Origin of the sequence: Streptomyces sp. x-19 (assembly GCF_046549115.1) — a bacterium.
Classification (GTDB): domain Bacteria; phylum Actinomycetota; class Actinomycetes; order Streptomycetales; family Streptomycetaceae; genus Streptomyces; species Streptomyces albulus_C.
In genome coordinates this window covers 56,163-111,678 of record NZ_JAJPWK010000003.1, presented here as the reverse complement: position 1 = coordinate 111,678, position 55,516 = coordinate 56,163, and the positions used below count along the sequence as shown (strand labels likewise).

The window sequence follows — 55,516 nt, the reverse complement described above, 5'->3', positions numbered from 1 at the left end:
TAGACAACGGCTCTCGGTCGACCCGCAGCCAGCGGATCCCAGGCCGGCCCGAAGGGCGCCGGGCCCCTATCCGCACCCGCCCCCCGCAGCCGGCATGACGCGCTCGTCCCCGCTCGCCCGGCCCCACGCGATCCGCCTGTGGGTTCGCGCACCCCACCCCCGCGCCCTCGGCCCTGCGATGTACGGTCAGCTGACAACCGGACGACCTGCAGGAAGGCCCGCGACCGTGTCATCGGGTTCCGACACCACCGCCGCCAGCGCGCGCGGCACCGCGCCCGACGGCCCGGCGCCATCCGGCCCGGCCGGCACCGACGCCCGTCCCGGCCGGGCCCGCCGGCTGGTCGCCCTGGCCCGTCGCGAAGCGCTGCGCACCGCCCTCGCGGTGGTCGCCGGTCTCGCCCTCGGCCTGGCCTTCCCGCCCTTCGGCCTGTGGCCGTTGTCGCTGGTCGCGGTCGCCGCGCTGGCGGTGCTGACCCGCGGGCGGCGGGCCCGCCAGGGCGCCTGGACCGGCTTCGCGTTCGGGCTGCCGTTCTTCCTGCTGCTGCTGAAGTGGCTGCACGTGGTCGGCTGGGACGCGGTGGTGGGCCTGTCCGTCGCCGAGTCGCTGTTCGTCGTGGTGCTGGGGGCGGGGCTGGCGCTCACCTCGCGGCTGCCCGGCTGGCCGCTGTGGGGCGCGTGCCTGTGGGTCGCCCAGGAGTGGGCCCGGGACCGGCTGCCGTTCGGCGGCTTCCCGTGGGGCCGGTTGGCCTTTGCCAACACCGGTTCGCCGTTCACCCCGCTCGCCGCGCTCGGCGGCGCACCGCTGGTGACCTTCGCGGTCGCGCTGGCCGGTGCGCTGCTGGCGGCCTGTGCGACCGCGCTGTGGGGACTGCGCCGCGGCGGCGGCCCGCGCAGCGCGGTGCGCGCGCTGGAGGCGTTCGGGCTGGCCGCCGCGGTCACCCTGGCCGGCCTGGCCGTTCCGGTCCCCACCAAGGCCGACGACACCGTCCGGATCGCCGTGGTGCAGGGCAACGTCCAAAAGCCCGGGATGGACTTCCTGGGCCGCCCGATGCAGATCCTGGACAACCACGCCACCGCCACCGAGAAGCTCGCCGACGACGTCCGGCACCACCGGGTGCCCAAGCCGGACCTGGTCATCTGGCCGGAGAACTCCTCCGATCTGGACCCCTTCCAGTACCCGCAGGCGTACGACCGGATAGACGAGGCGGTGAAGGCGATCGGCGTGCCGGTCCTCGTCGGCGCCCTGGTCGACCACCCGACCAAGCCGGGCTACGTCTTCAACGAGGGCATCGTCTGGGACCCCAAGACCGGTCCGGGCGCGTCGTACACCAAGCAGCACCCGGTGCCGTTCGGCGAGTACGTGCCGTTCCGGGAGCAGCTCAGCAAGATCATCACCCGCTTCAAGCGGGTGCCCCGCGACTTCTACCCGGGCGACCACACCGGCCTGCTGAAGGTCGGCCCGGCCAAGCTCGGCGACGTCATCTGCTTCGAGGTCGCCTACGACGAGATCGTCCACGACACCGTCCGGTCGGGAGCCCGGGCCCTGGTCATCCAGACCAACAACGCGACCTACGGGCGCACCGGCCAGCCCGAGCAGCAGCTGGCGATGTCCAAGCTGCGGGCCGTGGAGCACGGTCGGGCCGTGGTCACCGCGGCCACCAGCGGGATCAGCGCGGTGGTCGCCCCCGACGGGACCGTTACGCACCAGATTCCCGAATTCACCCAGGGCGTGGTCTCGGCCCGCATCCCTCTGCGCGACGAAACGACGCTCGCTGACCGCGTTGGCGCGGCTCCCGAGTGGGTGCTCGCTATCGTGGGCCTCCTGTCCTGCGGGGCCGCCGTCATCGCCGGCCGTCGCAGGCGTACGAAGGACGAGAAGGGGCAGCAGTGACAGACGGTCAGCGGCAGTACGGTCCGCTCGGCAGCACGTTGGTGATCATTCCGACGTACAACGAGGCGGAGAACATCAAGCCGATCGTCTCGCGGGTGCGGTCCGCCGTCCCCGAGGCGCACGTCCTGATCGCGGACGACAACAGTCCGGACGGCACCGGCAAGCTCGCCGACGAGCTGGCCGCCACGGACGACAAGGTCCACGTGCTGCACCGCAAGGGCAAGGAGGGGCTGGGCGCCGCCTACCTCGCCGGCTTCCGCTGGGGCATCGACAACGGCCACGACGTCCTGGTCGAGATGGACGCCGACGGCTCCCACCAGCCCGAGGAGCTGCCCCGGCTGCTCACCGCCCTCAAGGGCGCCGATTTGGTGCTCGGCTCGCGCTGGGTGCCCGGCGGCCGCGTGGTGAACTGGCCGAAGTACCGCGAGGTCCTCTCCCGCGGCGGCAGCACCTACTCCCGCGTCATGCTGGACGTCCCGATCCGCGACGTCACCGGTGGCTTCCGCGCCTTCCGGGTGCAGACGCTGGAGGGCCTGGGCCTGGACGAGGTGGCCTCCCAGGGCTACTGCTTCCAGGTCGACCTGGCCCGGCGCGCGGTCCAGGCCGGGTACCACGTCGTCGAGGTCCCGATCACCTTCGTCGACCGCGAGCTGGGCGACAGCAAGATGAGCCGCGACATCGTCGTGGAGGCGCTCTGGCGGATCACCGCCTGGGGCGTCGGTTCCAAGGTGAGCAAGATCCGCGGTCGCTGACTCCCCGCCGGATCGGGCCAGGCACACTGGTGGCATGACGTTCGGAGCCACGCCACCGCCGAGTCCCCGCCCGCCCCGTTCGCGGGCCCGCCGCTTCGCCCCGTTGGGCGTCGTCGCCTGGATGGTGCTGGAGATCTGGCTGCTGACGGTGGTCGCCGGCGCCACCAACGGCCTGACGGTCTTCCTCCTGCTGCTCGCCGGCGTGCTCGTCGGTGGCGCAGTGATCAAGCGGGCCGGCCGTCGCGCCTGGCGCAACCTCACCGGCGCCCTGCAGACCGGCGGTGCCCCCGAAACCCCCCGCGAGACCGGCTCCGCCGGCACCGGCAACACCCTCCCGATGATCGGCGGGCTGCTGCTGATGGTGCCCGGCCTGCTCTCGGACGTGCTCGGGCTGCTCTGCCTGTTCCCGCCGACCGGGCGGTTGATCCTGCGCCGCGCGGACAAGCGGCTGAACCGTCCGGGCTTCGCCGCCGGGACCTTCGGCGACGCCTACCAGCAGGCCCGCATGCACCGCCCCGACGGCAAGGTCGTGCAGGGCGAGGTGATCGACCCCGACGGGCCGCCGGCCCCGCGCCGCCAGGACCCGCCGCTCACCCGCTGACACCCACCCCGGCCGCACCGGCCCGGGCCGGACGCAGGTGGCGTCCGGCCCGGGCCGGTGTGCGCTGCCGGGCGCCCGCGCGCACGGCAAGGGCCGGTGCCACCGTCAGTGCGGTGTCACCGGCCCTTGTGTGCCGCTCGGCCCGCCCGTCAGGCGGACTTGCGATTGGTGTCGCGCGGATGCACGGCAATGTTCATGGTGCCGGAGCGCAGGACGGCCAGCCGCTCGGCCAGCACCTCCTCCAACTCCTCGCGGGTCCGCCGCTCCATGAGCATGTCCCAGTGCGTACGCGCGGGCTTGCCCTTCTTCTCCTCAGGACCATCCCCATCCACCAGGAGCGAGGGTGCACCGCAAACCTTGCACTCCCACTCCGGCGGAATCTCGGCCTCAACCGAGAACGGCATCTCAAAACGATGTCCGTTCTGGCATGCGTACTCCACCGCCTGGCGCGGGGCCAGGTCGATGCCGCGGTCGGTCTCGTAGCTGGTCACCACGAGGCGCGTACCGCGGAGAGCTCGCTCACTCATGAATCGTGCCTCCCGGGCTTGTCGCCCACAGGACAGGTGTCGCTGTCGTCGTCATCCGGTCAACGTCCGGTCGGCGGTGAAGATTCCCGTCATCGGGACATACGTCGCCTGCGTCGCCCGTCGTGCCGCCCCTTGTTGTACCCACCAGCGCCCGGTTTGTCACATCTGGCAGCAGATGTCACCCAGCGCCTCAAGGAGTTGAGCGCGCAGTAACGGTCCGCCTGGTGAGCCAAAGGCGTACACTACCGCCCCGCACCCTCAAGGGCTAAATCCGGTCAGGTACCGGATTGCCGGCCGCCGCGATCGCCCGCCGCACCGGCACCCGCGCCAGCAGCACGAAGCCGAGCGCGAAGAACGCCACCAGGGACACGATCGCGTCCCGGTAGCTCCCGGTCAGCTGGTACGCCACCCCGAACACCAGCGGCCCCAACCAGCTCACCCCCCGGTCGCTCATCTCGTACGCGGAAAAATACTCCGCTTCCTTGCCGCGCGGGATCAGATGGGAGAAGAGCGAGCGGGAGAGCGCCTGGCTGCCGCCCAGCACCAGCCCGATCGCGGCCGCGAGTGCGAAGAACCACACCGGCGTCCGAGCGGGCAGGAAGTACCCCGCGGCGATCGTCAGCGTCCAGGCCACCAGCGAGGCCAGGATGGTCCGCCGGGCGCCGTACGTCCGGGCCAGTCGACCCATCAGCAGGGCGCCGGCCGCGGCCAGCACCTGCACCAGCAGCACCGCCACGATCAGCGTGGTCTGGTCCAGCCCCAGTTCCTCGGAGCCGAAGACGGACGCCTGGGTGATCACGGTCTGGATGCCGTCGTTGTAGACGAGGTAGGCGAGGAGGAAGGCGAGCGTCAGCGGGTGCCGCCGCATGTCGCGCAGGGTCTCCCGCAACTGGTGCCGTCCCGTGCCGGCGCCGGGCGTCGGCCGGTCGCGCAGCCGCCGCAGCGGGATCAGCGCGAAGCCGCCCCACCACAGTCCCGCCGTCGCCAGGCAGATCCGCACCGCGGTGCCCTGGGAGATCCCGATGGCGTCGTGGCCGGCGTACAGCGCCAGGTCGACGACGAGGACCAGTGAGCCGGCCGCGTAGCCGAAGGCCCAGCCGCGCGAGGAGACCGCGTCCCGCTCGTCCGGGCCGGCGATCTGCGGCAGGTACGAGTTGTAGAGCATCATCGCGACCACGAACGAGGCGTTCGAGACGATCAGCAGCGCGCCGCCCAGCAGGTAGCGGTCGCCGCCCAGGAAGAACAGCCCCGTGGTCGCCGCCGCCCCCGTGTAGGCGCAGCACCCCAGCAGCGGCTTCTTGCGGCCGGTGCGGTCCACCAGCGCGCTGGCCGCCGGCATCACCAGCACCGACAGCAACAGGGACGCCGAGACCGTGTACGCGAAGAACGAGCCCGCCCGGACCGGCAGGCCCAACGGGTGCACGAAGCCCTCGGTGTCCGCCGCGGCCTTCGCCACCGACGTCAGATACGGCCCGAGGAAGACCGTCAGCACGCTGGTCGAGTAGACGCTGATCGCCCAGTCGTAGAAGTACCAGCCGCGCTGCTCCCGCCGGCGCGCGGACCGTGCCGCCTCCGCCGCGGTCCCGTCCACCGTTCGTGTGTCCTGCACCCGCACCCCCGTCGTCCGTCCCCGTATCGCGCGGCGACGGCAACCGGGCACGGGCGCGCCGAGACCCAACGCCCCCCGCTCGGTCCGCACCGCGCAGCGTTTCCCTGTGGTCGATCACGTGACGGTCGCCGGCGCGTGCCCGCGAGCCCGCACCGATGACCCCACCGGGACCGATCGGGAAGAGCGGGAAGGGCCGGCACGACCACCGGGCCGCCCGAACGACGCCCGCCGGCACGGCGGTTCCGCGACGCCCCCCGTCGATCCTGGCGAGGGGAGACGATACGGCGCCCGATCGGCGGCGTCACCTCCGAGAAGGGCGCCGTCCCGCCGCGCGGGGGTCCCGCGGGTCCGCGCACCGCGTCGTCGCGCCGCCGTCGGGCCGCTGGGGCCCGGAATCAGCGGACCCAGCGTCCCCGCTCGATCAGTACCGTGCGCAGGGTCTCCAGGTCGTCGGTCATGATGCCGTCCACGCCGAGGTCGAGCAGGGCCCGCATCCGGCTCGCGTCGTTGACCGTCCAGACGTGGACCTGCATGCCCAGGGCGTGCGCGGCGCGCAGGAAGAGCGGGTCGACGACGCGGATCCCGGACTGGCGCTCGGGCACCTGGACGCAGACCGCGCTGCGCCGCACCGCCGCGCCCAGCAGCCGGTCCAACGGCACTGCCCCGCGCCCGTAGGAACGGAACCGCAGCCCGGCCACCCCGCGGGTGCCCAGCGAGCTGGCCATCCGGCGGCCGGCGAGCCGTTGCGCCCGGGCCACCCGGGCCTCGGAGAACGAGCCGACGCAGACCCGGTCCCAGGCTCCGGTGCGCCGCAGCAGGGCCAGCAGCGGCTCCAGCGCGCCCTCCGCCTTCAGGTCGACGTTCCAGCGGGCCTCGGGGAACTCCTCCAACAGCTCTTCGAACAGCGGCAGCGGCTCGCGGCCGGCGACCCGGGCCCGGCGGACCTCCCGCCAGGGCAGGGACGCGATGGTGCCCCGGGAGTCGGTGACCCGGTCCAGCGTCGCGTCGTGGAAGGCGACCAGCGCGCCGTCCGACGTGGCGTGGACATCGGTCTCCAGGTAGCGGTAGCCGAGGTCCACCGCGCGACGGAAGGCGGTGGCGGTGTTCTCCAGGCCGTCCGCCGTTCCGCCCCGATGGGCGAAGGGCAGCGGGCCGGGGTGGTCGAGGTAGGGGTGGCGCAGACGTATCGCAGGGGTCACTCCGGCAGTATCGCGCGCCGAGGTGACGGCGCGGACGAGCCGGCCACCAGCGTGGACGGCCGCTCCGCCGACCCCTCGATCGCGAACCGGCGGAGGAAGAACTGCGCCAGCGGCCCGATGGCCAGGGCGTAGACCACCGTGCCGATGCCGAGGGAGCCGCCGAGCGCGAAGCCGACGGCGAGGACGGTCAGCTCGATGCAGGTCCGCACCAGCCGGACGGGGCGGCCGGTGCGCCGGTGCAGTCCGGTCATCAGCCCGTCGCGCGGCCCCGCGCCGAAGCGGGCGGTCAGGTACAGGCCGGTCGCGGCGCCGTTGAGCAGGACCGCGGTCGCCAGCAGCGGTACGCGGACCGCGAGCGGGTCCACCGCGGGGACCACTGCCAGCGTGCCGTCCATGACGAGGCCCAGGATCACCACGTTCGAGATCGTGCCCAGGCCGGGGCGCTGCCGCAGCGGGATCCACAGCAGCAGGATCAGCGCCCCGGAGATGATCGTGACGGTGCCGATCGACAGTCCGGTGTGGCGGGATATGCCCTGGTTGAACACGCTCCACGGTTCCAGGCCCAGTCCGGCGCGGACCATCAGCCCCATGCTCACGCCGTACAGCACGAGCCCCGTGTAGAGCTGCGCGAGTCGGCGCGGCAGGTGTGGCCGCCCGGTACCGGACCTCCGAGTGATGGACACGTCTTTTCCCCCTCCTGGCAAAATTGGACTGGTGCGTGTCACCATGTGGCATGTTCGGGCTCTGGATGTAGAGCCAATTCGGGGAAGGTGGACTGATCTTCATGGCGCAGTGGACTTCCGCGGTGGGCGCGCCCCAACTCGCCCGTCTGCTCCGGTCGCAGGACCCGCGGGCTGCCGAACTCTCCGTCGGCGGGCGGAAGTTGCCCGCCTACCGCAGCCTCGCCGACGGCGTCCGCAGGCTCGTCCTCGAAGGCCGGGTGCCGGTCGCCGCCCGGCTCCCCGCCGAACGCGAGTTGGCCACCGCGTTCGGCGTCAGCCGCACCACCGTCGCCGCCGCCTACGAGGCGCTGCGCGCCGAGGGGTTCTTGGAGTCCCGGCGCGGTTCGGGCAGCTGGACCGCCGTCCCGGCGGGCAGTCCGCTCCCCACCCGCGGCCTGGAACCGCTCCCGCCGGAGGCCGCCGGATCGATGATCGACCTCGGCTGCGCCGCCCTGCCGGCCCCCGAGCCCTGGCTCACCCGCGCTGTCCAGGGCGCCATGGCCGACCTGCCGCTCTACGCCCACACCCACGGCGACTACCCGGCCGGCCTGCCGGTGTTGCGCCAGGCCCTCGCCGACCGCTACACCGCCCGCGGCATCCCCACCATGCCCGAACAGATCATGGTCACCACCGGCGCGATGGGTGCCGTCGCCGCGATCTGTCGACTGTGCACCGGGCCGGGGGAGCGGGTGGCCGTCGATTCGCCCTCGTACGCCAACATCCTCCAGCTGATGCGGGACGCCGGCGCCCGGCTCGTCCCGGTGGCCCTCGGCGAGCGGCTGACGGGCTGGGACATCCCGGCCTGGCGCCAGGTCATGCGGGACGCCGCGCCCCGGATGGCCTACGTCGTCGCCGACTTCCACAACCCCACCGGCAGCCTCGCCACCGAGGACCAGCGCCGCCGGCTCGTGGACGCCGCGCGGTCGGCCGGCACCCTGCTGGTCGTCGACGAGACCATGACCGAGATCGTGCTCGATCCGGACACCGAACTGCCCAGGCCGGTCTGCGCGTTCGACCCCGCCGGCAGCGCGGTGATCACCGTCGGGTCGGCCAGCAAGGCGTTCTGGGCCGGGATGCGGATCGGCTGGGTGCGGGCCGCGCCCGACATCATCCGCAGCCTGGTCGCCGCCCGCGCCTACTCCGACCTCGGCTCGCCGGTGCTCGAACAGCTCGCGATCGCCTCCCTGTTGGAGGGGGGCGGTTGGGAGGACGCCGTCCGGATCCGTCGCGACCAGGCCCGGGAGAACCGCGACGCGATCGTCGAGGCGCTCCACCGGCACTTGCCCGACTGGGAGTTCAGCGTCCCGCGCGGCGGCCTGACGCTGTGGGCCCGGACGGGCGGGCTCTCCGGCTCCCGGATCGCGGAGGCGGGGGAGCGGCTGGGGGTCCGGGTGCCGTCGGGGCCGCGGTTCGGCGTGGACGGCGCCTTCGAGGGCTTCGTGCGGCTGCCGTTCACGGTCAGCGGGGCGGTCGCCGACGAGGCCGCGGTCCGGCTGGCCAGGGCGGCGCAGCTGGTGGCGACCGGGGCGTCGGTGGAGACGGAGTCGCCGCAGGCGTTCGTGGCCTGAGCCCGGGAGCCGGCCGGCCCCCCCCCGAGCCGCGGTGGCGCCCGGCCGCCCCCGGTGGGCTCACGGGCGGTCGGATGCCGCCCGCGCTGCCGCCTCAGGGCGTGGCGTGCCGGCCGCCCACGGACGCCGAACCGTCGTCGGCGTCCGGGTGCTTAGCGAAGGACACCGGTCCGGGGCCGTCGGTGGTCGGCCGCGCGCCGTCCGGCGCGGCGGTGGTCCGCTCCGGCAGCAGGGCCAGGACCGCCCGCCGCTGCGCCTCCCCGGCGGCCTCGTCGTACGGGTCGGGGGTGGCCGGCACCTGGAGGCGGAGGACCGGGCCGGTGCCGAGCCGGGCGTAGCCGCGGCCCGGCGGCACCTGGGCGAGCGGCGTGGTGTGCGGCGGCACACCCAGCACCGCCCGCACCTCCTCGGCCGTGGCGGGACCGAGCACGACCCGCGCCTTGGTGTGCGCCCGCACCGGATCGCTCAGCAGCTCTGCCGTCTCGAACTGGTCGGCCACCGCCACCGTCACCCCGGCCGCCCGGCCGTGCCGCAGCGGCACCTGCAGCAGGCGCTGGGGGTCGTCCCGGCCTTCCACCGCCGCCAAGTGGGACAGCGCGGTCAGGCGGTCCGCGACGATCCACAGTGGCCGCCGGGAGTCCGCCGGCGCGGTCCGCCCGGCCTGCTGCGCACGGTCGGCGGCGACCAGCCGCCGTTCGGTCTCGTGCGCGGCCCACTCCAACGCCGCCAGCGCACCGGCCAGTTGGCTCTCCACGGCCAGCACCCCGCACCGTCCCACCAGGCACCCGAACTCTCCGGTGCCGCCGCCGTCGACCACCAGCACGTCGCCGTGGTGCAGTGCCTGGAGCGCGATCGAGCGCAGCAGCGTCGTCCCGCCGGCGCCCGGCTGCCCCAGGGCCAGCAGATGCGGTTCGGTGGAGCGCCGGCCCGTGCGCCACACCACCGGCGGCTCGTCCCGGGGCACGCTCCCGCAGACCACCGGCAGCGTCCGCTGCACGGATGCGGCGTCGGTGAAGCCGAGCACCGTCTCGCCCGGGGACGTCACGAAGCGCTGCGCCGCCAGATCCGTCGGCAGCGGCCCGAGCGCCGTCATCACCAACTGGTTGGCTTCCTCGTCCCAGTCGAAGCGGTACTCCCGGCCGCGGCCCGACTTGGCGTGCAGCAGCTGCTCGATCGCGGCCCGCGCGCCGTCGTCGCCGTCGGGGAAGTACGCCGGGTACTTCAGGTGCAGCCGAGCCGGCCGCCCGTCGTCGTCGAAGGCGTGCTCGGGGAACGCCTGCTGCCAATCGCCGTCGTGGCAGTACAGGGGCGCGGGATCGCCCTCGGCGAGGAAGTGCGGCACCAGCGCCTCGTAGAGCGCTTGGAGGCGCTCGGTCTCCGCCTCGCTCGGGCCGGTGTCCTCCGCCACCGGCGTGCGGTCCCGGCCCAGCCAGGCCGCGGCCGCCGTCACCCCGATCACCGCGAGCAGCGGACCGTACGGCACCAGGGTCACGAGCAACACCGACCCCGCGACCAGGCAACCCAGCGGCCCCCGCTGCTCCTTGGAGGTGGCGGCCCAGCGTCCCCGTGCGGCCACCGCGAGCCGGCGCAGGCCCCGGCTGATGGTGATCAGCGGGTGCAGCACGTCGGTCGCGCCGTCGGCCGCGGACCGCGCCAGTTCGCGGCCGCGGGCGAGCGGGGCGCTGCCGGTCAGGGCGTTGCCGGTGAGGATGCGGGGCAGGGGGCGCCGGGCCACGGGTGCTCTCCTGGTACTCGTAGGGACGACGGGCCGGATCGGTGTGGGCCAATGGCCGGGACGGGGCGGGCGGGGGCGGTCCCGCCCCACCGGGGCCTACAGCTTGATGCCGCCGAGGAGGCTGGCCAGGCTCGCCCCACCGGCCTTGATGCTGGGCGCGATGGCCGAGCCCGCGAGGTAGAACCCGAAGAGCGCGCAGATCAGGGCGTGGGACAACTTCAGGCCGTCCTTGCGGAAGAAGAGGAAGACGATGACACCGAGCAGGACGACGCCGGAAATGGACAGAATCATGAGGGTTCTCTCCTGGGTGTGGGGACGGTCTCCGTGAGTTCTTCCAGCCTCACGACCGGTATCAAGCCAAGAAGATCCGCAAACGGAGTATTTATCAGGGAAATCCCTCAAACGGGCCAGCTTTCGGAAGACCGGGCCGTCCGCACCTTCCGCCCGGCGCGGACCTCCCCCGCCGGACCCGGCACAATCGTGGGGTGCCACAGCCCAGGAAGTCGTCGAAATCCCCGCAGCGCCGTACCCGGCAGCAGCCGCCCGCACCCGCCGCCGTCACCGAGAACTCGCCCTGCCCGTGCGGCCGCGAGGCGTCCTACGGAGAGTGCTGCGCCCCCTTCCACCAGGGACGCGCCGCGGCCCCGACGGCCGAGCGCCTGATGCGCTCGCGCTACAGCGCCTTCGCCGTCGGCGACACCGCCTACCTGCTGCGCAGCTGGCACTCGACGACCCGCCCGGCCGTCCTCGAACTCGACCCGGCGCAGCGCTGGACCGCCCTGGAGATCCTCGCCGCGACCGACGGCAGCGCCTTCCACACCGAGGGCACGGTCACCTTCCGCGCGCACTACGCGGTGCGTGGCCGCACCGGCAGCCAGGAGGAGCACAGCCGCTTCGTCCGCGAGGACGGCCAGTGGGTCTACCTCGACGCGCTGCCGTCCGCCTGAGCGGCGCCCCGGCGGCTCAGGGCCACTGCTCGGGCTCCGGCCCGGAGCCGAGCCGGCTGCGCAGCTGGTCCAGCTCGCGGCGGTCGCGCTTGGTGGGCCGGCCCGCACCGCGGTCGCGGACGGCGATGACCGCGACCTCCCCGCGCGGCGGCACCGGCGGGCTGTTGTCGACGTAGCACTCGACGGCGACCGGGGCGCCCACCCGCTTGCGCACCAGCCGCGTCACCACGACGATGCGCTCCCGGCCGGCCTGCCGCAGTCGCACCTCGTCGCCGGGGCGCACGCCGTGGGCGGGCTTGACCCGCTCGTCGTTGACGCGCACGTGTCCGGCCCGGCACGCCGCCGCGGCCGCCGAACGCGTCTTGGTCAGCCGCACCGACCAGATCCAACTGTCGACCCGGGCGGTGGTCATCCCCTCGTCTGGCGCCATGCTGTGACTCTAGAGGAACGCCGGGCCCGGCCGCGCGGGAGATCCGACCCCGGGCGCCGGGCACGGTCAGGACGCGCTGGGCTTCGTCGTGCGCTTCGCCCGCGACGGCTTCTCGGCCGCGGTCTTCCCGCTCGCGCTCCGACCGGTCGCGGTCTTCGCGGTGGTCGCCTTCCCGGTGGTCCTCTTGCCGCCGCCGGCCGTGCCGCCGTCGGCCTTCTTCGCGGCGGACGTGCGCCCCGCCCGCCCGCCGTCGCCCTTCGCCCGGGGCGCGGTCTTCGCGGCGGCCTTCTCGCGGGTCGGACCGCGGCCCCGGAGCGGGGTGACGGAAGCGTCCCCGGCGTCCTCGCGGCCACCGCCCCGGACGGCCCGCACGCTCCGTTCCAACGCCGCCGTCAGGTCGATGACCTGCGCACCGGGCGCGGCGGAGGTGTCGGGGGCCGCCGGGGTGCCGCCCTCCCGCTTGGCGGCGACGAGTTCCTCCACCGCCTCGCGGTAGTCGTCGTGGAGTTCGGCCGGGTCCAGTTCGCCCAGCGCGTCCATCAGCGTCTCGGCGAGCTTCATCTCGTTCTCGCGGACCGTGACGGCCTCCGGCGCGACGCCGTCCGCGGAACGGATCTGGTCCGGCCAGAGCAGGGTGTGCATCAGCAGCGCCCCGTCGTGCGCCCGCAGCATGGCGAGGGTCTCCCGGCCGCGCATCGCCACCTTGCCGATCGCCACCTTCGCGTGGTGCTCCAGCGCCTCGCGGAGCAGGGCGTAGGGCTTGGTGGCGGAGGCGCCGTTGGGGCCGAGGTAGTACGCCTTGTCCAACTGGAGCGGGTCGATCTCGCCGGGGTCCACGAAGGAGAGGATCGACAGCGTCTTGGCGGTCGGCATCGGCAGGCGGGACAGGTCCTCGTCGGTGATCGGCACGACCGCGTCGTCGCCGGGCGGCTGGTAGCCCTTGCCCACCTCCTCGTTCGGCACCTCCCGGCCGTCCAGCTCGCAGACCTTGCGGTACTGGATCGGGGCGCCGTCCTTCTCGTGGATGCGGACGAAGGAGACCGACGAGGTGCGGTCGGTGGCGCTGTAGGTCTTCACAGGGATGGTGACCAGGCCGAACGATATGGACCCGTTCCAGATAGATCGCATGGTGCGCACCTCATGTGGGATTCTTCATGGTATGTCGCCGATCACCGTCGTGGAGGGGCGGCGCCTCTCGCTGACGAACCTGGACAAGGTCCTCTATCCCGAGACCGGCACCACCAAGGGTGAGGTGCTGCACTACTGCACCACCACCGCGGACGTGCTGCTCCCGCACCTCCACGACCGTCCGGTGTCCTTCCTGCGCTACCCCGACGGGCCGGACGGCCAGCGCTTCTTCACCAAGAACGTGCCGCCCGGCGCGCCCTCCTGGGTGAAGAGCTGCGAGGTACCCCATTCGAGGTCGGGGCCGGCCCGGCAGGTGCTCCTCCAGGACCTCGCCTCGCTGGTCTGGGCCGCCAACCTCGTCGTCGAACTGCACACCCCGCAATGGACCTGCGGCGCGCCGGGCGTGGCCGACCGACTGGTCTTCGACCTGGATCCGGGCGCCCCCGCCACCATCGTGGAGTGCTGCACCGCCGCCCGGTGGTTGCGCGACAGGTTGGCGGCGGACGGCCTCGACGCCTACGCCAAGACCAGCGGCTCCAAGGGGCTGCACCTCGTCGTGCCCATCGAGCCCACCCCCGCCGACCGCACCACCGCCTACGCCCGGACGCTGGCGGTCGAGGCCGGCGTCGCCCTCGGCGAGCTGGTCACGCACAAGATGACCCGGGCGCTGCGGCCGGGCAAGGTCTTCATCGACTTCTCGCAGAACGCCGCGGCCAAGACCACCGCGACCGCCTACACGCTGCGGGCCCGCCCCCTGCCGACCGTGTCCACCCCCGTCACCTGGGACGAGGTCGCCGCCTGCACCCAGCCGGGCCAACTCACCTTCCGCTTCGGTGAGATCGCCGGTCGCCGCGCGCGCTACGGGGACCTGCACGCACCACTGCTCGGCGCCGAACGGGCCCGCCCGGTACCGCGCGGCGCCCGCCGGCCCGCGTAGCGGGGCGGGGCCGACCCCGGGCCCTCGGCGCGCCGCTCCCGCAGGCGGTGCGGCCGGGAGCCGTATGGAGTAGGCCAACCGGCGCGCGGCCCGCGACGTTCTTAGCGTGGCCACATGTCGACAGCGACCTGGTCCCCCGTCAGAGCCCTGACCGCAGCAGCCGTCTGCACCGCGAGCACGCTGGCCCTGTGCGGCCCGGTGGTCGCCGACGGCCCCAACGGCGTCGACGACCTGCGCGGCGCGCCACCGGCCCCGGTCGCGAACCTGCTCGACGAGCGCGAAGTGCAGTTCCTGCCGCGCCCGGGGGTCCCCGCGCCACCCCGGGTCTCGGCCCTGTCCTGGGTCGTGACGGACCTGGGCACCCACCGGATCCTCGCGTCCAAGGACGCCCACCGTCCGCTGCCGCCGGCCAGCACCCTCAAGACGCTGTTCGCGCTGACGCTGCTGCCGAGGTTCGCCCAGGGGACGGTCCGCACCGTCTCCTCCGCGGACCTGGCCGGCATCGAGGCCGGCAGTTCGCTCGCCGGCGTGCAGGAGGACATGCCGTATCGGGTCGCCGACCTGTGGCGCGGCGTCTTCCTCAGCTCCGGCAGCGACGCGGTGCACGCCCTCGCCGCCATGAACGGCGGCTGGGGCAAGACCATCGACGACATGCAGGCGACCGCGGACCGACTGGGCGCGCGGGACACCAGGGTCGAATCCGCCGACGGCTTCGACACGCCCGGCCAGTTCTCCTCCGCCTACGACCTCTCGCTCTTCGGCCAGGCCGGGCTGACCAACCGGGACTTCGCCAACTTCGCGGCCACGAAGACCGCCCGTTTCCCTGAGGACGGCGGCCCGGACGCGTCCGGCCTGCAGAACACCAACCGGCTGCTGGTCGGCTCGCACGGCGTGACGCCGTACGACGGCCTGATCGGGGTCAAGAACGGCTACACCAGCCACGCCGGGAACACCCTGGTCGCCGCCGCCCGGCGCGGCCACCGGACCCTGCTGGTCACCGCGATGAACCCGCAGTCCGGCGCCGAGAACGCGGTCTACGAGGAGGCCCGGGCCCTGTTGGACTGGGGGTTCGCCGCCGCGCCCCGGGCCGCCGCGGTCGGTGCGCTGCCCGCCCCGGCCCCCGACCCGAAGGACCCCGGGACGGCGCAGGCGGCCCACCACGCCCCGGCCACCGCGCTGCACCAGGCCGCGGCGGCGCGGACCGGCGGCCGTACGGGCGACGTGGTCCTGTGGTCCTTCTCCGCCGCCGGAGTGATCGCACTGGCCGGGCTGGGCACCGCGCTGTGGTGGCGCCGCCGGCGGCCGGCCGGCCCCGCGGACGACGGACCGGCCTCCTGACAGGCCCCTCCCCGGCGTCGTACATCCGTCCGATCGGTCGGGGATACGGAGGACGCGGTGTGGCCTTGCCCGGTGAAGGATGACGCGTTTGCCATGATTTGTGGTGACTGGTGGGCCCGGTCGGTGTAGCGTCCTGATCAGCTGTCGTGGTTCCGAAGTGCCGGGCGCCCGTGTCGCATTCACGGGCGTTCTTGCTGTCCGGTACGTCTCCGGGCCAGGCGATCACCTCCGGATTCCGCGCGGTGCGGGAGCCGATTCGAGCCCAGAGAGCGAAGGAGACGCAACATGGCTTCGGGCACGGTGAAGTGGTTCAACTCGGAAAAGGGCTTCGGCTTCATCGCGCAGGACGACGGCGGCGCCGACGTCTTCGCGCACTACTCCAACATCGACGCGACCGGCTACCGCGAGCTGTTGGAGGGCCAGAAGGTCAGCTTCGAGGTCACGCAGGGCCAGAAGGGCCCGCAGGCGGAGAAGATCCGGGTGCTGACCTCCTCGTGAGCACGGCCCCGGCCGCACGGGACGGCGCCCGCCCCCGCGCAGGGGGCGGGCGCCGCCGCACGACCCGCCGCCGCTACGGGTGACGGTCGTTGAGGATCTTCTGGAACAGCCGGTGGTCCCGCCAGGCGCCGTCGATGTGGAGGAACTGCTCCGCGGTGCCGTACGGGGCGAACCCGCAGCCGGTCAGCACCCGCTGCGAGGCGACGTTGTCCACCAGGGTGCCGGCCTCCAGCCGGTGCAGGCCGAGTTCCCGGTCGGCCGCCGCGCACGCCGCCCGCAGCGCGGCGGCAGCGAGCCCGCGGCGCAGCTGGCCGACATCGATCCAGTAGCCGACGCTGGCGCTGCGCAGCGGTCCGTAGGTGATCTGGGACAGGGTGATCGCACCGACCACGTCCGGCTCCCCGGACGCCCCGGATCCGTCGTCCGGCTCGCGGACCAGGACCCAGGGCATCACCCGACCGGCGTCCCGCTCCGCCAACTGCACCGCGAGCCGCTCCGCCTGACCGGTCGGGGTGTAGAACCCGTCCGCGCGCTGCGGTTCGGTGGGGCGGAGGTGGTCGAGGTTGCGCAGGTAGGACCGGGAGAACCCGGCCGCGTCCGCCAGCTCGGCGGGGCGCATCAGGACGTCGGGGGCGAGCCTGGCGGACGAGGTGATCATCCGGTCAGCCTAATCCCGACCCGCTTCCTCGTGCCGGGTCGGGAGGCGCGGACCGGAAGCGCGCGGGATCACCGCCTCACTGCGGCGGCCGGTCCGTGTCGCGGTCCGTCCCGCCGAGCTGTTCCTTGAGCTTGTCCTGCGCGGTGTCGACCTGGCTCTGGTACTTCCCCTGGGTGCGCTCGTCGACGTAGTCACCGGCCTTGTCGACGCCCTTACCCGCTTGCTCCTCGTGGCCCTTGAGCAGTTCCTTGAGCTTGTCCAGTACGGACATGGATCGTCCTCCTCAGCGCGACCCCCCTCGACACCAGGATCACCCCCGAACGGCCGATCTGCATCAGGAGCCGCTGGGAATAGGGGCCTTCAACTGGTCGCTGATGAATTTCATGGAACTGGCGTCCATGCCCTTCTGGTAATCCCAGGCATTGTGCCGGCCGCCTGGGATTATCTGGAGCGCGGTATGGATCGGCCCCTTGCCGTACTTCGCCCGGAAGCGGTGTATCGGATTGAGCACCGCGGCGCCTTCCTTGCTGCCGGCCTGGAACGCGAGGTAGACCTCCGGTCCGCCCTTCTTCAACAGGCCCGCCGCGAGCTTCTCCGGATTGTTGGCGTCCTTCTCCTTCTGGTGGCCGGCCCACATCGGCGAATCCGGCACGATGTCCGGGCCGCTGGCTATCGCCGCCTTGAACTTGTCCGGGTGCTTCAGCACCGACTTCAGGCCCGCGAAACCGCCGGAGGACGAACCCATGAAAGCCCAGCCGTCGCGGGATCCGAAGGTGCGGAAATTGGCCTTGACCAGATCGACGACGTCGTCGGTCAGCCAGGTGCCCATCTTCTGCTGACCGGGAATGTCACTGCCGTCGTGGTAACGGGTGTCTGGATTGAGCATCGGCATCACCACGAGGAACGGCAGGCTCTTGCCCTCCGTGGTCCACTTCGTGAGGTTCTCCTGCAATTTGATGTCGCCGCCGACCCAGTAATTGGTCACGCCGTCCTTGTCCTGCGGGCTGCCCAGACCGCCGGGCAGGGCTATCAGTACCGGAAATCCGCTCTTGGCGTATTTGGCTTCCTGGTATTCCTTCGGGGCCCACACCCAGACGCTGCCGGTGACCCCGGACTTCGCGCCCTTGAGCGTGGTCCTGGCTATGTGGGTGCCGTCGTCCAAGGTGCGGGTGATCCGGAACTCGCTCTTCGGTCCGGTGGGCATCCGGGTGTCCTGGTCGACCGGTTTGACCGGGGTGGCCGCGCTGCCCGGCGCTCCGGCGTTGAAATCGACCGGGTTGCCGTTCTCCGAGCAGCCGGCGAGCAGGGCGGCGCAGGACGCGACGACGACGGCCGTGAACGCGCGGGCGTAAGGGTGTTTCAACGGTGACTCCGCTACTGGACGATCACATGCGAGTGACCATGACGATCAAGTGCAAGTGACCATAAAGAGTCGATTTGACCGCCGGCGGTTCCGTCGTGCGCCCATCGGTCCGTTCGACGGGCGGTCCGAGCCGGTCCGGCCGAGAATGCAGCGGTGACCGATGAACAGCGCAGTGCCGATGACACCGCCCCCCGCGGCGTGCCCGGTGCGCAGGAGCGACGCCTCGCCAGGAGGGCGCTGGCCGGCCGCGCACGGGACGCGGCGGACCTGTCCCTGCTGATGGACATGCTCGGGCTGGACCCCTGTCGGGACCCTGGTCGGCAGGCGCCCACGGCCGCCGGGCCGCGACCCGGCGACCGCGGGCGCGGCACCGGCCGGGACCGGCGGCAGGCGGTCCGCCGCGGTGCCTGCCGCGACGCCCGCACGCCGTCCGCCGACCCCGGCTGAGCCGCCCGGCCGCACCCCGCCCGATCAGCCGACCGACCGGCCTTCCGCCGTCCGGCGCAGTCGCAGCGTCACGATCTGGAACGGCCGCAGCGCCATCCGCACCGCGTCGCCCTGCCGTTCCAGGGCCGGACCGTCCTCGACGGGACGCTCCAGCAGATCCGTGGCGACCGCCTCGACCAGCGCGAACCCGCAGGTCAGGGTGAGGTGGGCGCGCCCGCCGCGGGCCTCGTGCAGCCGCACCACCAGATCGCCGCTGCGGTCGTCGGCCAGCTTGACGGCGGTGACCACCACCGCCGCGTCGTCCACCGAGATCAGCGGAGCCACCGCACCGGACCCGGTGACCGACCGCTCCGGCAGGTTGATCCGGTGCCCCTCGCGCACCGCGTCCCCGAGGGTCGCGCCCGGGACCAGCGCGTACCGGAAGCGGTGGGTGCCCTGGTCGGTCTCCGGGTCCGGGAAGCGCGGGGCGCGCAGCAGGGACAGCCGGATCGTCGTCGTCGTGCCGCGCTCGCCCTCGGCCTGGCCCTCCCGGACGGTGCGCGTGACGTCGTGCCCGTACGTCGCGTCGTTGACCAGTGCCACGCCCCAGTCCGGTTCCGCGGCGTGCACGAACCGGTGCGCGCACGCCTCGAACTTCGCCGCCTCCCAGCTGGTGTTGGTGTGGGTCGGCCGGTACAGGTGCCCGAACTGGGTCTCCGCCGCGTACCGCTCGGCGTGCAGGTCCAGCGGGAACGCGGCCTTGAGGAACTTCTCGGTCTCGTGCCAGTCCACCTCGGTGTCGATGTCCAGCCGCCGGTGTCCACGTGTCAGCGTCAGCGTCTGGATCGCCCGCGACCCGCCGAAGCGCCGCACCACGCGCACCGTCGCGGCGTCCGCGGTCGCCGAGACGAGCGCCACCTCGTCCGCCTCGGTCAGGTCGGTGACCACCTCGCGGTAGAAGGCGTCGACGTCCCAGGCGTCCCACATGTTGGGGAAGTCCGGATGGATCTGGAGCAGGTTCGCCGCCGTGCCGGGCGCGACGGCCTCCCGCCCGGCGGTCACGTCGTACGCCGAGACGACCAGGCCCCGCTCGTCGACCTCGATCCGCAGCAGGTCGTGCCGGAGGACGAAGCCGCCGCCGGGGCGCGGCCCGGCGGTCACCGGGGCGCCCTCGCCCACCGGCGGCGCGATCGCCCCCGCCGCCACCCCGGACCGGGCGTGCGGCGCGGAGTTCGCCACCAGCCGCCGGTCGCCGGCGCCGGCCAGGGCCGTCAGCGCGGCACCGATGAGCTCCTCCGACTCCGCGGCGACCGCGGCGTAGGTGCGCTCGGCCTCGCGGTGCACCCAGGCGATGGAGGAACCGGGCAGGATGTCGTGGAACTGGTGCAGCAGGACGGTCTTCCAGAGCCGTTCCAACTCCGCGTACGGATAACGGAATCCGGTGGTGACGGCGGCGGTCGCCGACCACAGTTCGGCCTCCCGCAGCAGGTGTTCGCTGCGGCGGTTGCCGCGTTTGGTGCGGGCCTGGCTGGTGAGCGTCCCGCGGTGCAGTTCGAGGTAGAGCTCGCCCACCCACACCGGTGCGTCGGGGTACTCCGCCGCCGCCCGCGCGAAGAAGTCGCCGGGCTTCTCCCAGCGCACGGTCGGTGAACCGTCCAGGTTCTTCAGCCGGCGCGCCTTGGCGACCATCTCGCGGGTGGTGCCCCCGCCGCCGTCGCCCCAGCCGGTCGGCGCCAGGGAGTGCCGCGCCGTGCCCTTCTCCTTGAAGTTCCGTGCCGCATGGGCGAGTTCGGCGCCCGAGAGTTGGCAGTTGTAGGTGTCCACCGGCGGGAAGTGGGTGAAGATCCGGGTGCCGTCGATGCCCTCCCAGCGGAAGGTGTGGTGCGGGAAGGAGTTCACCTGGCTCCAGGAGATCTTCTGCGTCAGCAGCCACTTCGATCCGGCCGCCTTGATGATCTGCGGCAGACCGGCCGCGAAGCCGAAGGTGTCCGGCAGCCACGCCTCGTCGTTCTCGACCCCGAACTCCTCCAGGAAGAAGCGCTTGCCGTAGACGAACTGACGGGCCATCGCCTCCGACCCCGGCATGTTGGTGTCCGACTCCACCCACATCCCGCCCGCCGGGACGAACCGGCCCTCCGCGACCGCCTGCTTGACCTTGGCGTACACCTCGGGCCGGTGCTCCTTGATCCAGGCGTACTGCTGCGCCTGCGACATGGTGTAGACGAACTCCGGTTCGTCGGCCAGCAGCGCCGTCATGTTCGCCGTCGTCCGGGCCACCTTGCGGACCGTCTCGCGCAGCGGCCACAGCCACGCGGAGTCGATGTGCGCGTGCCCCACCGCGCTGATCCGGTGCGCGGACGCCGCCGCCGGCGCGGCCAGCGCCCCGGCCAACTGTCGGCGCGCCGCCGCGGCCGTCCCGTTCACGTCCTGCAGGTCGAGCACGTCCAGCGCCCGGCCCACCGCCCGCAGCACCTCCCAGCGCCGCGGGCCGTCCACCGGCAGCTCCGTCATCAGCTCGCCCAGCACCTCCAGGTCCTGGATCAGCTCCCACACCTCGGTGTCGAACACCGCCAGGTCCATCCGCGCCAGTCGGTACTGCGGCTCGTCGCCCGCGGTCTCCGGGTCGCCCAGCGCCGTCGGCTGGAACGGGGGGACGCCGAGGATGACGGGGTTGGACGCCGCCTCCAGATGCCACTCGACGCGTTCGCCGCCGCGCACCGGCGCCCCCACCCGCACCCACTGGTTGCGGGGGTTGAGGCCCTTGACCGGCGTCCCGTCCGCCAGGTACACCAGCGCCTCGCACTGGAACCCCGGCATCCGCTCGTCGAACCCCAGGTCCAGCACCGCCTCCACGGTGCGCCCCGCCCACGCCGCCGGCACCGTGCCGCGCACCCGGAACCAGGTCGTCGCCCACGGCGCGCCCCAGGCGTCCCCCACCGCCACCGGGGTGTGCCGGGCCGCCAACCCCTCGGCCACCGGCACCGGCTCACCCGGCGCGACCCAGGCGGCCACCTCCAGCGGTACCGACTCCGGGTACAGCGCCGGCCGGATGCGTTCGTTGAGGACCCGCTTGAGGCGGGCTTCGACCAGCGCGCGATCGTCATGCATGGTTCTGCGGCTCCAGACGTCGGGGAGAGGGGCGGTGCGGGGGAGCGGGAGGAGGGGGCGCGGTCATCGCGGCGCCACCTCCTCGGGGGTGTACACGTCGGTGATCCCACGAGCCGTCAGATGAGCTGTGTCATAGGCGAGTTGGGACAGCACCACAGTGGGGCGGGCGCCGCGGGCGGCCAGTTCCGCCCAGGCTTCGAAGACCGGGCCGCCGGGTGCGCACACCGACCGGTGGGGCGCCCCCTCGGCGTCCCCGGCGTCCACGACCAACGCGGTGGAGCGCACCGGCGGTTGGTGCGGACGGTCCCGCCACTGGGCCGCCGCCTCGGCGAGGGCCCGCCCGACCGGCTTCACGGCCCGGTCCTCGGTGAGCAGGCCCAGCCCGTACTCCAACTCGGGGAAGTCCGCCAGCGACCGTGCCACGTCGTACGCGCACCACCAGGTCACGCCCCAGACGTCCGGGCAGTCCAGGGCGTTGGCGACAGTGGCCGTGGCGAAGCGGGCCGCGCGGTCCTCGGGGACGTGCGGGGCGGGGGCGCCGACCTCCTGGAGCCACACCGGGCGGTGCGGGTCGAGGGCCCACGCCTTGGACAGCTCGATGAGGTACGCGGCGTGCTGCTCGGTGGCGACGCCGGTCGGCCCGTGCCGCTGCGCGGTCCCGTTGAACACCCAGGAGTGCACCGCGGTCATCGCGCCGAGCCGGGCGGCGTGCGCGGGGGTGAAGGGGTGGCCGTCCTGGTACCAGGCGGCGTCGTACGCGGCGTGCAGGTGCGCCCGGCCCGGTGCGCCCCGCTCGCAGGCGGCCAGCATCCGGGTGAGCCAGGCAGCCGCCTGCGCGCCGGTGATGCGGTCCGGGTCGGGGTGCGGGGCGTCGGCGAACTGGTTGATCTCGTTGCCGAGGGTCATCCCGAGGAAGTTGGGCCGGTCGGCGAGCGCGGCTGCCAGGGTCCGCAGGTACTCCTCCTGGCCGGCGAGCACCTCCGGGTCGGTGAAGAGGTTGCGGCGGTGCCAGGTCTGCGTCCAGGCGGGCAGGAAGTCGAAACTGGACAGGTGGCCCTGGAGGCCGTCCACCGCGACGTCCAGCCCGCGCTCGGCCGCCGCGTCGGCCAACTGCACCAGTTGCTCGACGGCGCGCGGTCGGATCAGCGTGCGGTTGGGCTGGAACAGCGGCCACAGGGGGAAGACGCGGACGTGGTCGAGCCCGAGGGCGGCCAGGGCGTCCAGGTCCGCGCGCACCGCGTCCGGGTCGAAGTCCAGCCAGTGGTGGAACCAGCCCTGACTGGGGGTGTAGTTGACGCCGAAGCGGATCCGGCGCGGTTCGTGGGGTACCGGCATGAACGGTCCCGTCCTTCCGGGTGGGGTGGCATCAGCCCTTGACGGCGCCCTCTCCGACGCCGCGGAAGAAGTAACGCTGGAGACAGGCGAACAGCACGATCAGGGGGAGGACGGCGATCACCGAGCCGGCCGCCACCAGGCGCTGGTCGTTGGCGAAGGTGCCGTGCAGGTAGTTCAGGCCGACGGTCAGGGTGAACTTCGACTGGTCGCTCAGCACGATCAGCGGCCACAGGAAGTCGTCCCAGGCCCCCATGAACGCGAAGACCGCGACCACCGCGAGGGTGCCCTTGACCGACGGCAACGCGATCCGGACGAACCGCTGCCAGGCATGGGCGCCGTCCACGTACGCCGCCTCCTCGACCTCGTACGGCAGTGCGGCGAAGGCGTTGCGCATCAGCAGTACGTTCATCGCGCCGATGCAGCCGGGCAGCACCACGCCGAGCAGGGTGTCGTTCAACTGTAGCTGACGCATCGTCATAAATTGGGCGATCATGATGCTTTCGACCGGCACCAGCATCGCCATGACGAACACCACCACGGCGCACCGCCGACCGCGGAACCGCAGCCGGGCCAGCGCGTACCCGGCCAACGCGGCACCCGCACAGTTCGTCAGCACGTTGGCGACGGCCACCTTCACGGAGTTCAGGGCGAAGTCCCATACCGGGATCACCCGCCCCACCGCCGCGTAGTTGGCCAGCGTCGGATGCTGCGGCACCAGGCTCGGCGGATAGCGGTAGATGTCCTCGCCCGGGCCCTTGAGGGACGTCGAGAGCTGCCACAGGAACGGGCCGACAGTCAGCGCCAGCACCACGAGCAGCAGCAGGTAGCGGACCACCAGCGGGCCCCCGCGCCTGCGCCGCCCGCGCCGGCCCGGCCCCGTCATCGGTCCTCCCCGCGGTTGGCGCGCAGCACCAGCAGCATCAGCCCGAGCGTCAGCACGAACACCACGACCGACAGCGCCGAGGCGTACCCGACCCGGCCGCTGAGTCCGGTGCCGGCCTGCTGGACGAGCATCACCAGCGTGGTGTCCTCCCCACCGGGCCCGCCGGTCGCCCCGGCCATCAGGTACACCTCCGAGAACACTTTGAAGGCGTTGACCGCGGAGAGCGCGGCCACCAGCACCATCGTGGAACGCACCGCCGGCACCGTGACGGTCAGGAAACGCCGCACCGCACCGGCCCCGTCCACCGCGCACGCCTCGTGCAGCTCCCGCGGCACCTGCGTCAACGCCGCCAGATAAATGATCATGTAGTAGCCGAGGCCCTTCCAGACCGTCACCGCCATCGCACTGAGCAGCAGCAGCCACGGATCGCTGAGGAAACCGGCCCGGCCGAACCCCAACACCCCCAACAGCGCGTTGACCAGCCCCCGATCGTCCAGCAACCACACCCAGATCAGCCCGACCACCACCACCGAGGCGACCACCGGGAGGTAGAACGCGGCCCGGAAGAAGGCGATCCCCGGCACGCTGCGCCGGACGAGCAGCGCCAGCAGCAGCGGCAGCACCACCAGCGGCGGCACCACGCCCAGCACGTACAGCGCGCTGTTGCGCAGCCCCGTCCAGAACATCGGGTCGTGCAGCATCTCCTGGTAATTGGCGCCACCGGTGAACTGCCCGACGGTCAGCGTCCGGGCATCGGTGAAGGAGTGCGCCACCGTGCTGACGAACGGATAGAGGCTGAATCCGCCGACCACCAGCAGCCCGGGCGCGAGGAACAACCAGGGACTGGTCGGCAGGTGCGGACGGATCGCCGTACCGCCGCCGCCTTCCCGGGCACGACCGCCCGGTGCGGACTTCCGTATCCCCATATTGCGGCCTCAGCCGGTCTTCAGTAGGCGATCGCATTCCGCCACCGCGGAATCCAATGCCGCCTGCGGGCTCTGCTTTCCCTGCAAGGCCCGGGCGACGGCATTGCGCAGCACCGTCTTCATCTGGTCACTGAGCACCACCGGGGTGTAATTCACCGCGGTCTTCAGGGACTTCGCCGCCGCCACCCGCACCCGCGTGGCATCCGTACCGTCCTCCTTGGTGAAGTACGGATCGTCCAACGCCCCCTGCGTGCTGGGGAACACCGTGACCTGCCGCGCGAACGCCATTTGGTGCTGCCGGTCCGTCACGAAGTGCGCGAAGGTGACCGCGGCCGGTTTGACCTTGCTCTGCGCGTTCACCATCAGGCCCTGCACGTACATGTTGGCCTTGCCGGTGTTGTTCACCGCATCGGTGATCCCGACGTTCTCGTACAGGCCCGGCGCATCCCGTTTGAAGGTTTCCAGGTCCAGCGCACTGCCCGGATTCATCGCCACCGACTGCTGCTCGAACTTCCGCCCCGCCGACTCGGCCACGGAGGTCAGCGCCTGGGCGTCCAACGCGCCGGCCGCGTAGAGCTCCTTGTAGCGGGTGAGCAGCTGCACGCCCTTGGGCTCGTTGAAGGTGAACGCGGTGCCGCGGTCGTCCATCAGCCGCACCCCGTACCGCCCGAAGTCCTCGATCGACGGCGTCCCGGCCAGCATCGCGATCTTCCGGCCGCTGTTCCGTGCCATGGTCAGCGCGTCGGCGAACAGCGCGTCGTAGGTGGTCGGCGGCTTCGCCGGATCGAGCCCGGCCTGACGGAACAGTGCCTTGTTGTAGAACATCGGGCCGGTGTTGAGGTACCACGGGAAGGCGTAGACGCCCGGCAATCCCGGCATCTTCTGGCTCTTCCAGGCCCCGTCCAGATACTCGGTCCGGTATTTTCCGGCGGCTTTGTCGATGTCGAGCGCCAATCCGGCCTTCGCCAGCGGATAGGCGAGGTCCGGCGACACGTTGACCACATCCGGCAGGGTGCCCGCCGCCGCATCCGCACTCAGTTTCTGCGGATATCCCTCGGCCGGCTGATCGACCCACTTCACCTCGGTGCCCGGGTACTTCTTCTCGAAATCCCTGATGACCCCGTCGAAGTACTTCTGGAAACGCGCCTTCAGATTCCACGTCTGGAAGGTGACCTGACCCGCCACCTTCCCCTCCACGCCGTCGTCACCCCCACCACCACCCGGGGCGCCGCACGCGGACAGCGCGAGCGCCGAAGCGGCGAGGACCGCGTGGGCGACGAGTCTCCGACGGGAATCACGAGGCATGGCCGGCTCCTTGGCTGAAGTGCTCTGAAGTGCTCGGACCAGAAATCTCCACGAAGGCCATTGCAGCGCGGGATCCGGTTCTGCCACACGGTTTCCAGGCTCCCGGATCGCGACGCGGCAGACGCTACTAATGCGATTTAGTTAGTGTCAACACCCTTGCCACGAAGGGTTTTTCCCGCACCTCCGGAGAACCGTCCGGCCATTGTTTGACAGTCCCCGCCGCCCTGATCAGACTGTCCGCACCCATGGTTCGGCCGGGAGGAGCCCGCGATGACAGCGCCCGGTGAGGCCGCCCGCCGCAAGCCGGCGCGCCGCCCGACCATCAAGGACATCGCCCGCCGGGCCGGGGTCTCCGAGAGCGCGGTGTCCTTCGCCCTCAACGACCGCCCGGGCGTCTCCGCGGACACCCGCGCCCGGATCCGCCGGGTCGCCGACGAGTTGGGCTGGCAGGCCAACAGCGCCGCCCGCGCCCTCTCCGGCGAACGCGCCGGCTGCCTCGGCCTGGTGCTCGCCCGCCCGGCCCGCACCCTGGGCGTGGAGTCCTTCTTCCTCCAACTCGTCTCCGGCATCCAGGAGGTGCTCTCCGCCCGGCGCACCGCGCTGCTCTTCCAGGTCGTCGAGGACCTCGACACCGAGTGCGCGCTCTACCGCCGCTGGTGGGCCGAACGCCGCGTGGACGGCGTCCTCGTCGTCGACCCCCGCACCGACGACCCCCGCCCCGCGCTCCTGGCCGACCTCGGCCTCCCCGCCGTCGCCATCGGCGGCCCCGCCACCCCAGAACCCACCGGACCACCGCCCACCGCGCCGCTGCTGTCCACCGTCTGGGCCGACGACGCCAAGGCCATGACCCGGGTCCTCGACCACCTGCACGACCTCGGCCACCGCCGCATCGTGCACGTCGCCGGACTGCCCGACCTCGCCCACACCGCCCGCCGGATCCACTCCCTGCGCACCGCGGCCGCCCGGCGCGGCCTCGACGCGCTGCGGGTCCGCTCGGTCACCACCGACTACTCCGACGCGGAGGGCGCCGAGGCCACCCGCCGCCTCCTCGACGCCGCCGAACCGCCCACCGCGATCATCTACGACAACGACGTGATGGCCATCGCCGGCGCCGCGGTCGCCGCCGCCCGCGGCATCCCCGTACCGGGCCGGCTCTCCGTCGTCGCCTGGGACGACTCCCCGCTGTGCCGCGTCGCCCACCCCCCGCTCACCGCGCTGGTCCGCGACACCGCGGGCTTCGGCCGGCTCGCCGCCGCCGAACTCCTCGCCCTCCTCGACGGCGGCCCGCCCCGCACCGTCGAGGGCGAACTCCCGCACCTGGAACCCCGGCAGAGCACCGGCCCGCCGCCGCACGCCGCCTGACCATCCGTCACCGCGTGCCCACCCCCTACCCGTAGTACCTGAGGGCTACTGCGGGAGTCGCCCCGCTGGCGGGACGCCGATTACCCACCGCGCTCCCTAACTTCTGTGCCGCACCCTCCTCAGCACCCCGGTACGGAAGGACCACCCACCATGGCGCCGCATCCGCGCAGAAACCGCTTGACCCGCACCCTGCTCGCCGCGCTGGTCACCGCCTCGGTGGCCGTCCCGGTGTCCGGCGCCGCTCGCCCCGCCGCGGTCCCCGCGCCGCCCCCCACCGCCCTCGGGCCGCTGCGCGACACCGACCCCGCCGCCCTGGAACGCCGGTACGCCGCCACCCGCGCCGACGTCCGGGCGGCCGAGCGCACCGCCGACGCCCACGGCGACCACCGACGGGCCGCCGCCCTGCACGCCATGGCCACCCCCGCCCGGCACTTCCTCGCCTTCGACGGTCGCGACGGCGGCCGCAGCACCGAGGTCTACGGCGACCTCGCCCGCGCCGACCGGATCGCCGTCCTGGTCCCCGGCGCGGACACCGGCCTCGACACCTACCAGCGCTTCCGCAACGGCGCCCAGGCACTCCAACAGCAACTCGCCCGCCAACCCGAAGGCCACCCCGCCGTCCTCGCCTGGCTCGGCTACCCCACCCCCGCCACCGTCAGCTCGGCCGCCGCCACCACCACCCGTGCCGACGAAGCAGCCCCCCAACTCAGCTCCTTCATAACGGAGTTGAGGAAAGCCAAACCGCACGCCCGGATCACCCTGCTCTGCCACTCCTACGGCGCCGTGGTCTGTGGCCGGGCCGCCCACGACCTGCCCGCAGACGCCCTCGTCTTCTACGGCAGCCCCGGCACCGGCGTCGACACCGCCGCGGACCTGCACACCCGGGCCACCGTCTGGGCCGGCCGCGGCGCCGGCGACTGGATCGCCGACGTCCCCCACGTCCGCCTCCCGCTCCCCACCACCACCCTCGGCTTCGGCGCCGACCCGGTCTCCCCGGAGTTCGGCGCCCGCGTCTTCCCGGCCGGCACCGGCGGCCACAGCGACTACCTGACGCCCGGCACCCCGTCCCTGGCGAACCTCGCCCGGATCGCCGCCGGCTCGACCCCGCTCGCGACTCCGGACCCGGCCGCCGCCCCGCAGCGCACCGCCCGGGAGGCCCACCGTGCCTGACGCCCCACGGGCCGCCGTGGCCGCCCTCGTCCACCGCATCGACGCCGCCACCCCGCCCGATCGGGACCGGGCCACCGACGCCCTGCGCGCCTGCGCCATCCTCGGCGTGGTCCTCGGCCACTGGCTGGTCACCGCCCTGGTCGCCGACACCGGCACCCTGCACGGTGCCAGCCCCCTGCAAGGAATGCCCCAACTCGCCCCGATCTCCTGGCTGTTCCAGACCCTCGCGGTGTTCTTCCTGGTCGGCGGCGAGGTCGCCGCCCGCAGTCACGCCACGGCCCGCGCCCGCGGCACCCGCTACCGGCACTGGCTGCACGCCCGGCTCGGCCGACTGTTCCGCCCGGTCGCCGCCGTCCTCGCGGTCTGGGCCGTCGCCACCGTCGCGATGCTCGCCGCCGGCGTCGGCCTGGACACCGTCCACACCCTGGACAAACTGGTGCTGTCCCCACTGTGGTTCCTGCTGGTCTTCGCCGCCCTCACCGCGGCCACCCCACTGACCGCCCGCCTGCACCCCGCGTGGCCCTGCGCCGTCGTCGTCCTCGTCGACGTCCTCCGCTTCGGCCTGGACGGACCCGCCTGGCTCGGCTGGCTCAACCTCCCCGCCGGCTGGCTCGTCCCGTACTGCCTGGGCGCGGCCCGGGCCCGCGGCGCCGCACACCGCCGCCCGACCGGCTGGGCCCTGCTGCTCGGCGGCACCGCGGCCACCGCCGCCCTGATCCTCCTCGCCGGCTACCCCGCCTCCATGGTCGGCGTCCCCGGCGCCACGGTCTCCAACCTCAACCCGCCCACCCTGGCCGCCGTCACCTTCGGCCTCGCCCAGTGCGGCGCCGCGCTGCTGCTGCACGACCCGCTCAACCGGGCCCTGCGGCGCCCCGCGGCCTGGGCCGCGGTGGCCCTGCTGAACCTCTCCGCGATGACCGTCTTCCTCTGGCACCAGACCGCGATGATGGTCGTCACCGCCACCGCCTGGTTCCTGGCCGGCCCGCTGCCCGGCCTGCACACCGCCCCCGACGACGCCGCCTGGATCCTCGCCCGGCTCGCCTGGCTGCCGGTCTTCGCGGCCGTGCTGCTCCTGTGCTGGGCCGCGTTCGCCGCGTACGAGCACCGCCGGCCGGGCGCCCCCCACCGGCCCGGACGGGCACCGGACGGCACCGGGCCGGACCTCCGCGAACGCCACCCTGCCCGCACGGCGGTGACGCCCCGTGCCTAAGGTGCATCCCGTGAAGAGGGGGATCACGGCCGACCGGCTCACGGCGGCCCTGCGCGCGCTGCCCGGGCACCTGCGCGACGACCTGTGGACCGGGGCGGCCCAGGAACCGCTGCCGATCGGCGGCCGGCGGCCCGGCTGGCTCGACTGGCGACCGGCGATCATCGCCCCGCTGTTGGTGCTCGGGGTCGTCCTGCTCGCCGGCAACGCCAACACCTACGCGTTCCAGTACGGGATGGGCATGGCGACCGCCGTCCTCATCGCCGGGATCCAGGCCGCGGCACCGATCCTCGCGCTGTACCGCCCGGTCCTGGCCTGGTGGGCGGCGACCGCGACGGTGCTGGTGGTCGGCTCCCACGCGGCGATCCGGTTCGACCCGTTCGTCGATCCGCCCTGGCAGCGGACCGGGATGCCGATCCAGGCGGCGGTGCTGTTCCTCGTCGCGCTGCGGGTCCGGCCCCGCGCCACCGCCGAGATGCTGGTGCTCGGCGTCCTGGCCGGCGCCTTCGCCAACGGGCTCGCCGACGGCGGTTTCCGCGACGACGACGTCTCGGCGCTGGTGCTCGCGGTGTGCGCCCTGGTCGGCGCCCTGCTGCGGGGCCGCCAGAAGGCCCGCACCGAACTCGTCGTCCAGGAACGGCTCACCGCCGAGGAACGTGCCCGCCGCACGGTCCTGGAGGAGCGCAGCCGGATCGCCCGCGAACTCCACGACGTGGTCGCCCACCACATGTCGGTGATCTCCATCCAGGCCCAGGTCGCCCCCCACCTGGCCGAGAACCCCTCCGACGCACTCAAGGAGAACCTCCGCGGCATCCGCCAGAACGCCGTCGAGGCCCTGACCGAACTCCGCCGGGTCCTGGACGTCCTGCGCTCCGCGGACTCCGGTCCCGAGGGGACCCGGCACGCCCCGCAACCCACCCTCGACCGGCTCGACGAACTCGTCGGCAACGTGCGCGGCGCCGGCGTCACGGTCACCGTCGACACCACCGGCACACCGCGTCCGCTCTCGCCCGGCACCGAACTGTCCGCGTTCCGGATCGTCCAGGAGGCGCTCAGCAACGCGATGCGGCACGCTCCCGGCGCCGCCGTCCACGTCGCGCTCGGCTACCACCCGGACCGGGTCGCCCTCCGCGTCACCAACACCGCCCCCGCCCGCCCCGCATCGCCCTCCCCGGGCGCCGGCCACGGCCTGCTGGGCATGCACGAACGCACCACGATGCTCGGCGGCGAACTGGCCACCGGCCCCACCCCCGACGGCGGCTACGAGGTCACCGCGATCCTCCCGGCCGCCGCCCCCACCACCCCGATCGCCCCCACCACCCCCGCCGCCCCCTCCGACGACGCCGAGGACACCCGACGATGACGATCCCCGCCACCACCCCCGCCGTCCGCGTCCTGATCGCGGACGACCAGAAGATGGTCCGGCAGGGCTTCACGGTGCTGCTCGACGCCGAACCGGGCATCGAGGTGGTCGGCCAGGCGGTGGACGGCCACGACGCCGTCGCCAAGACCGCCGAACTCGCCCCCGACGTCGTCCTGATGGACATCCGGATGCCCGGACTCGGCGGCATCGACGCCACCCGCCGGCTCACCGAACCGGCCGACGCCACCGTCAAGATCCTCGTCCTGACCACCTTCGACCTCGACGAATACGTCTACGAGGCGCTACGCGCCGGTGCCTCCGGCTTCCTGCTGAAGGACGCCTCCGCCGAGGAACTCGCCCAGGCGGTGCGGGTGGTGGCGGCCGGCGACGCGCTCCTCGCCCCCAGCATCACCAAGCGCCTGATCGCGGAGTTCTCCCGGATGTCCGGCGCCCCGCGCGCCCCGCTCAAGGACCGGGCGGCGGGGCTGACCGAACGGGAGACCGAGGTGCTGTCGCTGATCGCCCAGGGCCTGTCCAACGCGGAGATCGCCGAGCGCCTGGTGGTGGCCGAGCAGACGGTGAAGACGCATGTGGGCCGCATCCTGGTCAAGTTGGGACTGCGCGACCGGACCCAGGCCGCCGTCTTCGCCTTCGAGACGGGCCTGGTGCGACCCACCGGATACTGACCCGCCGCCTCCCGGTCACCTCAACTGCGTGTCTGAATCGGCCACTTGGCGAGAACCGCGGTCAGTGCCGAACCACGACCCCCGGCGCCAGCCGTCCGCAGTTGGAGCCGGTGACGCTGACGCTCACCGCCTCGACGGCCCCGCCCCAGTCCACGCACCGCCCTTTCGCCGCGAGGTAGACCGGACCGGCGTACGTGGTGTATTTCCCGCTGTCGAACACGGGGTCGGAACTGTGGTCGGACGGTCCGAGCACGGCGTGGACGAATACCGGCTTTCCGGGGCTGTTCCGGATCGTCACCACACAGTTCTTCCCGGTTTTCGCGCTGTACGTGAGGTAGACCGTGCCTTTTCCGCTGACCGGTACGGAATTCACGACCGAGTAACCGCTGCCGCACGCCCCGTTGTACGCCGCGCTGCGGATCGGCGCGGCCGATGCGGTGGTGGCCAGGCCCATGGTGGCGATACCGGCCAGGGCCAGCACCGTCGAACCGGCCAGGAGAGCAGAACGCTTCATGGAAAACCCCCGTCAGGTGGTGTCCTTCGCGTGGTCGTGCACCGAATGGGTGCTACACCGTGTTGGACACCAACCGGACGGGGAGGGTTGTACGCGACGTTCCGCCAGTACGCCTGTTCCTTTTCTCCGCCGGTTCAGTCGTCGTCGTCCGCGCCGTAGGCCATCACCTTCAGCCTGCTGAGGGGACCGTTGAACCGGTTGTGGTCACCGACGGTGTGTCCCGAGGACGTGTGCTGCCAGATGCTGTGGAACCGCCAACCGCCCGGCAGCGACCCGACGGAGGAGCCGTAACGGGGGATCCACAGCGGGTTGCTGCCGCCGAACCGGCTGGAGTTGCCGGTGCACCGCTTCCACCAGTTGGTCGAGGTGTAGATCACCGCGTCCCGCCCGGTCTCCTCCCGGTAGGCGCGCACGAAGTCGGCGATCCAACTGACCATGGCGCCGTGGCTCTTGTCGTAGCAGGTCGCGCCGTAGGGGTTGTACTCCATGTCGAGCGCCCCCGGCAGCGTCCGGCCGTCCCGCGACCAGCCCCCGCCGTGGTGCGCGAAGTACCGCGCCTGCGTGGCACCGCTGGAGTGGTCCGGCAGCGCGAAGTGGTACGCCCCGTGGATCATGCCGACGTTGAACGCGCCCCGGTACTGCTGGGTGAAGTACGGGTTCTTGTAGCTGGTGCCCTCGGTGGCCTTGACGTAGGCGAAGCGCACGCCCATGTGCCGCAGCTTCGCCCAGCCGACCTTGCCGTTGTGGCTGGAGACGTCGACGCCGGCCACCGACTTCCGGGGCCAGGCGCCGCGCGGCTCCGAGGTGGCGGCCTGCTCGATGCCCTCGTGCGCGGCGATGGTCGACCCCATCCAGTCCTGCTCGGGGTGGGCGGGGGTCTTGGCGACCTCGGGCGTCGCGAGGGCGGTGCCGGGCAGCGTGAGCGGCAGGGCGAGCACGGTGACGAGTGAGACGAGTGAGCCGGCCGCAAGGGGGACCGTCCGCCGGGCCGGTGCGGATCTGCGCAAGGGCATCGCGTGCCTCCGAAGGACTTCGGTTGAGTCAGTTTCGGCAGCTTTTGAGCATGGTTCTGCCGATGAAATGACTTATACGCTGAAATGCCAGGTTCCATGACTGGATGGGTCCGGGGTCCGCCGTCCGGCCGGGCCATCTCACCCGTCCGGCGGCATTCGCGGCGCCGTCGCACGGCGCCCGTGGCACGAGACGAGCGGGCCCCGGCAGTGCCGGGACCCGCTCTCCGCTCGGCGGCGAACGCGCCATGTCGCCGCTTCGCCAGCTTCTATGGCGACCCTGCCGGGTCGGATGTCTCGTCCGTCATCGACGGTGGCTCAGTACGCCGAGTTGACGTTGTCGATGGAGCCGTAGCGGTGCGCCGCGTAGTTGGCGGCGGCGGTGATGTTGGCCACCGGGTCGGTGAGCTTATCGGCGGTGCCGGCGACGTGGTAGGTCTCGAAGGTGGGCTGGATCACCTGGAGCAGGCCCTTGGAGGGTATGCCGTTCTGGGCGTTGACGTCCCAGCCGTTCACGGCGTTGGGGTTGCCGCTGGACTCCCGCATGATGTTGCGGTGCAGGCCGTCGTAGCTGCCGGGGATGCCCTTGGACTTCATGATGTCCAGGGACTGGCGGATCCACCCGTCGAGGTTGTCGGTGTACTTCTTCGGCGCGGCCGGGCGGTCGGCGGAGCGGCTGGCGGCCTGCTCGGCGGTGTGGCCCTGCTTCGCGACCGCGGTGACCTTGATGCGGTCCGCGACGGAGGCGGCGACCGGACGCTCGACCTTGGCGCTGTCGGCCTTGGCGGGCATCCCGTTGGCGTTCACCGGAGCGACCGCGGCGGGGGCGTGCGCGGCCGTGGCTGCGGCGGTGCTCGGGGCCGCGGTGGCGGCGAGGCCCGTGGTGGCGCCGGCGGCGGCGAGCACGGCCAGGGCGACCTTGTGGGTGCGGGTGATGCGGGCGATCCGGGCAGCGCGGGGCAGGGTGAAACTGGGCATGCGGGGGTGACCTCTTCCAGGTGCGGGTTACGGGGAGGCGGCCATCGTTGGCGCGTTCGAACCGGAGGCTCTGTGCCGCGTTCGCCCTTGGGGCGGGGGGTGCGGCGCGCTCTCGGTGCGACTGGATCCATAGTTAACGGCCGACCCGGCGGGTGGCAATGCCCCCCTGTACTACCGTTCTTCGTGAGATGGTCGATGATGTCCGTAATGATCGTTTATGAACCCCGCGTTCGTGGGCCGGAACCGCTCCGGCAACGACTAGGCGGGCTCGTACGTGACCTACGTCGCGTGCCGGGCGTCACCTGCCGGGGCCCTCGAAAGCCCCTCCGGAACCCCTTGCGAGTTGCCTGGGTCACACCCCGAATTGGCCATCGCAGCCCCGCACTTCGCGACCCCGGGCGCATCGGGAGCGGGCCGCGCCCCCTGGATTCATCGATGCGGCGGCACCGCTGGTCCATCCGTAGCAGCGTCGGGGCTGTCGCAGGGCGGCGGCGCCGCGGGTCCCCGAGAGTGGGAGCACGCACAACCGCCACTCACCGTAGGGAAGTGCTCATGTTCCGTCGCACCACCGTCGTGCTCAGCGGCCTGCTCGTCGCGGGATTCCTCACCACCGGTGTCGCCGCCGCGGCCCCCGCCGACCACCACCAGGACCACCGGCACGGCCGTCACGCACGCCACCTCACCCCCAAGGAGCGCGCGGGCCTGCGCTTCGCCGGACACCTCCTGGACGTCCTCTTCGGCGGCCCCTCGCGCCACAGCCACATCTACTGACGCCCCACGCCAACGGCAATGGCCCTGCCCGCGAAGTGCGGGCAGGGCCATTGCCGTTGGCGTGGGGGCGCCTCAGGGGCGCGAGGTCCCGGCCGGGTGCTCCGTCACGGAGTCCCGGCGCGGAAAGCCGCCTCAGTAAGCGGAGTTGACGTTGTCGATGGAGCCGTAGCGGTGCGCCGCGTAGTTGGCGGCGGCGGTGATGTTGGCCACCGGGTCGTAGAGGTCGTGCGGCGTGCCCGACACGTGGTACGTGTTGAAGGTGGGCTGGATCACCTGCAGCAGGCCCTTGGAGGGTATGCCGTTGCGGGCGTTGATGTCCCAGTTGTTGATGGCGTTGGGGTTGCCGCTGGACTCCCGCATGATGTTGCGGTGCAGGCCGTCGTAGCTGCCGGGGATGCCCTTGGACTTCATGATGTCCAGGGACTCGCGGATCCAGCCGTCGAGGTTGTTGCCGTACTGCTTCGGCGCGGCGGCCTTGGGGGCGGCCTTCGGCGCCTCCTTGGCGATCTCCGTACGCTCCGCGGAGCGGTTGGCGGCCTGCTGCGCGGCGTGGCCCTGCTTGTCGAGCGCGGTCACCTTCAGGTGGTCCGCCACCGACGCGGTGACCACGTGGTTCTGCTCCGTGGTCGCCTTGTCCTTCGCCGCGACCGGCAGGCCGTTGGCGCTGACCGGCTTCACCACGGCCGACGCGTGCGCGGCGGGCGCCGCGGCGTTGCTCGGCGCCGCGGTCATGGCCAGGGCGGCTGCGCAGCTCGCGGAGGCCACCAGCGCCGCGGAGATCTTGTGCGTGCGGGTGAGGCGGGCGGTTCGGGGCAGGGAGAAGTGGGGCATAGGCATGCGGAGGTGACCTCTTCCAGGGCTTGGTGGCAGGGGGAGATGGCCATCGGTGGCGTCTCGGGGTCCGAGGGTCAGTGCCGCGCTCACCGCTCTGGCGGAGTCCGCAGGCTCTCGGCGTTACGAGAAACATGGTTAGCGCCGGCCCGGGATGGTGGCAATGATGCCGTGTACTACCCATCTTCGTGCGTTCGGGCGAGATGTCCGTATTGCGGCCCGGAATCTGCGGCCCGCGCCGCCCCGGGATCGACTAGCCCCGGTCGTACGTGACGTACGTCGCGTGCCCGGCATCACCGCCCGGGGCCCTCAAGAGCCCCCGCGGACACGGTCGTTTGTGGCCCCGCTCACAGCCCGACGGGGCCGGGGGAGCCCACTGCGGCACCCCCGACCCCGCCCCTACGCGGTCACCCGGCCACGGTCCGTCGCCGCCCGGGTCCGCCCCTCACGCCCACGCCGGATCGGCCACCGCCCCCGCACCGGCCGCGCCCGGCCCGGCCGGGGCCTCCACCGGCCGGTCCGTGAAGAACCGCACCGCCACGTCCGCGACCTCCTCGGGCCGCTCCAGCACCACCCAGTGGTCCGCCTCGGGAACGGTCAGGAAGCGACTGCCCGCGATGGTCGCCGCGAAATCCCGCTGCCGGGACGGCTCCGTCACCGTGTCGTGCTCACCACTGAAGACCAGCGTGGGGATCCCGGACAGGCCCCCCGAGAAGTCCGGCCGGTCCGTCAGCGCCCGCTGCAGCGAATCCACCGCGTGCGGCGAGTGCAACGCCGCCTGCAACATCGCCCGCCGCACGTAGCGGTACGCCAGCTCCCGCCGGGCGACCGGCCGGCTCTCGTCACGGCACAGCAGCCCCTCGGCCACCATCGTGGCGAAGGTGTCAGTGTCCCCGTCCCCGAGGTGCACCGAGGCCCGCCGCCAGTGCGCCACCTGCTCCTCGGTGATGTGCGCCGGCACACCGCCCAGCACCAGGCGCGCGATCCGCTCCGGGAACCGCCGGGCGCACCCGAAGGCCAGTCCCGCCCCGTAGGAGAAGCCGAAGACGTTGATCCGCGGCACCCCGAGGTCGTCGATGATCCCCAGGATCGCCGCGCACAGCACGTCGACGCTCGGTCCCGGCGGCAACGCATCGGCGCTGCCCATCCCGGGCAGGTCCGCGGTCACCACCTCCGCCACCGGCCCCAACCGGTCCTCCAGCTGCGGCCAGCCGAACATCCCCTGCAACGCACCGCCCAGCACCAGGACGGGCTCGGTGCACCGCCCCGGCTGCCGCAGCACCCGGTACGCGTACGACACCCCGCGCACCGACAGGGAGCGGATCACTTCCTCGGACATGGCTGCTTCCTTCTCGGAGAGGCTCGATGGGGCCCGGCACGTCCGGACCCCGCACGCTCGGGCGGTCAGCCGCGGGTCAGGACGAGCGCCGCGTTGTGGCCCCCGAACCCCAGTGACGTCTTGACCGCACAGTCGAACGCCGCCGGCCGCGCCGCGTCCCGCACCACCTCGACCGGGATCCGCGGGTCGGGCACCGTGAGGTTGGCCGTCGGCGGCACCAACTGCTGCTCCAGAGCCAGAACGGTCAACGCGGTCTCGATCCCGCCCGCGGCGCCCAACGTGTGCCCGGTCATCGCCTTCGTCGACGTCACCAACGGGTGCTCGCCGAGCACCCTGCGCAACACCTCCGCCTCGATGCGGTCGTTCAGCACCGTCGAGGTGCCGTGCGCGTTCACGTGGCCCACGTCACCGGGCCGGACGTCGGCGTCCGTCAACGCGGTGCGCAACGCCCGCTCGATGCCCCGCCCCTCCGGATCCGGTGCCACCGCCGCATACGCGTCACTGGACGACCCGTAGCCGGCGATCCGCGCCCGGATCGGCGCCTGCCGGGCCCGGGCGTGCTCGGGCCGCTCCAACACCAGCAACCCCGCCCCCTCCCCGACGACGAATCCGTCCCGCTCCACGTCGAACGGGCGACAGGCCGCGGTCGGATCCTCCCGGCGGGTGGAGACCGCCTTCATCTGGCAGGCGCTGGCGATCAGCAGCCGGGAGAGCACCGACTCCGCACCGCCGGTGATGGCGATGTCGCAGGCCCCGGCGCGCAGCAGTTGGTGCGCGGTGCCCACCGCGACGGTGCCGGAGGAGCAGGCCGTCGCCACGCCCAGACTGGGGCCGTGCGCCCCCAGGTCCATACAGACGCTGCTGGCCGCGCTGTTGATCACGGTCAACGGGGCGAGCTTGGGGGAGACCCGCCGGGCGCCGTGCCCGGCCATCGCCGCGCTCTGCTGGTCGTAGAACGGCAGCCCGCCGTGGGCGGACCCGATCACCACCGCGACCCGGCTGCTGTCCCAGCTCAGCGGATCCAGCCCGGCGTCGGCGACCGCCTCCCGGGCGGCGATCACCGCGAGCTGCGAGAACCGGTCCATCAGGCGCTGGGTGGCCACGCCGAGCAGCGCGGTGGTGTCCAGGTCCGCCGCCGTGTACATGAAGTCGCAGGGCAGATCGGCGAGTTCGGCCTGCTGGGACACGTTCGTGGGCGTCACCTCGTGGGTGACGGAGTGCCAGGTGGCCTTCGTCCCCACTCCGGCCGCGGACACCAGGCCCAATCCGGTCACGGCCGCGGAGAACGGCTTCTGGCGGGCCGTCACGCCGCGACTTTGCCGTCGATGGCCGCCACCAGCTGTCCCACCGTGTCGCGCGAGGTCAGCGACACCTCTTCGAGATCGATCTCCAGCTGCTCCTCGATGAGGACCCGGAGCTCCTCCAGGGCCAGGGAATCCAGCCGCAGGTCGCGCAGTGGGGTGTCCGCGGTCACCTCCCCGCGTGCGACCCCGAACCGCTCTTCCAGCAAGGCGTTGACAACTTCTGCCGCATTCACGTGGCGCTCCTCCGCTGTTCGTAGGCGATGCTGCCAACCGTGTCCTGGGCGGAATTTCGCCGGTGGCTCCGGCTGGTTTGGCCACCCTTTATACGCCTTTGTCCCGTGCGCCCCCCAACCTTGGTAGCTCAATGGGGTGATGGGCGCACTGGAGTGGGGGAGGGGCCCCCTTCCGGGCGGCAGGAACGACCCGGAACGGCTCGGTGTCTAACGCCCGAACATGCCGCGGGGTACGGGTTGCCGCGCGGCGGATGTGCGGTGTCCGCCGCAACGTCCACCCGCCCGGCGGTGTCCTCAGCCCTCGTCGAGTGCGCTGGTGACCCGACCCAACAGACTGCGCAGCGTCCGCAGTTCGTCGACGGTCAGTCCGGTGGCGGCCAGCATCCGGCGCGGCACCGGCAGTGCCCGCTCGCGCAGCTCCTCACCGGCCCCGGTGAGGCGGATGATGACCGACCGCTCGTCCTCCGGGCTGCGTTCCCGGTGTACCAGCCCTGCCGCCTCCAGGCGCTTGAGCAGCGGCGAGAGCGTGCCGGAATCCAGCCGCAGCCGCTCGCCGATGCCCTTGACCGGCTCCGGGCCGTGCTCCCACAGCACCAGCATGACCAGGTACTGGGGGTAGGTCAGCCCCAGCTCCTTCAGCGCCTCCCGGTAGACGCCCCCGAACGCCCGCGAGACGGCGTGCAGCGAGAAGCAGACCTGGTGGTCGAGGCGGAGGAGCTCTGCGTCGGAAGCCGGGGGTGTGGTCATGGACCCAGGTTAACGCCCGACGCTATTGAGTTGTGCGCAATTGATTTGCGCACAACTCAATTACGTGTCACTGTGGTCTCCGGCCGGAGCGACCGACCGGCCCCCGCTCCCCGTCGGGCCGGGCGCGCCCCGCGCCCCCGTCCACCACGCGAAAGGACCCCTCATGGACGCGCTGTACACCGCCGCCGCCACCGCCAACGGTCGCGAGGGCCGGGCCGTCAGTTCCGACGGCCAACTCGATCTCGCCCTGGCCCTGCCCCCGGCCCTCGGTGGCGACGGTGCCGGCACCAACCCCGAGCAGCTCTTCGCCGCCGGGTACGCCGCCTGCTTCGCCAGCGCCATGGCCAACGTCGGTCGCCAGATGGGGCTGGACACCAGCGATGTCTCGGTCACCGCCGAGGTCTCGATCGGCAAGGACGACACCGGCTTCGGCCTCGCCGTCGTCATGCGCGTCGAACTCCCGGACGCCCTGGCCGGCGAGACCGGGCAGCGGCTCGTCGAGGCGACGCACCAGTTCTGCCCCTACTCGAAGGCCACCCGTGGCAACATCGACGTCGAGTTGGTCGTCGAGTAACGGCACCGGGGTGGCGGGGCGGCGGCGAGGGTGCGCCGGGCGCGCTGGTGACCGGCTGGCGCCGGGCGGCCCCGATCGCCGACCTCGGCGCGTGGGGAAAGCCCGCGGAAACCGGACTATCCGGGCATTTGTCTCGTTCGAGTGCAACCATGATGCATGCCCTTCCCACGGCTGACGCGGCTGCGCCAACGACCGGATCCGAGCCACGCCCTGCTGCTCTTCCCGATCGCGCTGATCGTCGCGGTCTGCGCGGCCGACGTCCTCACACCCCCGGACATCCACCTCGGTCCGCTGCTGGTCGCCGCCCCCGCCCTCACCGCCGCCTTCGCCGGCCCTGGCCCGACCGCGGCGATCGGCACCCTGGCCGTCGCCGCCCAGGTGGGCATCGGCCTCGCCCGCGGCGTCCTGTTCACCGAGAACCTCTACACGCAGATCAGTGCCCTGATCGTCGTGTCGGGGTTGGTGTTCCTGTTCACGATGGTGCGGGAGCGCAACGAGCGGCGGCTGTCACGGAGTCGTTCGGTGGCGGCGGTGGCGCAGAAGGTGCTGCTGCGGCCGTTGCCGGAACGCAGTGGGGACTTGGAGTTCGCCTCGCTGTACCTCGCCGCCGAGGAGGAGGCGGAGATGGGGGGCGACCTCTTCGCCGCGGCGCGGACCGCGGCCAGCACCCGGCTGATCGTCGGCGACGTCCGCGGCAAGGGCCTCCCGGCCTACAGTCACGCGGCGCTCATCCTCGGCGCCTTCCGCGCGGCGGCCCACCGCCAGGCCACGCTGCCCCGCCTCGCCCGCCATCTCGACGGCGCGGTCCGCTGGGACACCAGCCAATGGGCCACGGCCCCCGCGCGACCCGCCGCCGGGGTCGCGACCTCGGCCGACGACGCCGACCCGGCCGGCCCCGACCCCGCGCCCGACGCCGAGGAAACGTTCGCCACCGTCGCCCTCTTCGACATCCCCGACCGGCGTCCCGAGCTGAGCACCATCAGCTGCGGACACCCGCCCGCCCTCCTCCTGCGCGACGGCCGGGTCCACGTCCTCGATCCCCGGCGGCACGCCCTCCCCCTCGGCCTCGGCGCCCTCGCCGGCCCACCGGACTACGACGTGGAGACCTTCCCCTTCCACCCCGGTGACCTGCTGCTCCTCTACACGGACGGCGTGATCGAGGCGCGCGACGCCGACGGTGACTTCTACCCGCTGACCGAACGGGCCGGTGCCTGGAGCGACGGCAGCCCCGCCGGCGTACTGCGCCGCCTGCGCGCAGACCTCCTCGCCCACACCGGTGGCCGCCTCGCCGACGACGCGGCGGCGGTCGCCGTCCGCCGCCTGCCGCCCCGCCCCGCACCCCGGTCGGACGCGACGGCCGACACCCCGTAGCCGGCCACGGCCGGGAGTGGATCGCCTGCGCCGACGCGGCGGCGCCCTGCCCCGGCCGGTCCCGGTGGCGGGTCGCAGTGCGCCCGGCCGGGCATGACATCCGTCACCCCCGGCCGCCCGGGTCTGCGCCCCGACCCCGATATTCCGCCCTTCCGCGGGCCTCCCCGACGCCTAACCGGAGGGTCTTTCCGATTGACGCTTCCTCAAGTCCGTCCCACTTGCTAAACACGTCCGATCAGGGGTACTCGCCCCGAATCGTCCGCTAGTGGTACAGGAAGCGCAGCATGACCGACCCCACCAGCCCCACCAGCACCGGAGCCGACATATCCTGCGTCACCGGGATCTCCGACGACCGCACCCACGGGACCTTCGAACTCGACCTCGCCGGTCACGAAGCCTGGCGCCGGGCCGAAGTCTTCGCCGCGCTCGGCGACGACTGGGACCCCGTCGCGGTGATGCAGGACGAGGCGGAGGCCCAGCGGCTCCTCTACTCCGGTCTCGACGCCGACCAGCAGGCCACCTACGCCATGCTGGTCGCCGCCGGAGTGCTGCCGGCCGCCGGGCAGGGGTGAGCATGCTGCCGATCGACCCCACCGCCGACATCGGCCGCCGCGCCTGGGTGCCCTGCCCCCGTTGCGAGGACCACCAGGACTGCGGCACCTGCCGCGCCGGCCGCACCTGCGACGACCACTGGCGCTACCTGCTGTCCAACAAGGGCAGCCTGCTCCACCTCCAGTGCCCCGCCTGCACCCACCTCTTCGCGTGGGACTCCGGCTTCGGAGCCGGCGGCCGCCCCTGACGCAGCGGCCGCCCCGGCGGCACCCCCTGGCAGCACCCCCGTGCTCGCGCTGGACCCGGCCGTGCGCCAGGCCACGGTCGTGACGCCGCCGGGACCGCACTCGCCGGCCGACCGGCCACACCTTCCCCGCCGGAACCGGTGTCGCCGCGCCGATCGGCCGGACGGGCGCCGTGCCGCCCCGCCGTGCCGCGTCTCCCTCGGTCGGGAGCCGGTGAGCCGCCCCCGCAGATCGATCACCGGGAGCCGATCGGCCCGCGCCCCCTTGGCCCGCCCCGCCCCGCCCGCGTCGCACCCGCCGCGCGACCGCGTTCGCCGCCATACCGCGCCGGCTGCCCGACGGCGTTCGTTGCCCTCGGTGACCCGCGGCACGTCAATGCCGGCCCCCTCTGCCCGGCCCCGTCCTCCACGCTTCCCTGCGCCTCCGCCCGGACAGCGATAGCGTGCGAGGCGGCGGAGCCACCCACCGCGAACGCGCGCGGAGCCACCGGAAGGTCGCCCCGGACCGGCGGTCTGGCCGCCCCGCCGGCCCGTCGCCCGCCCCGTAGCCGTCCGAGGAGCAGACCATGGAGCCGCCCGCGGCACAGCGAGCACGATCGCTCTGGCTGATGACCGAACCGCTGCACGCCGTCTGCTACTTCGACGACGACTGCCGAGCCCTGGGCAAGTCCCTCGGCCTCAGGGGCTTCTGGATGGGCTACTTCGCCGCCCGCACCGCACCCCTGGGCGCCATCGAACCCGCGGCCGCCACCGCAGTCCTCGGGGTCTTCGCCCCCGGCATGGTGGCCCGCGCGCTGCCCGCCGCCTGGAGCACCGTCAGTCCGGCCCACGTCCTCGACGAACGCGGCACCCGCGCCGCCCGCGCCCTGCGCACCATCGCCCCGGACCTCGACCGGCCCGCCACCGCCCTGCTGCCCCGGCTCCAGGCGCTCGTCGACGCCGCCCCCGACACCGCGCGCCCGCTCTTCGCCGCCAACCGCGCACTCTGCGACCACGCCGACCCCGTCGAACGACTCTGGCAACTCGCCACCGCGCTGCGGGAGTTCCGCGGCGAGGCCCACCTCGCCGCGCTGGCCGACCGCGAACTCGACGGTTGCGAAGCGCTCGTCCTCACCGCCGCCACCGGCCGGGTGCCGGAGGGCGCCATGCGGGAGGACCGCGGTTGGACCGAAGGGGAGTGGGCAGCCGCCGCGGACCGCCTGCGCGGCCGCGACCTCCTCGACGTGCACGGGAACGCCACCGCCCACGGCCAGGACGAACGCACCCGCATCGAGGCGGAGACCGACCGTCTCGCCGCCCGGCTCCTCCGTCCCCTCTCCCCGGCGGCCGCCGACCACCTGCTGGAGCTCCTGCACCCGGTCGTCCGCCGCATCCTGGCCGCGGACGTACTCCCCTTCCCGAATCCCATCGGTCTGCCCCACCCGGACACGCCGTAGCGACCTCCGCACCGAGCCGCCGGCCGGGCACCCCCACCCGCCACCCGCACATCCGGTACCACCCCCGCCCGCCGGAACGACCGGTACGAGCCGCCGGCCGGCGACACGTCCCGCTGATTTCGAAGGTAACGCGCCGCACTGACACTCGACTTCTCGCCCGGGAGGGGCCCGCCCGGAGTACGACGTGATTGTCGACTGAGCTACGACGTGATTGTCATCTCGTGGTTCGATGGGTGCTTTGGGGTGCTTTGCAGCGACAGATCGGATCACCTCCGACGGAAGCGGCGTTGTCTGAGTATGGATCCGAGAGAATTGTGGGACCGCAACGCCGTACTGGCAGAAGCGTTTTGTCTGGGCGATGAACGTGTCCGGGAAGCGCAGGCCAGGCTTGACGAGGCGCAGGCCGACCGTTCCCGCGTCCTGGCAGCGTTCGCCCTGACGGTGGGCAGCACGGGCGCGGTGGCCGGCCTGTTCGGGCTCAACGAGCGGGAAGTGCGGGTCGCCCGGCGCACGGTCGGCAAGGACGACGCCCGCGTCGTCGCCGAAGAACTGCTCTCCAACGCCGCCCGCACACCACCCAAAGAGCCGGAGGATCCGGTACCGGACTACGGCGCCGACGTTTGTGCCCCGGTCCAGCCCACTGCCACCGCGGCTCCACCGCCGACCGGCAATCGCCCGACGGGCGCGGCGGCCACCGGCTTCGCACCGGACCAGAACTGGTCGCCCGCCATGGACGCGGTGCTGATCGGCAGTTGGCAGACCGGTGTGGACCTCAGGGAGCTGGCCGTCGAGTTCGGCCTCGACCTCAGTCGCCTGATGGCGCGGGCCCAACAGCTCTCCGCCCAAGGGCGCTTCTACCCCGGCTCCGCCGAGACCTACGCCGGCCGTCACCGGCGCGGCCCCGGTGACGTCCATGAGTCCGAATACACCATCCCCGCCCAGCAGTCGACGACCTGGAACGGTGTGCCCGCCGCCCACCCCATGACGTCCGCCGCCTGGTACACGGGCGCGATGCCCCCGAACGAACCCGTCACCGACGTCACCGCCCTCGGCGCCGACTGGGACAGTGCGCTCGCTCCCTGGGGCACCATCGCCCTCGCCCACGAGGAGCCCGCACCGGCCCACCAGCCATGGGCCCAGTACCACCTCAGCTCCTGACGAAGCCGAACGCCGTACGGTGCCGTGTTGCGCGCGATATACGAAATTAGTTGTCAGTGGATTCGTCAACAACGAATTCAGTGAAATACCTGGCTTGAATATTATGAAGTCGTTACTCTGACGGGCAGTCCCGCTGGGCTGCCCGCTCGCGTACCCAGCCGCGACCAGGCCCGCGCCGCGAGCACCCGCCCGCGGCGCACCAGCCCAGAGCAGACAGGCAGACCCCCATGACGCAGACCACCACTACCGCATCCATACCCGGCCCCGACCGCACCCTGACCGAGACCGACCGGACCCGGCACCGCCGACTCCGCGAGCAAGGCAGCCTCGACCGCACCGCACTCGACGCCATCCTGGCGGCCGGCTTCGTCTGCCACCTCGGCGTGACCGTCGACGGCTCCGTCCGCGTCATGCCCACCGTCTACGGCTCGGACGGCACCACCCTCTACTTCCACGGCTCGGTCGCCAGCCGCAGCCTCGCCTCCTCCCCGGGCACGGAGGTCTGCGTCACCGTCACCCACGTCGACGGACTCGTCCTCGCCCGCTCGACCTTCGAGCACGGCGTCAACTACCGCAGCGCGATGATCTACGGCGTACCGCGCCCGGTCACCGACGACGAGGAGAAGACGGCGGGCCTGCGCTGCCTCACCGAGCAGTGCGCCCCCGGCCAGTGGGACTACGCCCGCCGGCCCAACCGCAAGGAACTGGCCGCCACCGCACTCCTCGCACTCTCCCTAGACGAGGCATCGGTGAAGATCAGGACCGGCGCCCCGGACGACGGCGACGGCCCGGACGCCGCACTGGGCCTGTGGGCCGGCGTCCTGCCCCTCCACACGACCTGGGGCGCCCCGCGACCCGACCCCGCCCTGGGCACCGAACCCCCGGCGGCCCCGCACCACATCGCCGCACGCGCGGACACCCCCGCCTCATGACCCGCCGCCCGCCTCATGACCCGTCCGCGTCCTGACCCGGGCGCGTGCTGACGGCCGCTCACCCCTTGCGCAGCGCCTTGCGCTTGCACCAGGCGACGACCACCGCCGCCAACCCACTGACCGCGATGAACCCCATGGACAGCAGGAACGCCGGCGACGTCGGCGTCGACGCCCGCGCGCCCGCCACCGCGTACGCCGCCGTGTTCGGAATGCTCCCCAACGCCGTGGCCAGCAAGTACGGACACCAGCGCATCCGGGAGACCGCGGCGGCGTAGTTCATCGCCGCGAACGGCAAACCCGGGAACAGCCGGATCGCCAGCATCGAACGGAACCCGTGCTCGCTCAACTGCCGGTCCGCGGCCGCCAACCACCGGGCCCGCAACAACGGCCGGAGCGCCTCCTGCCCCAACAGCCGCCCCAGCCCGAACGCCAACCCGGCGCCCAGCACCGTACCGGCGAGCGCGGTGACCAACCCCGACTGACTGCCGAACAGCGCACCCGCGGCCAGATTGAGCACCGGCCGCGGCACGAACGCCGTGGTGCACACGCCGTACGCCACCGTGAAGCCCACCAGCGCCGTCGGCCCCGACCACTGCGCGGTCCAGCCGCCGGCCAGGAGCCGCTGCGGATGCCACAACAGCATCGTCGTCGCGGCGGCGGCCAACAGGACCAGCAGCAGGGCCAGCCGCGACCAGGGGGAGAACACCACACGCGTGCAGCGTGCGGCGAGGCCGTCGGACGTGGCGGCGGGGGCGGGCATCCCGGGAGCGTAACCGACGCGTACGGCGGACCGCCGGAATCCGGGCCGCACGACCACGAACCGGGGCGGACGCCGCACGCCCGAACGCCACACATCCGGCACCGCCACGCCCCCCGACCGTAAATCGTTCGACGCCCGACCGGCGTCCCGGCACCATGGACGCATGTTCCGGCACGCCTTCCTCCCGATGCCGTCCGCGGTCGCAGTGACCGCCGCGGACGCGCCGAAGGCTGCCGCCGCACTCCTCGCCGCGGCCGCGGCACACGGCGCGCGACGCTGACCCTCTCCGGATCGTCCGGCGGACCCCGCAGGGGGAGGGTCGGAGCGGGCCAGGGGTCCCCACGGCGCCGAGGCGCCGTCATCACCGCATTCCTGCGAGGAAGCACACCATGCCCAAGACGGCATACGTCCGCACCAAGCCGCACCTGAACATCGGCACGATGGGCCACGTCGACCACGGCAAGACCACCCTCACCGCCGCCCTCACCAAGGTCCTCAGCGACCGGGGCACCGGCACGTTCGTCCCGTTCGACCGCATCGACCGGGCCCCGGAGGAGGCCGCCCGCGGCATCACCATCAACATCTCGCACGTGGAGTACGAGACCGACACCCGGCACTACGCCCACGTCGACATGCCCGGCCACGCCGACTTCGTCAAGAACATGGTCACCGGCGCGACCCAACTGGACGGCGCGATCCTCGTGGTCTCCGCGCTCGACGGGATCATGCCGCAGACCACCGAACACGTCCTGCTCGCCAAGCAAGTGGGCGTGCGGCACGTCGTCGTCGCGCTCAACAAGGCCGACGCGGGCGACCCGGACCTCACCGACCTGGTGGAACTGGAAGTCCGCGAACTGCTCACCGCCCACGGCTACGACGGCGAGCACCTCCCCGTCGTACGGGTCTCCGGACTCCGTGCCCTGGAGGGCGACCCGCGCTGGACGGACGCGATCGGCGCCCTGCTGGACGCCGTGGACACCTACGTCCCGGTGCCCGAACGGTACGTGGACGCGCCGTTCCTGCTCTCCGTGGAGAACGTGCTGACGATCACCGGACGCGGCACCGTCGTCACCGGGGCCGTCGAACGCGGCAGGGTGCGCTGCGGCGACCAGGTGGCCGTACTGGGCGCGGACGCGTTGCAGACCGTCGTCACCGGCGTGGAGACCTTCGGCAAGCCCATGGAATCCGCCGAGGCCGGCGACAACGTCGCGCTGCTCCTGCGCGGCCTGCACCGCGAGCACGTCCGCCGCGGCGACGTGGTCGCCGCTCCGGGCAGCATCACCCTGCGGCGGCGCTTCACCGCCGAGGCGTACCTCCTCTCCGCCGAGGAGGGCGGCCGCCGCACGCCGTTGTCCACCGGGTACCGCCCGCAGTTCTACCTCCGCACCGCGGACGTGGTCGGCGCCCTCGACCTCGGCGAGCGCGCCGTCGCCCGCCCCGGCGAGACGATCACCGCGACCGTCGAACTGGGCCGTGCACTACCGCTGGAGCCGGGCCTCGGCTTCGCCATCCGCGAAGGCGGCCGGACGGTCGGCGCGGGCACCGTCCGCACCGTACTGGAGTGAGCGGGCGTCGACGGGGCCGCGGTCCCCGCTGACCGTGGGGCCGCTGCCGGCGAGCGCCCCACCGCACCGGGGCCTGCCCGGACGATCCCGTCCGAGCGGGCCCCGACCGTGCGCGCCCCTGCCTTCGTTCCTCCGCGCGCCCGTCCAGGTTGCCGCCCGTGCCCCTGTTCTCCTTCGTCGCGCGCGCCTACGATCCGGCGGGACGGCGCCGGTGGCCGGGGCGAGGCCCGATGGCGGCGTCCCGCCGGATCGTAGGCGCGGCCGGCTCCAACCTGGAAGGGACAACGCATGCCCGAGTCGAGAACGGCACTCGTCCTCGGCGGTGGGGGACTCACCGGCATCGGCTGGGAGGTCGGCATCCTCGCCGGCCTCGCGGAAGCCGGCGCCGACCTCACCGACGCCGACGTCGTCATCGGCACCTCCGCCGGATCGATCGTCGGCGCGCAGCTGACCTCCCGCCCGCACCCGCTGGACGAGCTCTACGCCCGCCAACTCGCCGCGCCGGCCGGCAGACCGACCGGTGCTCGGATCGGACCGGCGGTGCTCGCGCGCTTCGCGGCCGCCGCGCTGCGTTCCCGGGACGCGGCGGCGTTCGGCGCGCGGATGGGCCGGTTCGCGCTGGCGGCGCGCACCGCACCGGAAGCCGAACACCGGGCGGCCATCGCCCGGACCCTGGTCGTGGACACCTGGCCCGCACGGCACCTCCTGGTCACCGCGGTGGACGCGGCGACCGGGAACCGCGCGGCCTTCGACAGCGCGAGCGGCGTGCCGCTCCTCGACGCGGTGAGCGCCAGTTGCGCGGTGCCGGCCGTCTACCCGCCCGTCACCGTCGACGGAAGGCGGTGGGTGGACGGCGGTGTGCACTCCAGCGCCAACGCGGACCTGGCCGCGGGGTACGACCGGGTGGTGGTCATCGCCCCCATCACGACCGGCGGTGGACCGATCGTCGCGCCGCGCATCCAGGCCGCGCGGCTGGCCGGAAAGGGCGCCCGGGTGCACGTGATCACCCCCGACCGTGCCGCCCGGTCGGCCTTCGGACGCAACATCCTGGACCCCGCCAAACGGGCCGACGCCGCCCGCGCCGGCCGCCGCCAGTCCGCCACCCACGCCGCACAGGTCCGCGCCCTCTGGACCACCTGAACCACTGGCCCTCCCCCGGGAACCACCAGCCCCCCCGGGGCGGCGCTCGTTCCCTGTCCGGGCGGCGCTCCCACCCCGCCCGGGACGGTGCCCGCACCCTGGACGGAACGATGCCCGCACCCCGCCCCGGACGACGCTCGTACCTCGCCCGTCACAATGGCACCGTGCACAACGAATCACCGGAGACGGCCGCAGCCCCGGCGGCCGGCGCTGCCCCGTCGGACGACCAGGCCCCCGCGCAACCCCCGACCTCCCGTCCCGCCGACGACCCGGTGCCCGTGACGCGCCCGGTGGATTGCGGCATGGCCCGACTCCTCCCGGACGTCGACCGCCCCCGTGCCTGGCTGCTCACGGTGGACGGCGCCCCGCAGTCGTACGTGGACCTCGACGAGCCCACGCACCTGGAGTTCGAGTACGTCCGCCGGCTCGCGCACGTCCTGGACGAGACCGCGCCCCCGGGGCAACCGCTCGACGTGCTGCACCTGGGCGGCGGCGCCCTCACCCTGCCCCGGTACCTCGTCGCGACCCGCCCGCACTCGCGTCAGGACGTGATCGATGCCGACCGTGGGCTGCTCGCGCTGGTGACGGAGCACCTCCCCCTGCCCGCCGGCTCCGGAATCGCGCTGCACGCCCAGGACGCCCGGGCGGCACTGGACGCGGCGCCGGAGGCCGGGGTCGACGTGATCGTGGCGGACGTCTTCAGCGGCTCCCGGGTGCCCGCACAACTGACCTCGGTCGAGTACGCGCGCGCCGCCGCCCGTGCCCTGCGCCCGCACGGCTGCTACGCCGCGAACCTCGCGGACAGCGCCCCGTTCGACTTCCTGCGCCGTCAACTCGCCAACTTCACCACGGTGTTCGCGCACCTCGCGCTGATCGCGGAACCGTCGGTGCTCCGCGGCCGCCGGTTCGGCAACGCGGTGCTGCTCGCCTCGCACGAGGAACTCCCGGTCGCCGCCCTGGCCCGCCGCACCGCCGCCGACGTCTTCCCCGCGCGCGTCGAACACGGCGCACCGCTGCGCCGGCTGATCGCCGACGCACGCCCCGTACCCGATACCGAAGCCCTCCCGTCGCCCGTCCCCCCGGACGGGGCCTTCAGTCTCTCGTGACAGGTGTAGGGGGAGAGGGAGGCGTGGGGGAAGGTGCGGAGGTCTCGCGGCGGTGGGTGAGGTGGCGGACGTCGGGGACGCAGAGGACGGCGGCCGTCAGGAGCACGATGAGGGCGGCGCAGATCCACAGGGCGGCGGTGCGGCCGATTGCCTCTTGGGCGGGACCGGCCAACGCCGTGGCCACCGGGACCATCGCCAGCGAACCGAGCCAGTCGTAGGAGGAGACCCGGGAGAACTTCTCCTCGGGGATCTCCTGGTGGAGTGCGACCATCCAGGTCACCGCGAAGACCTCGACCGAGACTCCGGTGCCGAACATGATGGCGCCGAGCCAACCGATCGGCACCGGGACGGCGAGCGCGGCGGCCGGGAGGGCCAACGGGAAGACGCAGAGGCTGCCCGTGAACAGCAGTCGGCGCGGCCTGAGGCGCGTCATCAGGAGGGCGCCGCTCGCGGTGCCGGCGCCGAAGGCGGCCAGCACCAGGCCCCACGGGCCGGCGCCGCCCAGGTGGTCCTCGGCGACGAGTGGCCCGTAGACCGACTGCACCGCGATGACCATCGCGTTGACGAGGGAGAACTGCGCCACGATCGCCCAGAGCCAGGGTCGGGAGACGACCTCGCGCCAGCCTTCCCGCAGGGCCGTGCGCACCCCCTCGGCGGGGTCGCGTTCCGGCATGCCGCGCACGTCGAGGAAGGCGCGCAGTGCGCCGGCGACGGCGAAGGCGGCGGAGTCGATCGCCAGCACCCAGCCCGGGCCGACGGCCGCCACCAGGGCGCCGCCGAGGGCCGCGCCGCCGATGTTCGCCCCGTTCACGCCGACGCGGAACAGCGCGAAGGCGCGGCTGGACTGTTCGCCGGTCACGCTGGCGAGGACCATGCCCTCGGAGGCCGGCGCGAAGAACGCCTGCCCCGTGCCGCCGACCGCCGCCAGCAGCGCCATCTGCCACAGATGCGCCGTACCGGACAGGACGAGGACGGCGAACAGGCCCTGGGAGACGCAGTTGACGCTGTTCGCCGCGACCATCACCCGGTGCCGGGGGAACCGGTCGGCGACCGCGCCCCCGACCAGCAGGAAGAGGACGAGCGGCACCATGCGGGCGGTGGAGACCAGTCCGACGTCGGTCGCCGAGCCGCCGGCGCCGAGCACGGCGAACGAGGTCGCGATCAGCGCTCCGCTGCTCCCGAGGCCCGCGATCATCGTCGCGGCGCTGAGCAGGACGAAGTTCCGCCCCGGGGGGAGTGCGCGGGCCGTCATCGGACGTGGTCCCGTCGGTCGGGGCGACTCAGGGGGCGCCGGGGGCCCGGGGGGTTCAGGCGGTTCGAGGGGAGCGGGGGCCGCTGGCGTGGGGGCGGCGCGGGGCGGGTTCGGAGGGGTGGACGAGGCGGCGGGCGTAACGGTGCGTGCTCGGCTTGTCGGGTGTGCCCCCGTGTGGTCATGGGCGTTCACGATATGGGGGTCGGTGAGCGGGAACACCTAGTTTTAGGTGGGGTGTTGGGCGCGGTGGTCCGGTCGAGGCGGGAGGGGACGAGGTGACCACTTCACAGCTAAGCTACCGCTAGGTAACATGGTGCCATGTCCTCTGAGTCCCTGCCGTCGATCGGCGACATGATGGCGGCATCCGTGCCGATGGTCCGCACCCTGAACCTTGAGTTCACCGAGACCACGGCCGAGCGCGCCGTGGTCCGCATGCCCGACCAGCCCGACTTCCACAACCACGTCGGCGGCCCGCACGCAGGCGCGATGTTCACCCTCGCGGAGTCGGCGAGCGGCGCGATCGTGATGACGGCCTTCGGCGACCAACTGGGCCGTGCGGTGCCGTTGGCGGTGGGCGCCGAGATCGGATACAAGAAGCTCGCCATGGGCGCGGTCACCGCCACCGCCGTGCTGGGCCGGCCGGTCTCCGAGGTGATCGCCGAGCTGGACGCCGGCGAGCGCCCGGAGTTCCCGGTGAAGGTCGAGATCACCCGCGACAAGGACGGCGCGGTCACCGGAGAGATGACGATCGTCTGGACGCTGCGCCCCAACAACTGACCCCGGTGCGGGCAGGCGGGCGGTCCCGAGCGCGGGCGGGTGCGCGGATGCACCCGCCCGCGCTCGCATTCGTGGTCGGGAGCACCCGATCGAGTACGCTTCCCGGACGCGCTGGTACGGCGCGTCAGGGGATCGACTGATCGGTGTCGCGCGCACCGGGCACGGCCCACGGGGGCCTTACACCAGCGGAGGAAGCGGCCTTGCACATCCAGGAATGGCTGGCGACGGTACCCGCCTTGAGCGTCTACCTGCTCGTGGGGTTGGTCATCGGGGTGGAGAGCCTGGGCATCCCGTTGCCCGGCGAGATCGTCCTCGTCAGCGCGTCCATCCTGGCCGCGACCCAGGACCACATCGACCCCTTCGTGCTCGGTGCCTGCGCCTCCGCCGGCGCGATCATCGGTGACTCCATCGGCTACCTGATCGGGCGCAAGGGCGGCCAGCCGCTGCTGACCTGGGCCGGCCGGAAGTTCCCCAAGCACTTCGGGCCCGACCACGTCGCGCTGGCCGAGTCCAAGTTCGACAAGTGGGGCATGTGGGCGGTCTTCTTCGGCCGTTTCATCGCGCTGCTGCGCATCTTCGCCGGCCCGCTCGCCGGCGTCCTGAAGATGCCGTACTGGAAGTTCCTGATCGCCAACGTCCTCGGCGGCATCATCTGGGCCGGCGGTACGACCGCGCTGATCTACACCGTCGGCATCGTCGCCGAGCCCTGGCTGAAGCGCTTCTCGATGTGGGGCCTGTTCGCCGCGGTGCTGTTCGGCATCGGGTCGTTCCTCCTGATGAAGCACCGCGCGAAGAAGGCCGCCGCGGCGCGCGAGGCGGCCAAGGCCGCGGAGTCCCCGGTCGTCGCGACGGCGCGCGACTGAGCCGCCGCTCGCCGGACGAACGCGACGCCCCGGAAACCCTCAGGGTCTCCGGGGCGTCGCGCGTTCCCTGCCGTCAGGGCATCTGCCAGATGTCCGGGCCGCCGTCGCGCCATTCGACGATGCCGGCGTCGTCCCAGGCGAAGCGTGCGGTGGAGAACCCGGCGCGGCGCAGGATCGCGGCCACGTCGCCGGGCCGCAGCGCCCGGCCCAGGTCCTGTCCGTAGAGCGTGACGCGGCGGCCACCGGTGGACGGCGGATGCACGATCACGGGGGCACGTTTCATGCCTTCCAGCATGCGACGGCCCCGATGCTCCCGCATCCCGACCGCAGTCGGCGCGTCACGTACGGTGCCGGGGCGTGCGGGCCGGCGGCCGAGCCGTCACGAGGTCGTGCGCGGGCGTGAGAAGAACGGCTGACGGCGCGGGTCGGAGGGGCCGCGTCGCCACCAGCGGCTCGCGCCGGCACCGGGGCCCCGTACCGGGAGGTCGCAGCGGACGCCGCGGCGCAGACCGGCCAGTATGGTGCGGGCGCCGGCGACGAAGAGCGGGTCGCCGATCAGCTTCTTCGCGACCAGGGCCCTGCGGCAGGCCCGCAGGGCGGCGGCCGGGTCGCCGTGGGCGCGCTCGATGACGGCGTGGGCGTAGAGGATCGTCGAGTGGAGCCAGAAGTCGCTGTCGGCGTGGCGGGTTTCCCAGGCGCGTCGGGCGGCGGCGCGGGCCCGGGCCGCGTCGAGCGGGGCGACGGCGATGGCGAGCAGCGCCCAACCGTGGGCGGGGCCGGGCCCGAACCACGGGTCGCGGGAGGTGTGCCGGGCGGCGTCTTCCAGGCAGGCGACGGCGGTCGTGGTGTCCTCGCGGTAGAGCGCCAACACCGCGTGTGCATGGGCGATGCGGGCCAGGCCGTCGGTGTCGGCGTGCATCACGGCCGCCGTCCACGCCTGGGCGAGCAGGGGTTCCGCGGCGGTGGGGGCGTTCTCCTGGGCGGCGAGGTACCCGGCCAGCCACAGGGCGCGGGCCCGGAGCGCGGTGTCCTCCTGGGAGCGGCGGAGAAGTCGGTCCAGGTGGGCGCGACCCTCGCGGCGGAAGCCGCAGGCCGCCCACTGGAACCACAGGGACACCGCGATCTCCAGGGCGCTGAGGGCGTCCTCGGAGTCCAGCGGGGGCCGGGTGAGCGCCGCGTCGAGATGGTGCTGCTCGTCCTCGACGAGGCGGACCGCGAGTTGTTGGCCGGTGCCCTGCCAGGTGATCTGCGCCTCCGCCGCCAGCGCCGCGCACGCCTGTCGGAACCGGCGCAGCGCCCCGTCCTCGTCGCCCGTCGCACGCAGCCGGGTACGCCCGAACTGCCGTGCTCCGTAGGGGAGTCGGTAGCGGGATGGCAGTGCGGTGGCGGCGCCGGGGGCGCCCTCGGCCGCCCGTACGCGTTCGAGGACGGAGGCGGTGCAGAGGCGTTCCAGCGCGTCCTCGACGGCGGCTGCAGGAACGTCACTGCTGCTACAGACGCACTCGGCCAGCCAGGGATCGAAATCCCCGGGGAGGATCGACAGTCGGGCCCAGACCTGACGGTCGACGGGCGAGCAGAGAGCGTAACCGGCGGCGTGCGCGGCGTGCAGCGACGTGTGGCGGATGGTGGGGGAGGGGCCGGAGTAGTGCAACGGGCCCTCGCCGTCGAGTCGGGCGGCCAGCTGGGCCAGCGTCATGCTGTCCAACTGCCGGGCGGCCAGGCCGATCGCGAGCGGACAGCCCTCCAGTGCCCGGCAGACCGCGACCAGCAGTTCCGGGGCGGCGGGGCCGCTCCGCGCGGCGAGGAGTTCGACGGCCGGCCCGGCGATGCCCTCGCCGAGGGTCACCGGCAGCGGAGCGAGGGCGAGGACGCATTCCCCGGGCAGACCCAGGGGCCGGCGGGCCGTCGCGACGATCCGCAGCTCCGGTTCGGCCCGCAGCAGGTGACGGACCAGGTCGGTGCAGGCGTCGAGCAGCGGGTCGCAGTCGTCGAGCAGGACGATCGCGCGACGGGTACGGCAGTGCGCGGCGAGGGCGGCGGTGGTGGTGCCGTGCGGGGGGAGTCCGGCCGCGCGCAGCAGGGCTCCGGGCAGTTCGTCCGCGGTCAGCCCGTCCCAGCAGGCGATCCGGACGACGGTGTGCGGGCCGGTCGCGACGTGCGCTTCGAGGACGGCGCGGGCCAGCAGGCTCTTGCCCACCCCGGCCGGCCCGGTGAGCGTGACCGGTGTGGCCCCGCCCAGGAGTCCGGTCAGCTGCTCGTGCTCGACTGCCCGTCCCACTACGCCGGGCAGCGGCCCGTGATCGGCCCACGCGGTCATCGGTCATCCCCAACCACGGCACAGCGCCGCGCACTTTCCTAGGAGCGACCCACGATGCCAGAAGCGAC

General features: G+C 73.0%; 55 protein-coding genes. 27 read left to right on the top strand and 28 right to left on the bottom strand.

Translation table 11 applies throughout. The features are described from left to right. Positions 1–226 precede the first annotated feature (226 nt). From lnt to fxsA, 3 genes are read left to right on the top strand one after another with little or no spacing between them, the layout of a single operon-like run. Entirely contained in the window at positions 227–1,891 is a 1,665-nt protein-coding gene (lnt, locus tag ACLJT4_RS09145; RefSeq protein ID WP_411121805.1) for an apolipoprotein N-acyltransferase, read from the top strand. Beyond that, positions 1,888–2,643, top strand: a complete 756-nt coding sequence (locus ACLJT4_RS09140; protein WP_016575050.1) for a polyprenol monophosphomannose synthase — start codon at positions 1,888–1,890, stop codon at positions 2,641–2,643. Before lnt ends, ACLJT4_RS09140 begins: the two co-directional genes overlap by 4 nt. Positions 2,644–2,677: 34 nt before the next feature. Next, positions 2,678–3,244, top strand: a complete 567-nt coding sequence (gene fxsA, locus ACLJT4_RS09135) for an FxsA family membrane protein (protein ID WP_411121804.1) — start codon at positions 2,678–2,680, stop codon at positions 3,242–3,244. A 149-nt stretch (positions 3,245–3,393) separates the two neighbouring features. Here the strand turns inward: fxsA and ACLJT4_RS09130 are convergent, their stop codons facing one another. From ACLJT4_RS09130 to ACLJT4_RS09115, 4 genes are all read right to left on the bottom strand, one after another. After that, entirely contained in the window at positions 3,394–3,771 is a 378-nt protein-coding gene (locus ACLJT4_RS09130) for an RNA polymerase-binding protein RbpA (protein WP_006601711.1), read from the bottom strand. A gap of 265 nt (positions 3,772–4,036) precedes the next feature. Beyond that, positions 4,037–5,380: an MFS transporter gene (locus ACLJT4_RS09125; protein ID WP_411121803.1), complete on the bottom strand. Its 1,344-nt coding sequence runs from the start codon at positions 5,378–5,380 to the stop codon at positions 4,037–4,039. Positions 5,381–5,775: 395 nt separating this feature from the next. Further along, the gene (locus ACLJT4_RS09120; RefSeq protein ID WP_411121802.1) at positions 5,776–6,579 is read right to left on the bottom strand and encodes a glycerophosphodiester phosphodiesterase; all 804 of its coding nucleotides are present in this window, start codon (positions 6,577–6,579) and stop codon (positions 5,776–5,778) included. Next, positions 6,576–7,169, bottom strand: a complete 594-nt coding sequence (locus ACLJT4_RS09115; RefSeq protein ID WP_411122343.1) for a YczE/YyaS/YitT family protein — start codon at positions 7,167–7,169, stop codon at positions 6,576–6,578. Before ACLJT4_RS09115 ends, ACLJT4_RS09120 begins: the two co-directional genes overlap by 4 nt. A gap of 194 nt (positions 7,170–7,363) precedes the next feature. On the opposite strand from ACLJT4_RS09115, the gene ACLJT4_RS09110 reads away from it, so the two are divergent. Further along, positions 7,364–8,869, top strand: a complete 1,506-nt coding sequence (locus ACLJT4_RS09110) for a PLP-dependent aminotransferase family protein (protein ID WP_411121801.1) — start codon at positions 7,364–7,366, stop codon at positions 8,867–8,869. Between the two features lie 94 nt (positions 8,870–8,963). Here the strand turns inward: ACLJT4_RS09110 and ACLJT4_RS09105 are convergent, their stop codons facing one another. Together ACLJT4_RS09105 and ACLJT4_RS09100 are read right to left on the bottom strand one after the other, a co-directional pair. Beyond that, positions 8,964–10,604: a hypothetical protein gene (locus ACLJT4_RS09105; protein ID WP_411121800.1), complete on the bottom strand. Its 1,641-nt coding sequence runs from the start codon at positions 10,602–10,604 to the stop codon at positions 8,964–8,966. 96 nt (positions 10,605–10,700) lie between these two features. Continuing rightward, positions 10,701–10,895 (bottom strand): hypothetical protein, encoded by a 195-nt coding sequence (locus tag ACLJT4_RS09100; protein WP_016576341.1) that lies wholly within the window; start codon positions 10,893–10,895, stop codon positions 10,701–10,703. A 194-nt stretch (positions 10,896–11,089) separates the two neighbouring features. Here ACLJT4_RS09100 and ACLJT4_RS09095 point away from each other — a divergent pair, with 194 nt between their 5' ends. Continuing rightward, positions 11,090–11,551, top strand: a complete 462-nt coding sequence (locus tag ACLJT4_RS09095; protein ID WP_411121799.1) for a YchJ family metal-binding protein — start codon at positions 11,090–11,092, stop codon at positions 11,549–11,551. Positions 11,552–11,567: 16 nt separating this feature from the next. Here the strand turns inward: ACLJT4_RS09095 and ACLJT4_RS09090 are convergent, their stop codons facing one another. Next, complete coding sequence (locus ACLJT4_RS09090) at positions 11,568–11,981, bottom strand: RNA-binding S4 domain-containing protein (protein ID WP_411121798.1); 414 nt, start codon at positions 11,979–11,981, stop codon at positions 11,568–11,570. A 66-nt stretch (positions 11,982–12,047) separates the two neighbouring features. Next, positions 12,048–13,109 (bottom strand): Ku protein, encoded by a 1,062-nt coding sequence (locus ACLJT4_RS09085; protein WP_411121797.1) that lies wholly within the window; start codon positions 13,107–13,109, stop codon positions 12,048–12,050. A 31-nt stretch (positions 13,110–13,140) separates the two neighbouring features. Here ACLJT4_RS09085 and ligD point away from each other — a divergent pair, with 31 nt between their 5' ends. The 3 genes from ligD to ACLJT4_RS09070 all read left to right on the top strand — a co-directional run bounded on the left by ligD (position 13,141) and on the right by ACLJT4_RS09070 (position 15,882). After that, complete coding sequence (ligD, locus tag ACLJT4_RS09080) at positions 13,141–14,046, top strand: non-homologous end-joining DNA ligase (protein WP_411121796.1); 906 nt, start codon at positions 13,141–13,143, stop codon at positions 14,044–14,046. A 114-nt stretch (positions 14,047–14,160) separates the two neighbouring features. Then, positions 14,161–15,384: a D-alanyl-D-alanine carboxypeptidase family protein gene (locus ACLJT4_RS09075; protein WP_411121795.1), complete on the top strand. Its 1,224-nt coding sequence runs from the start codon at positions 14,161–14,163 to the stop codon at positions 15,382–15,384. 285 nt (positions 15,385–15,669) lie between these two features. After that, positions 15,670–15,882 (top strand): cold-shock protein, encoded by a 213-nt coding sequence (locus tag ACLJT4_RS09070; protein ID WP_016576347.1) that lies wholly within the window; start codon positions 15,670–15,672, stop codon positions 15,880–15,882. 73 nt (positions 15,883–15,955) lie between these two features. Here the strand turns inward: ACLJT4_RS09070 and ACLJT4_RS09065 are convergent, their stop codons facing one another. The 3 genes from ACLJT4_RS09065 to ACLJT4_RS09055 all read right to left on the bottom strand — a co-directional run bounded on the left by ACLJT4_RS09065 (position 15,956) and on the right by ACLJT4_RS09055 (position 17,903). Continuing rightward, on the bottom strand, positions 15,956–16,540 hold the full coding sequence (locus ACLJT4_RS09065) for a GNAT family N-acetyltransferase (protein WP_411121794.1): 585 nt from the start codon (positions 16,538–16,540) through the stop codon (positions 15,956–15,958). Positions 16,541–16,616: 76 nt separating this feature from the next. Then, positions 16,617–16,811, bottom strand: coding sequence for an antitoxin (locus tag ACLJT4_RS09060; RefSeq protein WP_016576349.1), 195 nt, complete (start codon positions 16,809–16,811; stop codon positions 16,617–16,619). A gap of 63 nt (positions 16,812–16,874) precedes the next feature. After that, a complete protein-coding gene (locus tag ACLJT4_RS09055) occupies positions 16,875–17,903 on the bottom strand; it encodes an alpha/beta hydrolase (protein ID WP_016576350.1) in 1,029 nt (342 codons plus the stop codon). A gap of 153 nt (positions 17,904–18,056) precedes the next feature. Here ACLJT4_RS09055 and ACLJT4_RS09050 point away from each other — a divergent pair, with 153 nt between their 5' ends. Beyond that, positions 18,057–18,350, top strand: a complete 294-nt coding sequence (locus ACLJT4_RS09050; protein ID WP_411121793.1) for a hypothetical protein — start codon at positions 18,057–18,059, stop codon at positions 18,348–18,350. A 24-nt stretch (positions 18,351–18,374) separates the two neighbouring features. Here ACLJT4_RS09050 and ACLJT4_RS09045 read toward each other — a convergent pair whose 3' ends face one another. From ACLJT4_RS09045 to ACLJT4_RS09025, 5 genes are all read right to left on the bottom strand, one after another. Then, a complete protein-coding gene (locus tag ACLJT4_RS09045) occupies positions 18,375–21,437 on the bottom strand; it encodes an alpha-mannosidase (protein ID WP_411121792.1) in 3,063 nt (1,020 codons plus the stop codon). 63 nt (positions 21,438–21,500) lie between these two features. Continuing rightward, positions 21,501–22,772, bottom strand: coding sequence for a glycoside hydrolase 5 family protein (locus tag ACLJT4_RS09040; protein ID WP_411121791.1), 1,272 nt, complete (start codon positions 22,770–22,772; stop codon positions 21,501–21,503). Between the two features lie 31 nt (positions 22,773–22,803). Next, positions 22,804–23,655, bottom strand: a complete 852-nt coding sequence (locus ACLJT4_RS09035) for a carbohydrate ABC transporter permease (protein WP_411121790.1) — start codon at positions 23,653–23,655, stop codon at positions 22,804–22,806. Continuing rightward, positions 23,652–24,581: a carbohydrate ABC transporter permease gene (locus tag ACLJT4_RS09030; protein WP_411121789.1), complete on the bottom strand. Its 930-nt coding sequence runs from the start codon at positions 24,579–24,581 to the stop codon at positions 23,652–23,654. The genes ACLJT4_RS09035 and ACLJT4_RS09030 overlap by 4 nt, the downstream gene beginning before the upstream one ends. Positions 24,582–24,590: 9 nt before the next feature. After that, entirely contained in the window at positions 24,591–25,886 is a 1,296-nt protein-coding gene (locus tag ACLJT4_RS09025; protein WP_411122342.1) for an extracellular solute-binding protein, read from the bottom strand. Positions 25,887–26,156: 270 nt separating this feature from the next. On the opposite strand from ACLJT4_RS09025, the gene ACLJT4_RS09020 reads away from it, so the two are divergent. From ACLJT4_RS09020 to ACLJT4_RS09000, 5 genes are all read left to right on the top strand, one after another. Continuing rightward, on the top strand, positions 26,157–27,248 hold the full coding sequence (locus ACLJT4_RS09020; protein WP_411121788.1) for a LacI family DNA-binding transcriptional regulator: 1,092 nt from the start codon (positions 26,157–26,159) through the stop codon (positions 27,246–27,248). Between the two features lie 150 nt (positions 27,249–27,398). Then, on the top strand, positions 27,399–28,418 hold the full coding sequence (locus ACLJT4_RS09015) for an alpha/beta hydrolase (protein WP_411121787.1): 1,020 nt from the start codon (positions 27,399–27,401) through the stop codon (positions 28,416–28,418). Continuing rightward, on the top strand, positions 28,411–29,628 hold the full coding sequence (locus ACLJT4_RS09010) for an acyltransferase family protein (RefSeq protein ID WP_411121786.1): 1,218 nt from the start codon (positions 28,411–28,413) through the stop codon (positions 29,626–29,628). The genes ACLJT4_RS09015 and ACLJT4_RS09010 overlap by 8 nt, the downstream gene beginning before the upstream one ends. 10 nt (positions 29,629–29,638) lie before the next feature. After that, complete coding sequence (locus ACLJT4_RS09005) at positions 29,639–30,988, top strand: sensor histidine kinase (protein ID WP_411121785.1); 1,350 nt, start codon at positions 29,639–29,641, stop codon at positions 30,986–30,988. Next, on the top strand, positions 30,985–31,674 hold the full coding sequence (locus ACLJT4_RS09000; RefSeq protein WP_411121784.1) for a response regulator: 690 nt from the start codon (positions 30,985–30,987) through the stop codon (positions 31,672–31,674). The genes ACLJT4_RS09005 and ACLJT4_RS09000 overlap by 4 nt, the downstream gene beginning before the upstream one ends. Positions 31,675–31,735: 61 nt before the next feature. On the opposite strand, the gene ACLJT4_RS08995 is transcribed toward ACLJT4_RS09000, so the two are convergent. From ACLJT4_RS08995 to ACLJT4_RS08985, 3 genes are all read right to left on the bottom strand, one after another. Then, positions 31,736–32,188 (bottom strand): spore-associated protein A, encoded by a 453-nt coding sequence (locus ACLJT4_RS08995; protein ID WP_411121783.1) that lies wholly within the window; start codon positions 32,186–32,188, stop codon positions 31,736–31,738. A 134-nt stretch (positions 32,189–32,322) separates the two neighbouring features. Next, on the bottom strand, positions 32,323–33,201 hold the full coding sequence (locus tag ACLJT4_RS08990) for a lysozyme (RefSeq protein WP_411121782.1): 879 nt from the start codon (positions 33,199–33,201) through the stop codon (positions 32,323–32,325). 315 nt (positions 33,202–33,516) lie between these two features. Further along, the gene (locus ACLJT4_RS08985; protein WP_411121781.1) at positions 33,517–34,176 is read right to left on the bottom strand and encodes a transglycosylase SLT domain-containing protein; all 660 of its coding nucleotides are present in this window, start codon (positions 34,174–34,176) and stop codon (positions 33,517–33,519) included. 552 nt (positions 34,177–34,728) lie between these two features. Between ACLJT4_RS08985 and ACLJT4_RS08980 the strand changes: the two genes are divergently transcribed. Then, a complete protein-coding gene (locus tag ACLJT4_RS08980) occupies positions 34,729–34,947 on the top strand; it encodes a hypothetical protein (protein ID WP_411121780.1) in 219 nt (72 codons plus the stop codon). 132 nt (positions 34,948–35,079) lie between these two features. Here ACLJT4_RS08980 and ACLJT4_RS08975 read toward each other — a convergent pair whose 3' ends face one another. The 5 genes from ACLJT4_RS08975 to ACLJT4_RS08955 all read right to left on the bottom strand — a co-directional run bounded on the left by ACLJT4_RS08975 (position 35,080) and on the right by ACLJT4_RS08955 (position 39,401). Beyond that, a complete protein-coding gene (locus ACLJT4_RS08975; protein ID WP_411122341.1) occupies positions 35,080–35,778 on the bottom strand; it encodes a transglycosylase SLT domain-containing protein in 699 nt (232 codons plus the stop codon). Positions 35,779–36,223: 445 nt separating this feature from the next. Then, entirely contained in the window at positions 36,224–37,117 is an 894-nt protein-coding gene (locus ACLJT4_RS08970) for an alpha/beta fold hydrolase (protein ID WP_411121779.1), read from the bottom strand. Between the two features lie 65 nt (positions 37,118–37,182). Continuing rightward, positions 37,183–38,424 (bottom strand): beta-ketoacyl-[acyl-carrier-protein] synthase family protein, encoded by a 1,242-nt coding sequence (locus ACLJT4_RS08965; protein ID WP_411121778.1) that lies wholly within the window; start codon positions 38,422–38,424, stop codon positions 37,183–37,185. Next, positions 38,421–38,654, bottom strand: coding sequence for an acyl carrier protein (locus ACLJT4_RS08960; protein ID WP_411121777.1), 234 nt, complete (start codon positions 38,652–38,654; stop codon positions 38,421–38,423). Before ACLJT4_RS08960 ends, ACLJT4_RS08965 begins: the two co-directional genes overlap by 4 nt. A 294-nt stretch (positions 38,655–38,948) precedes the next feature. Further along, complete coding sequence (locus ACLJT4_RS08955; RefSeq protein WP_411121776.1) at positions 38,949–39,401, bottom strand: MarR family winged helix-turn-helix transcriptional regulator; 453 nt, start codon at positions 39,399–39,401, stop codon at positions 38,949–38,951. Positions 39,402–39,564: 163 nt separating this feature from the next. On the opposite strand from ACLJT4_RS08955, the gene ACLJT4_RS08950 reads away from it, so the two are divergent. From ACLJT4_RS08950 to ACLJT4_RS08920, 7 genes are all read left to right on the top strand, one after another. Continuing rightward, positions 39,565–39,975 carry an organic hydroperoxide resistance protein gene (locus ACLJT4_RS08950; protein WP_411121775.1) on the top strand — a complete coding sequence of 137 codons (411 nt, stop codon included), beginning with the start codon at positions 39,565–39,567 and terminating at the stop codon, positions 39,973–39,975. A gap of 156 nt (positions 39,976–40,131) precedes the next feature. Then, positions 40,132–41,346, top strand: coding sequence for a PP2C family protein-serine/threonine phosphatase (locus ACLJT4_RS08945; RefSeq protein ID WP_411121774.1), 1,215 nt, complete (start codon positions 40,132–40,134; stop codon positions 41,344–41,346). 284 nt (positions 41,347–41,630) lie between these two features. Beyond that, positions 41,631–41,918: a DUF6400 family protein gene (locus tag ACLJT4_RS08940; protein WP_411121773.1), complete on the top strand. Its 288-nt coding sequence runs from the start codon at positions 41,631–41,633 to the stop codon at positions 41,916–41,918. A gap of 2 nt (positions 41,919–41,920) precedes the next feature. Next, positions 41,921–42,145 carry a hypothetical protein gene (locus ACLJT4_RS08935; protein ID WP_016575302.1) on the top strand — a complete coding sequence of 75 codons (225 nt, stop codon included), beginning with the start codon at positions 41,921–41,923 and terminating at the stop codon, positions 42,143–42,145. Between the two features lie 563 nt (positions 42,146–42,708). Beyond that, the gene (locus ACLJT4_RS08930) at positions 42,709–43,578 is read left to right on the top strand and encodes an SCO6745 family protein (RefSeq protein WP_411121772.1); all 870 of its coding nucleotides are present in this window, start codon (positions 42,709–42,711) and stop codon (positions 43,576–43,578) included. Between the two features lie 297 nt (positions 43,579–43,875). After that, positions 43,876–44,736, top strand: coding sequence for a hypothetical protein (locus ACLJT4_RS08925; RefSeq protein WP_411121771.1), 861 nt, complete (start codon positions 43,876–43,878; stop codon positions 44,734–44,736). Positions 44,737–44,963: 227 nt separating this feature from the next. Further along, positions 44,964–45,668 (top strand): pyridoxamine 5'-phosphate oxidase family protein, encoded by a 705-nt coding sequence (locus tag ACLJT4_RS08920; protein ID WP_411121770.1) that lies wholly within the window; start codon positions 44,964–44,966, stop codon positions 45,666–45,668. Positions 45,669–45,726: 58 nt separating this feature from the next. On the opposite strand, the gene ACLJT4_RS08915 is transcribed toward ACLJT4_RS08920, so the two are convergent. Next, complete coding sequence (locus ACLJT4_RS08915) at positions 45,727–46,428, bottom strand: TVP38/TMEM64 family protein (protein WP_037633874.1); 702 nt, start codon at positions 46,426–46,428, stop codon at positions 45,727–45,729. Positions 46,429–46,817: 389 nt separating this feature from the next. Between ACLJT4_RS08915 and tuf the strand changes: the two genes are divergently transcribed. The 3 genes from tuf (at position 46,818) to ACLJT4_RS08900 (ending at position 50,239) form a co-directional block, all read left to right on the top strand. Continuing rightward, the gene (gene tuf, locus ACLJT4_RS08910; protein ID WP_411121769.1) at positions 46,818–47,993 is read left to right on the top strand and encodes an elongation factor Tu; all 1,176 of its coding nucleotides are present in this window, start codon (positions 46,818–46,820) and stop codon (positions 47,991–47,993) included. A gap of 288 nt (positions 47,994–48,281) precedes the next feature. Next, positions 48,282–49,133, top strand: coding sequence for a patatin-like phospholipase family protein (locus ACLJT4_RS08905; RefSeq protein ID WP_411121768.1), 852 nt, complete (start codon positions 48,282–48,284; stop codon positions 49,131–49,133). A gap of 302 nt (positions 49,134–49,435) precedes the next feature. After that, positions 49,436–50,239 (top strand): spermidine synthase, encoded by an 804-nt coding sequence (locus ACLJT4_RS08900; protein ID WP_411122340.1) that lies wholly within the window; start codon positions 49,436–49,438, stop codon positions 50,237–50,239. Here the strand turns inward: ACLJT4_RS08900 and ACLJT4_RS08895 are convergent. After that, the gene (locus ACLJT4_RS08895; protein WP_411121767.1) at positions 50,226–51,491 is read right to left on the bottom strand and encodes an MFS transporter; all 1,266 of its coding nucleotides are present in this window, start codon (positions 51,489–51,491) and stop codon (positions 50,226–50,228) included. The two genes, ACLJT4_RS08900 and ACLJT4_RS08895, sit on opposite strands and share 14 nt — an antisense overlap. Positions 51,492–51,809: 318 nt before the next feature. Here ACLJT4_RS08895 and ACLJT4_RS08890 point away from each other — a divergent pair, with 318 nt between their 5' ends. Together ACLJT4_RS08890 and ACLJT4_RS08885 are read left to right on the top strand one after the other, a co-directional pair. Further along, complete coding sequence (locus ACLJT4_RS08890; RefSeq protein WP_016574199.1) at positions 51,810–52,268, top strand: DUF4442 domain-containing protein; 459 nt, start codon at positions 51,810–51,812, stop codon at positions 52,266–52,268. Positions 52,269–52,468: 200 nt separating this feature from the next. Continuing rightward, a complete protein-coding gene (locus tag ACLJT4_RS08885) occupies positions 52,469–53,131 on the top strand; it encodes a DedA family protein (protein WP_411121766.1) in 663 nt (220 codons plus the stop codon). A 73-nt stretch (positions 53,132–53,204) separates the two neighbouring features. Here ACLJT4_RS08885 and ACLJT4_RS08880 read toward each other — a convergent pair whose 3' ends face one another. Then, entirely contained in the window at positions 53,205–53,414 is a 210-nt protein-coding gene (locus ACLJT4_RS08880; protein ID WP_411121765.1) for a hypothetical protein, read from the bottom strand. A 96-nt stretch (positions 53,415–53,510) separates the two neighbouring features. After that, complete coding sequence (locus tag ACLJT4_RS08875) at positions 53,511–55,448, bottom strand: ATP-binding protein (RefSeq protein ID WP_411121764.1); 1,938 nt, start codon at positions 55,446–55,448, stop codon at positions 53,511–53,513. Between the last annotated feature and the right edge of the window lie 68 nt (positions 55,449–55,516).

Excerpts from the sequence above, each read along its gene's own strand:
- fxsA (WP_411121804.1), top strand. The coding sequence starts at position 2,678 with ATGACGTTCGGAGCCACGCCACCGCCGAGTCCCCGCCCGCCCCGTTCG.
- ACLJT4_RS09130 (WP_006601711.1), bottom strand. The coding sequence starts at position 3,771 with ATGAGTGAGCGAGCTCTCCGCGGTACGCGCCTCGTGGTGACCAGCTAC.
- ACLJT4_RS09115 (WP_411122343.1), bottom strand. The coding sequence starts at position 7,169 with ATGGGGCTGATGGTCCGCGCCGGACTGGGCCTGGAACCGTGGAGCGTG.
- ACLJT4_RS09110 (WP_411121801.1), top strand. The coding sequence starts at position 7,364 with ATGGCGCAGTGGACTTCCGCGGTGGGCGCGCCCCAACTCGCCCGTCTG.
- ACLJT4_RS09100 (WP_016576341.1), bottom strand. The coding sequence starts at position 10,895 with ATGATTCTGTCCATTTCCGGCGTCGTCCTGCTCGGTGTCATCGTCTTC.
- ACLJT4_RS09090 (WP_411121798.1), bottom strand. The coding sequence starts at position 11,981 with ATGGCGCCAGACGAGGGGATGACCACCGCCCGGGTCGACAGTTGGATC.
- ACLJT4_RS09085 (WP_411121797.1), bottom strand. The coding sequence starts at position 13,109 with ATGCGATCTATCTGGAACGGGTCCATATCGTTCGGCCTGGTCACCATC.
- ligD (WP_411121796.1), top strand. The coding sequence starts at position 13,141 with ATGTCGCCGATCACCGTCGTGGAGGGGCGGCGCCTCTCGCTGACGAAC.
- ACLJT4_RS09075 (WP_411121795.1), top strand. The coding sequence starts at position 14,161 with ATGTCGACAGCGACCTGGTCCCCCGTCAGAGCCCTGACCGCAGCAGCC.
- ACLJT4_RS09070 (WP_016576347.1), top strand. The coding sequence starts at position 15,670 with ATGGCTTCGGGCACGGTGAAGTGGTTCAACTCGGAAAAGGGCTTCGGC.
- ACLJT4_RS09065 (WP_411121794.1), bottom strand. The coding sequence starts at position 16,540 with ATGATCACCTCGTCCGCCAGGCTCGCCCCCGACGTCCTGATGCGCCCC.
- ACLJT4_RS09060 (WP_016576349.1), bottom strand. The coding sequence starts at position 16,811 with ATGTCCGTACTGGACAAGCTCAAGGAACTGCTCAAGGGCCACGAGGAG.
- ACLJT4_RS09045 (WP_411121792.1), bottom strand. The coding sequence starts at position 21,437 with ATGCATGACGATCGCGCGCTGGTCGAAGCCCGCCTCAAGCGGGTCCTC.
- ACLJT4_RS09040 (WP_411121791.1), bottom strand. The coding sequence starts at position 22,772 with ATGCCGGTACCCCACGAACCGCGCCGGATCCGCTTCGGCGTCAACTAC.
- ACLJT4_RS09035 (WP_411121790.1), bottom strand. The coding sequence starts at position 23,655 with ATGACGGGGCCGGGCCGGCGCGGGCGGCGCAGGCGCGGGGGCCCGCTG.
- ACLJT4_RS09030 (WP_411121789.1), bottom strand. The coding sequence starts at position 24,581 with ATGGGGATACGGAAGTCCGCACCGGGCGGTCGTGCCCGGGAAGGCGGC.
- ACLJT4_RS09025 (WP_411122342.1), bottom strand. The coding sequence starts at position 25,886 with ATGCCTCGTGATTCCCGTCGGAGACTCGTCGCCCACGCGGTCCTCGCC.
- ACLJT4_RS09020 (WP_411121788.1), top strand. The coding sequence starts at position 26,157 with ATGACAGCGCCCGGTGAGGCCGCCCGCCGCAAGCCGGCGCGCCGCCCG.
- ACLJT4_RS09015 (WP_411121787.1), top strand. The coding sequence starts at position 27,399 with ATGGCGCCGCATCCGCGCAGAAACCGCTTGACCCGCACCCTGCTCGCC.
- ACLJT4_RS09000 (WP_411121784.1), top strand. The coding sequence starts at position 30,985 with ATGACGATCCCCGCCACCACCCCCGCCGTCCGCGTCCTGATCGCGGAC.
- ACLJT4_RS08995 (WP_411121783.1), bottom strand. The coding sequence starts at position 32,188 with ATGAAGCGTTCTGCTCTCCTGGCCGGTTCGACGGTGCTGGCCCTGGCC.
- ACLJT4_RS08990 (WP_411121782.1), bottom strand. The coding sequence starts at position 33,201 with ATGCCCTTGCGCAGATCCGCACCGGCCCGGCGGACGGTCCCCCTTGCG.
- ACLJT4_RS08985 (WP_411121781.1), bottom strand. The coding sequence starts at position 34,176 with ATGCCCAGTTTCACCCTGCCCCGCGCTGCCCGGATCGCCCGCATCACC.
- ACLJT4_RS08980 (WP_411121780.1), top strand. The coding sequence starts at position 34,729 with ATGTTCCGTCGCACCACCGTCGTGCTCAGCGGCCTGCTCGTCGCGGGA.
- ACLJT4_RS08975 (WP_411122341.1), bottom strand. The coding sequence starts at position 35,778 with ATGCCCCACTTCTCCCTGCCCCGAACCGCCCGCCTCACCCGCACGCAC.
- ACLJT4_RS08970 (WP_411121779.1), bottom strand. The coding sequence starts at position 37,117 with ATGTCCGAGGAAGTGATCCGCTCCCTGTCGGTGCGCGGGGTGTCGTAC.
- ACLJT4_RS08955 (WP_411121776.1), bottom strand. The coding sequence starts at position 39,401 with ATGACCACACCCCCGGCTTCCGACGCAGAGCTCCTCCGCCTCGACCAC.
- ACLJT4_RS08950 (WP_411121775.1), top strand. The coding sequence starts at position 39,565 with ATGGACGCGCTGTACACCGCCGCCGCCACCGCCAACGGTCGCGAGGGC.
- ACLJT4_RS08945 (WP_411121774.1), top strand. The coding sequence starts at position 40,132 with ATGCCCTTCCCACGGCTGACGCGGCTGCGCCAACGACCGGATCCGAGC.
- ACLJT4_RS08940 (WP_411121773.1), top strand. The coding sequence starts at position 41,631 with ATGACCGACCCCACCAGCCCCACCAGCACCGGAGCCGACATATCCTGC.
- ACLJT4_RS08935 (WP_016575302.1), top strand. The coding sequence starts at position 41,921 with ATGCTGCCGATCGACCCCACCGCCGACATCGGCCGCCGCGCCTGGGTG.
- ACLJT4_RS08930 (WP_411121772.1), top strand. The coding sequence starts at position 42,709 with ATGGAGCCGCCCGCGGCACAGCGAGCACGATCGCTCTGGCTGATGACC.
- ACLJT4_RS08925 (WP_411121771.1), top strand. The coding sequence starts at position 43,876 with ATGGATCCGAGAGAATTGTGGGACCGCAACGCCGTACTGGCAGAAGCG.
- ACLJT4_RS08920 (WP_411121770.1), top strand. The coding sequence starts at position 44,964 with ATGACGCAGACCACCACTACCGCATCCATACCCGGCCCCGACCGCACC.
- ACLJT4_RS08915 (WP_037633874.1), bottom strand. The coding sequence starts at position 46,428 with ATGCCCGCCCCCGCCGCCACGTCCGACGGCCTCGCCGCACGCTGCACG.
- tuf (WP_411121769.1), top strand. The coding sequence starts at position 46,818 with ATGCCCAAGACGGCATACGTCCGCACCAAGCCGCACCTGAACATCGGC.
- ACLJT4_RS08905 (WP_411121768.1), top strand. The coding sequence starts at position 48,282 with ATGCCCGAGTCGAGAACGGCACTCGTCCTCGGCGGTGGGGGACTCACC.
- ACLJT4_RS08900 (WP_411122340.1), top strand. The coding sequence starts at position 49,436 with ATGGCCCGACTCCTCCCGGACGTCGACCGCCCCCGTGCCTGGCTGCTC.
- ACLJT4_RS08895 (WP_411121767.1), bottom strand. The coding sequence starts at position 51,491 with ATGACGGCCCGCGCACTCCCCCCGGGGCGGAACTTCGTCCTGCTCAGC.
- ACLJT4_RS08890 (WP_016574199.1), top strand. The coding sequence starts at position 51,810 with ATGTCCTCTGAGTCCCTGCCGTCGATCGGCGACATGATGGCGGCATCC.
- ACLJT4_RS08880 (WP_411121765.1), bottom strand. The coding sequence starts at position 53,414 with ATGAAACGTGCCCCCGTGATCGTGCATCCGCCGTCCACCGGTGGCCGC.
- ACLJT4_RS08875 (WP_411121764.1), bottom strand. The coding sequence starts at position 55,448 with ATGACCGCGTGGGCCGATCACGGGCCGCTGCCCGGCGTAGTGGGACGG.